Origin of the sequence: Actinosynnema sp. NPDC059797 (assembly GCF_042732085.1) — a bacterium.
In the GTDB taxonomy this organism is placed as follows: Bacteria; Actinomycetota; Actinomycetes; order Mycobacteriales; family Pseudonocardiaceae; genus Actinosynnema.
This window is the reverse complement of the sequence record NZ_JBHWIE010000014.1, coordinates 1-57216: the sequence shown is the minus strand read 5'-3', so window position 1 is coordinate 57216 and position 57216 is coordinate 1. Positions and strand designations below refer to the sequence as shown.

Genomic DNA, 57216 nt, shown 5'->3' with positions numbered 1-57216 from the left:
ATCGACCCGCCGCGCGAGACGATGCCGGTCACCCGCTTCGCGGTCAGCGGCACGTACCGCAGCAGCACGCCCGCGTGCACCGTCATGTAGTCGACGCCCTGCTCGGCCTGCTCGACTACCGTGTCGCGGTAGACCTCCCACGACAGCTTCGCCGGGTCGCCGTCGACCTTCTCCAGCGCCTGGTAGATCGGCACGGTGCCGACCGGGACCGGCGAGTTGCGCAGGAGCCACTCGCGCGTCTCGTGGATCCGCTTGCCGGTGGACAGGTCCATGATCGTGTCCGCGCCCCAGCGCGTCGCCCACACCATCTTCTCCACCTCCTCCTCGATCGAGGAGGTCACCGCGGAGTTGCCGATGTTGGCGTTGATCTTGACCAGGAACTTCTTGCCGATGATCATCGGCTCGGACTCGGGGTGGTTGCGGTTCGCCGGGATGACCGCCCGCCCGCTCGCCACCTCGTCCCGGACGAACTCGGGGCTCATGCCCTCCCGCACCGCGATGAACCGCATCTCCGGCGTGACGACGCCCGCCCTCGCGTACGCCAGCTGGGTCACCGCCCCGTTCACCGGCTCCCGGCCCGCCACCCAGTCCGCCCGCAACCTCGGAAGTCCACTGTGGACGTCGATGGTCGCCGACCCGTCGGTGTACGGCCCGGAAGTGTCGTACAGGTCAACGTGCTCCCCGTTGGTCAGCCCCACCCTGCGGAAGGGGACCCTGATGCCCTCGCCCGCGTCCCGGTGCACCTTGCTCGACCCCGAGATGGGTCCGGTGGTGACGCTGGGCTTGACCGAACGGTCGTCGAGTGCCGTCACGACATTTCCTCCCTACGCCGGCATTACCCGGTCAGGTTCCGGCGGTCGGCGGCGCCAGGTGTTCAGCCGCCCTCTCAGCCCGCTGTGGCGCGAGCTCCCGCGTGTGTTGAGTTGTCCGACCGACCATAGCCACGCCCCCGCGCCGATGCCAAGGTGCGGATGCCAACGGCAGCCGTTTGCGCGTACCTTTCTCCGCGTGGCTGATCACCAGCCGTTCCCGCCCGGCGCGCGGCGCGTGGCGCGCCCCGCCGCGGTCTCGCCGTGCCCGTCGTGCGGCGACCTGGCGGGCCGCGGCTACCCCGGGTGCCGGTTCTGCGCCGAGCTGGTGGACCAGTACTGGCTGCTCGACTGGCAGGAGCTGCTGGCCGCCGAACAGCTCACCGAGGGCGGCGCGGGCGAGCGCGAACTCGCCGAGCTGGTCCTCGCCGACGAGGTCGGCAGGCACCCGTGGACGTGCACCGACTGGGCGATGACCCTGGTCGCCTGCTCCCAGTGCGGCGACGAGCTGGGCACCGGCCCGACCGACTGCTGGCGCTGCGCCGTGGCCGACGGCCTGCGCTGGTCGTGGGACCACGCCGGCTACCCGGGCGCCATGACCGCCGGCGAGCACGTGCTGCGCGTGGCCAGGGCCGCCCTGCGCGCACCGCACCGGCGGCGCGCCGCCGTCGTCCGCGCCTGGCGGCTGCTCATGCCGTTCCTGCTGGCCGGCGACCTGCCCACGGTCGGCCAGCTGCGGCGCGTCCGGGCCGCGGTCATCGCCGGCGACTACGCCGAACTGGCGGCCTGCGCCAGCCACCTCGAGCTGACCTCGTTCCCCGAGCTGCCGTGGCGGCGGCCCGAGCGCCCGACCCGCCCCGAGCACCGGCCGAAACCCGACCGGGACGACGCCGACCGGGCGCTCCGGGACCGGGTGCGCACGGTCTCCGACCACCCGGCCGAGCCCGTCCACCCCACTCCGTGACCGACCCTCCTGGCCCGCCCCGTCGCCCGTCTCGTCCCGTTCGTCCCGTCGCCCGGGTCGGTCGCCCTGGTCGGTCGCTCCGGTCAGTCGCCCTGGTCAGTCGTCGTCGTCATCGTCGGCGAACGGGTCCTCCGAGGTGGCGGGGTCCCAGGACAGGCCGGGCACGCCCCACCCGTTGGCCTTGAGCATCCGCTTCGCCGCCCGCTTGTGCCGCCCCACGAGCCGGTCGAGGTAGATGATCCCGTCCAGGTGGTCGGTCTCGTGCTGGAGGCAGCGCGCGAAGTACCCGGTGCCCTCGACCTCGATCGGCTTGCCCTCGGTGTCGACGCCGGTGACCTTCGCCCACGACGCCCGGCCCGTCGGGTACGACTCGCCCGGCGCGGACAGGCAGCCCTCGAAGTCGTCGTCCGGGTGCGGCATGCCCAGCGGGACCTCGGAGGTCTCCAGCGCCGGGTTCACCACCACGCCCCGGAACTGGTTGCCGTCGTCGTCCGGGCAGTCGTAGACGAACAACCGCAGGTCGACCCCGACCTGGTTGGCCGCGAGCCCGACGCCGTTCGCCGCCGCCATGGTCTCGTACATGTCCTCGACCAGGGTGCGCAGCGCGTCGTCGAACACCTCGACCGGGCGGGTCGGGTTGTGGAGCACGGGATCTCCGGCGATCCGGATCGGGAGAACTGCCATGACGGGCAGCCTATCGGCGCGTTGTCCGGACGCGCCGACCGATGAGCCGACCCCGATCAAGATCACGTGATGTAATGGCCTCCACGCACGGGACACGGCTGAGGAGCCTGAGTGGACGCCGCAGAGGCACTGGCGCCGGCGGAGGAGCCGGACGACGGTTTGAACGACCGGGAACGCGAGATCCTGGCCTTCGAACGCCAGTGGTGGAAGTACGCGGGCGCCAAGGAACAGGCGATCAAAGAGCTGTTCGACATGTCGGCCACCAGGTACTACCAACTGCTCAACGCGTTGATCGAGAAGGAAGAGGCGTTGGCCGCGGACCCGATGTTGATCAAGAGACTGCGCAGGTCACGATCCGGCAGGCAGCGCGCCCGCGCGGCGAAGCGGCTGGGTGCCGAGCGCCGATGACGAACCCGGAACAGCCCGCGGGCACCGCCCAACCCGCCCGCGCCGCCGGCTACGTGCTGCTCGGCCTGGCCGCGATCGCCCTGGTCATCGGCGTGATCAGCCTCTTCGGCGGCTCGGGCGACGAGCCCCCGGCCGCCCAGGCGCCCCCGTCGTCGACCACCGCGCCCGACTCGCAGGCCCCGTCGTCGCCCCCGGCGTCCGACACCCCGGCCACCACCACCGAGTCGTCCGCGCCCGCCCCGACGACCGCACCGCCCACCACCACGGGCGCCCCCGCGGGCCAGGAGCAAGGCCAGGGCCAGGGGCAAGGCCAGGGACAAGGCCAGGCCACCGACCCGCCACCGCCCCCGGTCGTCGCCAAGCCGCCGGTGCGCGTCTACAACAACGGCACGATCGCCGGCCTGGCCGCCCGCGTGTCGGACGACGTGCGCAGCGCGGGCTGGGACGTCGCCGACACCTCCAACTACTCCCAGGGCATCATCCCGACCACCACGGTCTACTACCGCCCCGGCACCGACGAGGAAGCCTCGGCCCGCCAACTCGCCCAGATCCTGAACGCCGAGGCCAAACCCCGCTTCGACGGCATCGAGGACGCCCATCCGGGCATCATCGTCATCGCCACCGACAGCTACCGCGGCCCCTCCGGCAAAACCTCCTGACCCTCGCGAGTCATGCCCCCAACCCTCGCGAGTCATGCACTCAGACCTCGCGAGTCATGCACTCAGCCCCCGCGAGTCGTACGTTCGCGCCCGGCGAGTCGTACGTCCAGGACCCCTGAGTTCAGCGTTCGGGACCGTCCGATCGGGTGATGCCGGCGGGTGAGCCGGTCCGGTCGGCGGTTCAGCCCGCCAGGACGACCCACCCGCCGGGCTCCAGGCGTGCCCTGGCCCCCGGCGTTCCCGGCGCGTCGAGCCCGGCCCGACCGGCGAGCACACCGCCGGCCCCGGCTCCCGGCACCCGCACCTCGACCGGGCCTCCGGCGGTGGACAGCGCGACCACCACGCGCTGCCCCTCCCCGGTCGAGGCGTAGGACAGGAACTCGTTCGACACGTCCAGCACCTCGGTCCGCGCCCGGTGCAGCCACGGGTGCCTGCGCCGCAGCCCCAGCAGCTCCTGGTGCAGGTGGAACACGGGCAGCCCCAGCGGCGACAGGTCGGCGGGCGAGGCCGGGAACGGCGGCCTGACCTCGTCGTCACCGCCCGCCCGGTCCTCCTTGACGCCGCGGAAACCGTGCTCGTCACCCGCGTAGACGGCCGGGGTGCCGCCGGTGGTGGCGAGCACGACGAGCGCGTGCGCCAGGTGGGCGGGGTCGGTGAGGCGGCTGGCGATGCGCGTGACGTCGTGGTTGCCCAGGAACGTGTAGGGCACGAAGTGCTCCAGGAACCCGTCGTGCCTGCTCAGCGCGTGCGCCAGCTCGTGGAAGTTGCGGTCGTTGAGCGAGCTCCACACCGCCTTCCACAGCTCGTACTGCGTGACCGCGTCGAGACCGCCACCGTGGACGAACGCGGTGTAGTCGCCGTGGATGACCTCACCCATCAGGTAAGCGTCAGGGTGACGAGCGCGCACACGCTTGGTGACCTGCGCCCAGAACTCCGTCGGCACGGCGTAGGCGGCGTCCAGGCGCCACCCCGCCGCGCCCCGGTCGAGCCAGTGGTTCATCACGTCGGCGACGTGGTCGACCACGGCCGGACAGGAGTGGTCGAGCGCCACCAGGTGGCGGTGGCCCTCGAAGTCGTCGTAGTCGGGCTCGACCCCGGGCTCCCACGGCGCGTCCGGCCAGCGCAGCCGGAACCACGGCGCGGTGGGCGCCGAAGGACCCCGCTCCAGCACCGCCCGGAACGCCGGGTGCCCGCGACCGACGTGGTTGAAGACGCCGTCGAGCAGGACGCGCACACCCCGGGCCGAAGCTGCGGCGACGAGCGCGTCGAAATCGCCGTCGTCACCCAGGCGGGGGTCGACGCGGTAGTGGTCGGTGGTGTCGTAGCCGTGGGTCTCCGACGCGAAGACCGGCCCCAGCGCCAACCCGGACGCGCCCAGCTCCACGAGGTGGTCCAGCCAGGCGACCAGGTGACCCAGGCGGTGGGTGACCGGCGTGTCGGCGCCCGACCGGGGCTCGGCCCCGGTGAACCCGAGCGGGTAGACGTGCCACCACACGGCGTGCCGAACCCAGTCCGGCCCCGCGACGAACCCCCGCGCCCGCCGCTCCACGTCACCGCTCACCCGTCACCCTCCTCGCCCGCACCCAAATCCTCCGCCCACCCCGGCGTGTCCTCCACTCGGACACCGCGTGTCCTCCATTCCGGCATCGCGTGTCCTCCGGTCGGGCCGGGCGTGTCCTCCGGTCGGGCCGGGCGTGTCCTCCGGTCGGGCCGGGCGTGTCCTCCGGTCGGGCCGGGCGTGTCATCCAGCCGGGCATCGCGTGTCGTCCGGTCCGGTGTCACGTGTCCTCCGGTCGGGCCGGGCGTGTCGTCCGCTCCCGCCGGCGGTCAGCCCTTGCGGGACTCGGCGTAGGCCGCGAGGGCGGCGAGCTGAGCCGGGTCCAGCGAGGGCCGGACCGCCGTCCGGGCGGCGGCGAGGTGAGCACCCGTCACCTCCGTCGCGGACAGCGACTCCCGCATCGCGGTCAACGCGGCCTCCCTGATCAGCGCCGCGCAGTCCGCCGCCGAGTACCCGTCCAGCTCCTCCGCCAACGCCGCCAGGTCCACGTCTTCGGCCAGCGGCGTGTTCCGCGCCGACGCCCGCAGGATCTCGGCACGAGCCTCCGCGTCCGGCGGCGGCACGTACACGAGCCGCTCCAACCGGCCCGGCCGCAGCAACGCCGGGTCGACCAGCTCCGGCCGGTTCGTCGCGCCCAGCACGACCACGTCCCGCAGCGGCTCGACCCCGTCCAGCTCGGTCAGCAGCGCCGCGACCACCCGGTCCGACACCCCCGAGTCCGACGACTGCCCGCGCCGGGGCGCCAGCGCGTCGACCTCGTCCAGGAACACCAGCGCCGGCGCCGCCTCGGCCGCCCGCCGGAACAGCTCCCGCACCGCCCGCTCCGACTCGCCGACGAACTTGTCCATCAGCTCGGCGCCCTTGACCGACAGCACGTTCAACCGGCCGGTGCCCGCCAGCGCCCGCACCAGGAACGTCTTCCCGCACCCCGGCGGCCCGTACATCAGCAACCCGCGCGGCGGCGCGACACCCAGGCGCGCGAAGGAGTCCGGGTACTGCAACGGCCACAGCGCGGCCTCGGTCAGCGCCTGCTTGACCTCGACCATGTCACCGACGTCCGCCAGCGTCAGACCGCCCGTGCGCAGCGTGTCCGAAGTGGACATCGAGATCGGCCGGACGGTCTCCAACCCGCCCATCAGGTCCTCCTGCGCCACCCGGGGTTCCGCGGCGTCCCGCTGGCGCAGGACCGCCCGCACCGCCGCCTCCCGCCGCAGCGCCACCAGGTCCGCCGCCACGAAACCCGGCGTCCGGTCGGCCACCGCGCCGAAGTCCACATCGGACTCGACCGGCACGTCCCGCAGCAGCACCCGCAGCAGCTCCGTCCGCGCCGCCTGGTCGGGCAGTGGCAGCACCAGCTCGCGGTCCACCAGCTCCGGCGCCCGCAACCGCGGGTCCACGGCCTCCGGGTGGGCGCTCGTGACCACCAACGCGACCCCCTCGGGCCGCCCGCGCAACGCGTCGAGCACCACCGTCGCCACCGGCGGCGGCGTGGCGGCGGGCAACAGCGCCTCGACGTCGGTCAACAGCAGCACCGCCGGCGCCTGCGCCGAGGCCGCCGACGCCAGGGCGTCCGCCAGCCGCTGCACGGTCGCGTTGGCCTCCAGGACCGCGATGCTCGGCGCGGCGACCTCGACGACCACCGCCCCGGCCGCGTGCGCGACGGCCCGCACGAGCGTCGTCTTGCCGACCCCCTCGGGGCCGCTGACCAGCGTCGCGAGCCGAGGGGTCGCGCCGAGCCTGGCCAGCAGCTCCGGGTGGCTGAACGTCAGGTCGAGCCACTCGGCGAGCCGCTTGGCGGCGTCCTGCTGCCCGACCAGGTCCGCGACCGGCACGGGTGGGCCGGCGACGACCCCGTCCCCGTCCGCTTCGGCGAGCGCGGCGCCGAAACCCGCCGACCCGGCGCCCGGTCCTCCGCCCGCAACACCCGAACCCGCCGAGCCGCCGCCTGCCCAACCCGCGCCGACCCCGCCACGTCCGGCCGCACCACGTCCGGCCGCGCCGATCCCGCCCGACCCGATCCCGCCCGAACCAGCCCCACCGACCCCGGCCGCACCGGTTCCGGCCCGCGCCGAGCCCGGCGCGTCACCCGTGCTCGCCCCGTCGCGCCACCCCACGACCGTCGACGGCTGCACGGCCACCGGCACCCCGGCGGGTTCGGTGGCGGTGATGGTCAGCAGCTCGTTCGTCCACGTCATCCCGATCGCGTTCGCCAGCTTGCGCCTGGTCGCGCTCAGGTCCGTCCCCGGCGGCGGGGCGAGGTCCTGCGGCAGCAGGGACACCGCGTCGCCCACCGTCAGCACCTTGCCGGTCAGCGCCATGCGCAGGGTCTCCGGCGCGAGCGACGTGCTCGCCAACCTCGACCCGGCGACCACCACCCGCCGGGCGGCGGAGACCTCCACCGGGGCCACCACGACCTCGGCGCCTTCCACGACCCCGATGTTCGACAGGGTCACGTCGTCGAGCAGCACCACCCCGGGCGGGCCGTCGCCGGCGGCGGCCAGGGCCGCGCTCACCCGCGCGCCCGTCAGGCTCACCGCGTCCCACGCGCGCAGGCCCAGCGCGTCCAGCACCTCCGGGTGCAGCCGCACCACGCCGCGGCGGGTGTCCAGGGCCGAGGGGGACAGGCGGGCCGTCAGGGTGATCACGGCGTCGAGCGTAGTGCGGGGGTCCGGGTCACACGGGGTGGGCCGAGGTCGGGGGCGAAGTCGGGAGCGGGGTCACGGGGGGTGGAGGGCCGAGGGGCGGGATCGTGCGGGGGCTGGTTGCTCGGGTCGTTGGGCGGGGCTGGTCGGCGGTTCCTTCATATCCAACCGATGGCGGTAACGCCGTTTCCGTACATCTCGCGGGCGATGATCACTCGATCGTGTCGAACGGGCCCGGCGCGAGATCAACGGTAGCCCGTCACAGGCGGTCGTGCCTGCGCAAACCGATCTGTCGCCACCCGCGGCGCTTGCTCGCGTCCGAGCCCGACCCCGGTCCCGTCCGCGCCTGCCCGTTCGTCTCCGACCCCTGCGCGGAGTCGATCCGCCTGGGCCGTCGGACCGCGCGCAGGGCCGCGCCGGCCACCCGGCCCCGCAGCGGCTGCCGCAGCCCCAACCGCCGGGCCGCCACGCCGTGCGCCCGCTTGATCGCCCGCCGGTCGGCCGCGGGCACCTCCCAGGCCTCCGGGTGCTTGGCCAGCCACCGGTACCGGCGCACCGAGTACGGCAGGTGCGCCAGGTACACCAGCATCGCCGCGATGAGCGCCACCAGCGGGAACGTGATGACCGCCGCCGCCAGCAGGCCGACGAGCACCAGCAGCGGCGCCACGAACCGCGGCGGCACCTTGATCGTCTTCACCGACAGCGTCGGGATCCGGCTCACCAGCAGCATCGCCACCGCGACCGTCCACACGCCGACGACCACCGGCTCCGACCACCAGCCCGGCCGGCGCAGCTGCTCGTCCACGATCAGCGGCAGCAGCAGCAGCAGGCCGCCCGCCGGCGCGGGCACGCCGACGAAGAACTCCTTGGTGAACGGCGGCCGCTCGACCTCCAGCAGGGTGTTGAACCGCGCCAGCCGCAGCACCATGCACACCGCGAAGATCAGCGCGATGACCCAGCCCTCGCGCGCCCCGTCGAACTTCCACACGTAGACCACGAGCGCGGGCGCGACCCCGAACGAGATCGCGTCCGCCAGCGAGTCCAGCTCCGCGCCCATCTTGCTGGTCGCGTCGAGCAGCCGGGCCAGTCGCCCGTCCAGCCCGTCGAACACCGCGGCCGCCGCGATGGCGGCGATGGCCGCGCCCCACATGTTGACGATCGCGAAGTGCACCGCGGACAGCCCCGAGCACATCGCGAGCACCGTGATGGCGTTGGGCAGCAGCCTGATGCCGGGCCCGCTGGGAGCCATCCGCTCAGCCCTCCGAGGGGAGTTCGGCGAGCACGGTCTCGCCGCCGATCGTCCGCTGCCCGGCCTCGACCAGCACCCGGCTGCCCGCCGGCACGTACAGGTCGACGCGCGAGCCGAACCGGATCAGCCCGTAGGTCTGCCCGGCGGCCACCTTGTCGCCCTCGGCGACGTGGCACACGATCCGCCGCGCCACCAGGCCGGCGATCTGCACGACCGCGACGTCGTGCCCGTCGGCCGTGGTCAGCCACACGGCGTTGCGCTCGTTGTCCTCGCTGGCCTTGTCCAGGTCGGCGGACAGGAACTTGCCCGCCCGGTACGCCACGCGGCGCACCAGCCCGGCGACCGGGGTGCGCTGCACGTGCACGTCGAACACGGACAGGAACACGCTGATCCGGGTCATCGGGGCGTCGCCGAGCCCGAGTTCGGCGGGCGGCGCGGCCTCGACGACGTGGGACACGGTGCCGTCGGCGGGCGCCACGGCGAGGCCGGGGCGGGTGGGGGTGGTGCGCGCGGGCTCGCGGAAGAACCACGCCACCCACGCGGTGAGGACCGCGCCGACCACGCCGAGGCGCTTGGAGTACCGGCGCAGCAGCAGCGTCACGACGGCCGCGCCGGCCACGAACGGGCGGCCCGCGGGGTTCATCGGGGGGACGATCCCCTTGGCGAGCTCGAGGAAGTGGGAGACGGCACCACGGTTCTGGTCGGTCATGGCTCTTCCGTGTCGGGGCGGTTCCGGCCTGTCACACGCTACGCGGCCGAGCGCTCGGGCGTGCCGGGCCCCGGTCGGCCGGGCCGTGCGCCCCCCGACGGAACGCACGGACCGGCCGGCCGGGGATGGTGACCAGTGTAATCCCGATCACACCCGATGATCAACACGTCAGAGTGACACCGGATCACTCTCCGTGCAACATGCGCACGGTGACCTCGTCCCCCTCGGCCAGTTCCACCACGTCCTCGGGCACCTCGATCAGGCAGTCGCTGATCGCCAGCGCCGACAGCAGGTGCGAACCCGGACCGCCCACCGGCGTCACCACGCGCCCCGACACCGGGTCGTAGGCGCCGCGCCGGAACTGCGTGCGCCCCGGCGGCGAGCCGACCGGCGCGCTCAGCCGCGCCACCGCCGTCGGCCGCTCCACCCGCGTGAAACCCATCGCCGCCCGCAGGGCCGGCCGGATGAACACCTCGAACGACACCTGCGCGCTCACCGGGTTCCCCGGCAGCGTCGCCACCGCCACCCCCCGGTAACGGCCCGCGCCCTGCGGACCGCCCGGCTGCATCGCGACCTTCGTGAACTCCACGCCCCGCCCGGAGAACGCGTCCTTCACCACCTCGTACGCGCCCGCGCTCACCCCGCCGGAAGTGAGCAGCAGGTCGAACGATTCGATTCGCGATTCGACCGCCGCGTGGAATTGTTCGACGTCGTCCGGCACGAAACGCAGCAATTCCGCCTCACCGCCCGCCTCCCGCACCGCGGCGGCCAGCATCACGCCGTTCGACTCGTAGATCTGCCCCGGTTCCAGCGGCCGCCCCGGCGCGACCAGCTCCGAACCCGTCGACAGCACCAGCACCCGCGGTCGCCGGCGCACCGGCAGCGCGCCGAACCCCAGCGCCGCCGCCAGGCCCAGCTGCGCGGGCCCCAGCGGCGCGCCCGCGCCCAGCACCACCGCGCCGGGCGCCACGTCGTCCGCCGCGCGCCGCACGTTCCGGCCCGGCTCCACCGACCGGTCCACCCGCACCGCGGACGTGCCCGCGTCGGTCCACTCCACCTGCACCACCGCGTCCGCGCCCGCGGGCACCGGCGCACCCGTCATGATCCGGTGCGCGGTACCCGGCTCCAACGGCGGCACACGCGTGCGACCTGCGGGGATGTCCTCCACCACGGGCAGCGTCACCGGCGTCGCCGCCACGTCCGCCGCCCGCACCGCGTACCCGTCCATCGCGGAGTTGTCGAACGGCGGCAGCGCGATCGGCGCCACCAGGTCCCGGGCCAGCGCCAGGCCCAGGCAGTCCGCGACGGGCAGCTCCACCACCGGCAGCACACCCACGAGCCCGGCCACCCGGGCCTTGTGATCGGCGACTCTGGTCAGCTCAGACACGGACACCATCCTGCCCCTCCCGTGGCAGACTGCTCCGAGCGGCTGATCAAGGCAGGGGAGAACGTTGCAGGTCCGCACGCGCCACACCCCGGCAGCGGGGGTGGCCCGACTAGTGCTCGCACCGGGCGAACCGGTGCTCGTCGAGCGTTCCTCGGTGCTCGCCACCAGCTACGGCACGGCGGTCGAGGTCCGCGCCAAGGCCCCCGGCGTCAGCGCCGCCCTGTGCACGGCCGGCCCCGAGGGCGGCTGGGTGGACGTCGCCCCGCCCCTGCCCGGCGACCTGCACGTGCTGGAGCTGGACGGCGCGGCGGGCTGGTGCGTGTCCAGGACCGCCTGGCTCGCCTCCGCCGCCACCGCCCGCCTCGACCCCGCCGCCCCGCCCGTCCGCGCCCTCCACGGCGGCGACAGCGGCGCGTTCGCCTACGCCTACGGCACCGGCCCCGTGGTGCTGTCCTGCTACGGCGCGCTCGACGTGGTCACCCTCGAGGCGGGCGAGCTGGTCACCGTCGACTCCGGGCACGTCGTGGCCTTCGCCGACAGCCTCCAGTGCCGGTTGCGCGCGGTTTCCCCCGACGCGCCCCAATCCGTGCGGAATGGCGAGGGGCTGGTCCTGGACTTCGCCGGACCCGGGCTGGTGCTCACCCGGACCCACAGCCCGCGCTCATTGGCCACTTGGTTGCGGGACAACGGATTCAGTACGCGCGCATGACTCCATAAGGAGGTATCGGCGGACCCCCTCGTGCCTCTAGCGTGGCGGTTTGCTCAGGTATTTCTCGAAGGAGGACGTCTTGGCTGTCGGCACGGTCAAGTGGTTCAACTCGGAGAAGGGGTACGGCTTCATCGCCGCCGACGGCGGGCCAGATGTGTTCGTGCACTACTCGGCGATCCAGATGGAGGGTTTCCGCACGCTGGCCGAGGGAGACCGCGTGGAGTTCGAGATCCAGGCGGGCCGCGACGGCCGCAGCCAGGCGTCGGACGTCCGGAAGGCCCCGTGACACCCGCCCGGCCCGCCCCGCGGCGGGTCGGGCGGTCCACCACCGGGTCCCGGGCGCCCGCCGGGAGGTTTGCCGGGAACCCCGCGCACGTCGCGGCACGCGGACGTTAGGCTGCCTCGCGTGTCGGAAGACCTGACTGGACGGCGGCTCGGGCACTACCGCATCGACGGGGTGCTCGGCCGGGGTGGCATGAGCGTGACCTACAAAGCCACCGACGTGCGGCTCGGGCGCAAGGTGGCGCTCAAGGTCATCGGCGAGCACCTCACCGCCGACGCCGAGTTCCGCGAGCGGTTCGTCGACGAGGCGCGCAACACCTCGGCGATCGACCACGCCAACATCGTCCCGCTCTACGACTTCGACGAGGTCGACGGGCTGCTCTACATCGCGATGCGCCTGGTCGACGGCCAGGACCTCGCCGCGCTGATCAAGGACGGCCCGCTGCCGCCCGCGCGCACCCTCACCCTGCTCGGCCAGGTCGCCGAAGCCCTCGACATGCTGCACGGCAAGGGCCTCGTCCACCTCGACGTCAAACCCGCCAACGTGCTGGTCACCACCAAGGAAGCCTCGCGCGAGCACGTCTACCTCGCCGACTTCGGCCTGACCAGGCGCGGCGCCACCGGCCACCGCACCCGCACCGGCGACTTCCTCGGCTCGCCCACCTACGCCGCGCCCGAGCACCTGCGCGGCGAACCGCTGGACGGCCGCACCGACCAGTACGCGCTGGCGTGCATGCTGTTCGCCTGCCTGTCCGGGCGGCCGCCGTTCCAGGGCGGCGTGCAGGACGTCATCCAGGGCCACCTCGCCTCGGAGACCCCGTCGCTGAGCGCCCTGGTGTCGCTGCCGCCCGCCGTCGACGACGTGCTGCGCCGGGGCACCGCCAAGGACCCGGCCCAGCGGTTCGCCTCCTGCGCGGAGCTGGTCAACGCGGCCCGCGCGGCGCTGTCCGCCGCACCCCAGACCGCCCCGCCCGCCCGGCGACCCGAACACGGCGCCGGCCACGGCCCGGTGCCCGGTCACGGCCCCGGGCCCGGCCCGCAGACCGGCGGTGTCCCCGCCCAGCCCTACCGGCCCCCGTACCAGCAGCAACAGCCGGGCTTCCTCCAGGAACCCGTGCGGCTGCGCCCGCCCGCGCAGGTCGGCAGCAGCGCGTTCAACGACACCGGCAAGGGCCGGCCCGCCTGGCTCGCGCCCGTCCTCGTCGGCGCGGTCGCCATCGCCGCGATCGTCGTCCTCATCCTGATCCTCACCCCCAAGGACGAGCCGCCGAGCGACCCCGTCCAGACCACCAACCAGTCGATCGACGTCGGCGGCACCACTTCCGGGCGAAACCTGCCCACCAGCGTGCCCGTCCGCACGTCTCGCTGACCAGGACTTCTTGCACTCTCCTCCGTCGAGTGCTAAACACGGTGTTGGCACTCGGGCCCACCGAGTGCCAACACGCAGGCTGGGACGGTGAGGCCGGCTCCTCGTGCAGGAGCAGGTCGTCCGTCGCGGGCACCGAGCCTGGCCGAAGCACCGTGTTCCGCTGCGGGCGCGCGTCCGCAGTGGCCCCATTCGTAATCAGGCGGAGGAACACACCGCAATGGCCAAGATGATCGCGTTCGACGAGGATGCCCGCCGCGGTCTCGAGCGTGGCATGAACACCCTCGCCGACGCCGTCAAGGTGACGCTCGGCCCCAAGGGCCGCAACGTCGTGCTCGAGAAGAAGTGGGGCGCGCCGACCATCACCAACGACGGCGTCTCCATCGCCAAGGAGATCGAGCTCGAGGACCCCTGGGAGAAGATCGGGGCCGAGCTCGTCAAGGAAGTGGCGAAGAAGACCGACGACGTCGCCGGTGACGGCACCACGACCGCCACCGTGCTCGCCCAGGCCCTGGTCCGCGAGGGCCTGCGCAACGTGGCCGCGGGCGCCAACCCGCTGGGCCTCAAGCGCGGCATCGAGCAGGCCGTCGAGGCCGTGATCGAGCAGCTGCACAAGACCGCCAAGGAGGTCGAGACCAAGGAGCAGATCGCCGCCACGGCGTCCATCTCCGCGGGCGACTCGACCATCGGCGAGCTGATCGCCGAGGCCATGGACAAGGTCGGCAAGGAAGGCGTCATCACCGTCGAGGAGAGCAACGCGCTCGGGCTCGAGCTGGAGCTCACCGAGGGCATGCGCTTCGACAAGGGCTACATCTCCGGTTACTTCGTGACCGACCCGGAGCGGCAGGAAGCGGTCCTCGAGGACCCGTACATCCTGCTCTACGGCTCCAAGATCTCCACGGTGAAGGACCTGCTCCCGCTGCTGGAGAAGGTCATGCAGTCCGGCAAGCCGCTGCTGATCATCTCCGAGGACGTCGAGGGCGAGGCCCTGGCCACCCTGGTCGTCAACAAGATCCGCGGCACCTTCAAGTCCGTCGCCGTCAAGGCCCCGGGCTTCGGCGACCGCCGCAAGGCCATCCTCCAGGACATCGCCACCCTGACCGGTGGCCAGGTCATCACCGAGGACGTCGGCCTCAAGCTGGAGAACGCCGACCTGTCGCTGCTGGGCAAGGCCCGCAAGGTCGTCGTCACCAAGGACGAGACCACCGTCGTCGAGGGCGCGGGTGACGCCGAGCAGATCCAGGGCCGCGTCAACCAGATCCGCGCCGAGATCGAGAAGTCGGACTCCGACTACGACCGCGAGAAGCTCCAGGAGCGCCTGGCCAAGCTCGCGGGCGGTGTCGCGGTCATCAAGGCCGGCGCCGCCACCGAGGTCGAGCTCAAGGAGCGCAAGCACCGCATCGAGGACGCGGTGCGCAACGCCAAGGCCGCCGTCGAGGAGGGCATCGTCGCCGGTGGTGGCGTGGCCCTGCTCCAGGCCGCCGAGGCCGCGTTCGAGGGCCTGCGCCTGGAGGGCGACGAGGCCACCGGCGCGAACATCGTCAAGGTCGCCGTCGAGGCGCCGCTGAAGCAGATCGCCGTGAACGCCGGCCTCGAGGGCGGCGTCGTGGTGGAGAAGGTCAAGGGCCTGCCCGTGGGCCACGGCCTCAACGCCGCCACCGGTGCCTACGAGGACCTGCTCGCGGCCGGCGTCCCGGACCCGACCAAGGTGACCCGCTCGGCGCTCCAGAACGCCGCGTCGATCGCCGCGCTGTTCCTCACCACCGAGGCCGTTGTCGCGGACAAGCCGGAGAAGGCGGGCAGCGCCCCGGCCGTCCCGGACGCCGGCGGCATGGACTTCTGATCGACCCCGCCTGATCCGACCCCGAACCCCGGCTCTCGACGGGCCGGGCGAGGGGGGATCGGCTCGGTTGGTTGAGGTCGGAAAGGGCCCGGTTCGCCTCGCGCGAACCGGGCCCTTCCTGTTGGGTGGGTGGGGTTGGTCCGGGTTGGGTGCGGTGGTCGTGGGGCGGTCGGACACGATCGGGTGATCATCGCCCGGGGATGTACGGAAACGGCGTTACGGACATCGGTTAGAGAAATCGACGCCCGAACCACCCCGCCATGACCACCACCCACCACCTACCACCCACGCCCTACGACCCACGCCCCCCACGATTGCCGCCACCGCCCGCCGCACACCACCACCGCACACCGCCACCGCACACCGCACTGCACCGCGCCATACGACCAGCCCCCACCCCCTGCCGACCCGGCCATGCACCCAGGCCGCTCCGCCCGGTCCCACCCAGTCGGGACGCGCGTGGCCAGGAGGACGCCCGACCTGGGCCCCGCCAACCCGGCGGGCCAGGACCGGACCTGCGCCTGGCCTGAGCCGGGTTGGCTCAGAGGAGCGGCTGGCTCCGGGGGCTGACTTGGAGAGTGGGCTGGCCCAGAGGGTGTCCCCGGCTCGAGGAGGGTGTGGGCTGGACAGGGACCCGGCTGGCCCTAGGCCCGGGTTGGCCGGGACTGGGCTGGGCCAGGCTGGAACTGGCGCCTGGTCTGAGCTGGCGCTGGGCTTGGGTTGGCTGGCACGGGTGGCTGGCGCTGGGGTGGCGCGAGTTGGCTGGAGCTGGGTGGCCCAGGCTGGGCCGGCTCGGGCATAGGCCGGGTTCTAGGGGTGGACTGGTCGGGGGTGGACTGGTCGGGGGTGGACTGGTCGGAAGGGGGAGGCGTCGTGGGGTGGGGTGTGCCTGTGGATGAGATTGGTGCGTTGAGCGGCGCGTTCCGGTGAGCCATCGGCACCTGGTGGACGTGCACGTGGCGCTTGTTCGCGGCGACGGGCGCGTGCTGCTGAGCCGGCGGCGTGATCGTGATTCCCGGTTCGACGGGAAGTGGCACTTGCCGGCCGGGAAGGTCGAGGGCGGGGAGTCGCTGCTGGACGCGGCCGTGCGGGAAATCGCGGAGGAGGTGGGGGTGGTGGTGCGCGGGGAGGATTTGAGGTTTTTTCACCTCACTCACGCGGTCGCGCCTGGGGTCGAGGCGCGGGTGGGGGTGTTCTTCGCGGTGCGTGAGTGGGGTGGTGAGCCTGCGGTGCTCGAGCCCGAAAAGTGCTCGGCGGTGCGGTGGTTCGCGATCGGTGATCTGCCTCGTGAGCTGCTGGAATACGCCGCGGTTGGGTTGCGGGCTTTGGGGGAGTCGGAGGCGGCGGGGAGGCGAGGGGGCGTGGACGCGGGGGTGTTCAGCGTCCACGGGTGGGAATGATTTTCTGCGCAAACGCCAAGAGCATTCCGGGAAATGTGGCGGCATTCCGGGAGAGGCGCGGGAGAAGTGCGGAAATAGGCGCAGAAAGGCGCGGAGAAGCGCGCGGAAGCGCGTGGAAGGGCACCGAAGGGCGCGGAGAGGGCGCGGAGAGGGCGTCGCGGGGCACATGTCGCGGGGGCACATGCCGCGGGCACGTGAGGCGGATACGTCTTCGGCGCGGTGCGCGGAACGCGCCCTGGGCCGGTGGTCCGGCCGGTGGTGGGGCTGACTGGCTCGACGAACTGGTGGGACGGGGCAGGGCCGACCCCCGGTCAACCGGCTACAACATGATCGTGGGCGTCACGACCGTGCGGCCGGGCTCGCCTCGGGAGTTCACCAGGTGCACGACGATCTGCGTGGTCCCGGCGGGCACGTCGGACAGCACGAACCGGCCGCCGTCGTCGGCCTTGGTGGTGCTCGACTCGTGCTCGGCGACCCTCACCTCGACCGTGTGCTCACCCGCCGGCACGAGCCAGCCGTCTATGCGGTGCCTGGCCCCGGTCGAGGTGAAGTTCACCATCAGGGTCAGGTTGTCCACCGTGAACGTGATGGTGCCGGGACTCCCGCCGCGCACGCCGGCGAACGAGCCGGCCCGTTCCCAGCGGGCCACCTCGACGTCCAGGTTCTCCAGGGCGACCGCGAACTGGATCCGCTCGACGAGCCCCGGCGGGGGCGCGTCCAACTCGTACACCAGGCGGTTCAGTTCAGTGAGGACAGCGGTGTCCTCTTGGCCTCTGCGGTCATCGCGCGGGTCGATGTCGTTCACCGCGATCCTCCTTCCGCGTCGAGATGTGCGCGCAAAGCGGTCAGGCACCGACCCCTGGTCGGGCCGATGCTGCCGCGTGGCATGGACAGTGCTTCGGCTACCGCGCGGTACTCCGCCCGCCCGGCCAGCACGGTGAGTCGCAGGAGTTCCTGGCACCTCTGCGACAGCCGCCCGAACGCCCGCCACAACCGGTGGTCCCGGTCGTCGACCAGGGCGGCGTCCTCGGGCAGCCCGTACTCGCTCTCCAGTTGTTCCGCCAGCTCGTCGTTCAGCGACGCCTCCCGGCGGCTGGGCGTCCAGGTGCGCTGGGCCTCGCGGCGCGTCGTCACGACGAGCCACCCGGCCAGCGCGCGGGGTTCGACCAGGCGGTCGAGGTGCCGCAGCAGCGCGAGCCACACCGTCTGCACCACGTCCTCCGCGGTGCTGCGGTCCAGCCCGTGCCCGCGGGCGATGTGCCACACGAGCGGGGTGAGGTCGGCGATCAGCACGTCCAGCGCCCTCCGGTCGCCGTCGCGCGCGGCGATGACGCAGGCGGCGTGGCGGTCCGTCCCGTCCAAGCCCTCCCAGGGTGGGCGCTCACCGGCCGTGCGGAGTTCTCCCACGTCCTCACCTCCTCTTCGCGTCCCCCGTCCGAAGTCGATCGTCACACACCCCCACCGCCATCACGGCGGCGGCCCGCGATGCCCCCCTCGCACCGCGGACCGCCGTCCCCCCTCCTCGGGCGGCGTCCGATCGGCACCCCTCGAAGCCGATCGACCGCCTCCCCTTCCCCCCAGAGCCCCGGGTCACCGGTAGCGGTGAGGATCCGTCATCAGACAAAGAGTGAGTAGTTCTACGCTGGATACACGAGCGCCGATTAACAGTTGACACCTCTCCTGGCGCGCCCGCCGGCTCGCTATGGTCCAGACCATGCTGGAAGTCATCGCGCTGCACGCCGCCGACGCCGAGGCCGCCCAGGCCGGCGGGGCCGACCGCCTGGAACTGACCGTCGACATGGCCGCGGACGGGCTGACGCCGCCGGTGGGCGTGCTCCGGGACGTCCTCAAGGCCACCGACCTGCCGGTCCGGGTGATGCTGCGGGACGCGCCCGGGTTCGCCCCCGGCGACCTCGACCGGCTGCGGCGCGACGCCGCGGCGCTGCGGGAGGCGGGCGCGTCCGAGTTCGTGCTCGGCTTCCTCGACGACCTGGGGCGGGTCGACGTCGCCGCCTGCGCGGAGGTGCTGCGGGAGCTCGACGGGTGCGCCTGGACGTTCCACCGGGCGCTGGACAACTCCGCCGACCCCGAGGCCGCGTGGGACGTCGTCGCCGGCCTGGGCTGCGACACCGTGCTCGCCGCGGGCGACCGGCGCGGCGTGGCCGACGGGCTCGGCGTCCTGGAACGGCTGGCCGCGCGGCAGGACGGGGTCCGCCTGCTCGTCGGCGGCGGGCTGAAGACCGGGCACGTCGCGCCCCTGAAGGCGGTCGGGGTGACCGCGTTCCACGTCGGCGGCGCGGTGCGCCCCGGGGGCTGGGACGCCCCGCTGTCCGCCGACGCGGTGCGCCTTTGGGCGGATTTGGTCTAGACCGCTTGCCGAATCGGTCATAGCATCCCCGTTGCTTCCCTTGAAATACCCATTGCACAGGACGCAATGCACCTGAGAAGAGGTGGCGAGGATGCGGTTCGCAGTAGCAGCAGCGGCCGTGGGTGCCGCCGTGCTGGCCGGGTGCGCCCCGGTCCAGTCCGGTCCGGCTACCACCGGCTCCGACGAGCAGACCGGTCAGCTCCGGGTCTGGTTGTTCGACGAGGTCAACCGGGGCCCCAAGGAAGCGGTGGTGAAGGAGGCCGTCACCGAGTTCCAGAACGCCCACCAGGGCGTCACGGTCGACGTCCAGTACATCCAGGTCCAGACCCGCGCCGAGCGCTTCAAGGCCGCCTTCAGCGACCCGCAGAGCGCCCCCGACGTGGCCGAGTTCGGCAACACCGACCTCGCCGGGTACGTCGCCGGCGGCGGGTTCGCCGAGATCGACGTGACCAAGTGGGACGAGGGCAAGGACCTCCTGCCCGCCGTGCTCGACACCGGCAAGGTGGACGACAAGGTCTACGGCGTCCCCTGGTACGTCGGCGTGCGCGCGCTCTACTACCGCACCGACGTCTTCCAGGAGCTGAACCTCCAGCCGCCCGCCACGCTCGACGAGATCGCGCCGCTCGCCCGCCGCATCCGCGAGGCGAAGCCCGACCTGCTCGGCATCTCCGCCGGCGGCAAGTACACCTACGGCGCCATGCCGTTCGTGTGGGCCAACGGCGGCGACATCGCCCGGGAGGAGAACGGCGGGTACGTCTCCGCCATCGACAGCGCCGAGTCCAAGGCCGGTCTGCGCCAGTACACCGAGCTGATCGCCGACGACATCTGCCCGCCCGCCCAGTGCGCGGGCAACGGCGGCGACGCCAGCGTGGAGGCCTTCCGCGCGGGCAAGGCCGCGATGGTCATCGGCGGCGACTTCAACCGCAAGTCCGTCGACGCCTCCAGCGCCGCCGGCAAGTACGCCGTGGTGCCGCTGCCCGGCAAGACCCCCGGCTCGATCGCGCCCGCGTTCGCCGGCGGCAACCTGCTCGGCGTGCTCAACGGCTCCCAGCGCAAGACCCTCGCCACCGAGTTCGTCCAGCTCCTCGGCGGCAAGGCCTACCAGCGCAAGATGTTCGACGCCATGGGCAACCTGCCCACCTTCGGCGACGTGCAGAAGGAGGTCGCCGCGGCCAACCCGGCGCTGGAGCCGTTCATCCAGACCCTGGAGGCGGGCACCAGGTTCGTGCCGGTCACCCCGGACTGGGCCAAGGTCGACGCCCAGGCCGTGCTGCCCAACCTGCTCCAGAAGGTGGCCGCGGCGGGCGAGGACCTCGACACCGCGGCCAAGGCGGCGGCCGACGAGATGAACGCCGCGTTCGGTTCATGACGGCCGGCACCGCGACCGCGCGCGAGGCGACCGCCCGGGAGGACCCGTCCCGGGCGGCGCCGCCGCGGAAGAAGCGGGGCGACGGCCGGGTCGCGCTGACCTACCTCGCCCCGGCGCTGCTCATCCTGGTCGGGCTGATGGGCTACCCGATCTACCAGCTCGTGCTCATCTCGCTCTACGACTACGGCCAGGAGCAGGTCAGCGGCGGCGCGCCGCTGGAGTTCCTGGGCCTGGCCAACTACGCGAACCTGCTCGCCGACGACCGGTTCTGGGCCGTGCTCGGGCAGACCGTCGGGTTCGCGGCCGTGTGCGTGACGGGGACCCTGCTGGTCGGCGCCGCCCTCGCGGTGCTGGCCACCAGGGTCCGCGCCTGGGCCCGGACGGTGCTGTTCCTGGCCGCGCTCGGCGCCTGGGCCACCCCCGCTGTCGCCGGGTCCACGATCTGGCTGTTCCTGTTCGACGCGAACCTCGGCTTCGTCAACGAGCTGCTGGGCACCACCGGCTTCTCCTGGACCTACGACCGGTGGGTCGCGTTCGGCCTGGTCGCCGCGCAGGTGATCTGGTGCTCGTTCCCGTTCGTCATGGTCACCCTGTACGCGGGCATCAAGGCCATCCCCGGCGAGGTGCTGGAGGCGGCGGCGCTGGACGGCGCGTCCACGTTCCGGACCGCCACCAACGTCATCCTGCCCCTGCTGCGGCCGCTGCTGATCGTGGTGACCATCCAGTCGATCATCTGGGACTTCAAGGTGTTCACCCAGATCTACATCATGACCAACGGCGGCGGCATCGCCGGGCGCAACCTCGTGCTCAACGTCTTCGCCTACCAGCAGGCGTTCGCCGCCTCCGAGTACGGGCTGGGCGCGGCGATCGGCGTGGTCACGACCGTGATCCTGCTGCTGGTCACCGTCGGCTACCTGCGGGCGCTGCGGCGGAGCGGGGAGGTCCTGTGAAGCGGGGAACGTCCCGGGGGATCGCCGAGACCGTCACCGTCGTGGTGGCCGCGGTCGTCGCGTTCCCGCTGTACTGGATGGTGCTGACCGCGTTCAAACCGGAGGCCGAGGTCATCTCGGCCGACCCGCGGCCGTGGACGCTCGCGCCGACGCTCGACAGCTTCGTGCGGGCGCTGACCGTGCAGAGCTTCGGCCGCTACCTGCTCAACAGCCTCGTGGTGGCCGTCGCGGTGGTGCTGCTGAGCCTGCTGGTGTCGTTCCTGGCGGCCACCGCGCTGACCCGGTTCCGGTTCCGCGGCCGCACCACCATGCTGGTGATGCTGCTGGTGGTGCAGATGGTGCCGGTGGAGGCGCTGACCATCCCGCTGTTCTTCGTGATGCGGTCGGTGCGCGACGTGGCGCCCGTGTTCGGGCTCAACCACCTCGGCTCGCTGGTGCTGGTGCACCTGGCGTTCAGCCTGCCGTTCGCGATCTGGATGCTGCGCGGGTTCGTCGCGGCCGTGCCCGTCGAGCTGGAGGAGGCCGCCACCCTGGACGGGGCGTCCCGCTTCCGGTTCCTGTGGCAGGTGCTGTTCCCGCTGGTGGCACCGGGCCTGGTGGCGACCAGCGTGCTGTCGTTCATCCACGCGTGGAACGACTTCCTCTTCGCCAAGACCTTCATCATCTCCGCCGCGGAGAACCAGACGCTGCCGCTGGCGCTGCAGGTGTTCGTGAAACCCGACCAGAACGACTGGGGGGCGATCATGGCCGGATCGACGCTGATGACGATTCCCGTGCTGCTGTTCTTCATCATCGTGCAGCGGCGGCTCGTCGCGGGCCTGGCCGGGGCGGTGAAGTCGTGATCCTGCTGCCGCGACCCGTCTCGTGGACCGCCGACGGGACGGAGGTCGACTTCCGCGGCGACTTCCGCGTCGAGCGCGTCGCCGGGCCCGCCGAGGGCTACCGGCTGTCCGTGACGCGCGAGCACGGCGTGCGCGTCCAGGCGTCCGACGCGGCGGGCGAGTTCTACGCGCGGCAGGCGTTGCGGCAGCTCAGCGGGCCCGCCGCGTTCCGGGCCGTGCCGCCGGGACCGGTGCGGCTGCCGGTGTGCGAGGTGGTCGACCACCCGCGGTTCGCGTGGCGCGGCGTGATGCTCGACGTGGCCCGGCACTTCCTGCCGAAGCACGACCTGCTGAGGTACGTCGACCTGCTGGCGGTGCACCGGTTGAACGTGCTGCACCTGCACCTGACCGACGACCAGGGGTGGCGGTTCGAGTCGAAGCGCCACCCCCGCCTGCACGAGGTCGGCGGCTGGCGGCCCGACTCGCGGTTCGGCGACCGCAGGTCGGGCGGCACGGCCGGGCGGCCTCACGGCGGCTACTACACGCAGGACGACCTGCGGGAGGTCGTCTCCTACGCGGCCGACCGGCACATCACCGTCGTCCCGGAGGTCGACGTGCCCGGCCACAGCCAGGCCGCCATCGCCGCCTACCCGGAGCTGGGCGTCGCCGGCGGTCCGGTGTGGACGGACTGGGGCGTCAACCCCAACGTGCTCAAGGCCGACGAGGCCACCGTCGAGTTCTACCTGGACGTGTTCGACGAGCTGCTGGAGGTGTTCCCGGGCGAGGTCGTCGGCCTGGGCGGCGACGAGGCCGAGGGCGGTGACGGGCGGTTCGTCCGGCGCGTCGCGCAGCACCTCGTCGAGCGCGGGCGGCGGCCGTTCGGGTGGGACGAGGTGCTGGACACCGGTCCGCTGCCGGCCTCGACGGTCGTCGCGTCGTGGCGCGGCGAGGAGCCCGGCCTGCGGGCCCTGGACCGCGGCCACGACGTGGTGATGTGCCCGGAGGAGCACGTCTACCTGGACTACCGCCAGTCCGACCGCCCCGACGAGCCGATCCCCGTCGGCACCGTCACCACCCTGGCGGACGTGTACCGGTACGAGCCCGCGGCGGCCGACCGGGTGCTCGGCGCGCAGGCGAACCTGTGGACCGAGCACCTCGACTCACCCCGGCGGCTGGACTACGCCGCGTTCCCCCGGCTGAGCGCCTTCGCCGAGGTCGTGTGGAGCCCCCCGGACCGCGACGAGGCGGAGTTCCTGGCCCGGCTGGCCGAGCACCACCTGCCGCGGCTCGACGCGCTCGGCGTCGAGTACCGCCCCCTCGACGGCCCGCGGCCGTGGCAGGCGCTCCCCGGCGTGCCGGGGTTCCCCCGGTGAGCCCGCCCGGGCTCAGTCCTCCTCCGGGACGAGGAACCAGCACGCGAGGTACAGCACCGCGCCCGCGCCGAACCCGAACAGGGTGGCCGCGACCAGCAGGATCCGCAGCAGCGCCGCGTCCACGCCGAGGAGCTTCGCGACGCCGCCGCACACGCCCGCGAGCATCCGGTCCCCCCGGCTGCGGCGGAGCTTCCTGACCTTGTCGGTGGCCTGGTCGATCACGTCGTTCGTCATGGCTCAAGAGTGCTGGACCGGGGCGCCCCGCACATCGGGGACCGACCCTGGTTCGGCCTCGGGGTTCCACCACGGCCTTGCCCGGACCCCCGACCCGCCTACCCTCGTGGTCGTGACGCCCGAAGAGCTGGCCGAGGAGCTGGACCGCGTCGGCTACCTGGCCGACCCGGGCCTCGCGACCGCCGCCTTCCTCGCCCTGCGGATGCACCGCCCCCTGTTCTGCGAGGGCGAGCCGGGCACCGGCAAGACCTCCCTCGCCGTCGCCCTCGCGCGGGCCCTGGACCTGCCGCTGATCCGCCTGCAGTGCCACGAGGGCATCGACGCCTCCCAGGCCCTCTACGACTGGGACTTCCCGCGCCAGCTGCTGCACCTGCGCGCCCTGGAGGCGGCCGGCCCGGTGGACGCCGGAGCCGCCGAGGCGTCCCTCTACACGCGCCGCTTCCTGCTCGCCCGCCCGCTCCTCCAGGCCCTGGAGGAGGCGCCGTGCGTGCTGCTGGTCGACGAGGTCGACCGGGCCGACGACGAGTTCGAGGCGTTCCTGCTGGAGGTGCTGGGCGAGAACGCGGTGACGATCCCCGAGCTGGGCCGCGTCACCGCCGCCACCCCGCCGCTGGTGGTACTGACCTCCAACCGCACGCGCGAGGTCCACGACGCGCTCAAGCGCCGCTGCCTCTACCACTGGCTGGACCACCCCGACCTGGCCCGGGAGGTCGCCATCCTGCGCCGCGGGCTGCCTGGCGTCGACGAGCGCCTGGCCACCCAGGTCGCCGGGGCCGTGCGGCGGCTGCGCGAGCTGGACCTGGTCAAGCCGCCCGGTGTCGCCGAGTCGATCGACTGGGCGGCGGCGCTGCTCGCCCTGGGGCGCACCGAACTGGACGCCGAGACCGCCGCCGCCACGCTCGGCGCGGTGCTGAAGTACCGGGAGGACACCCGGCGCGCCCTTTCGGCCGGTGTCCTCGCCGGCTGACCGCGCGCACAATCGGGCGATGACCGACACCGGCGCGGTGACCGGGCTCGTGGGTTTCGCCCACGCGCTCCGGCACGCCGGCGTGGCGTGCGGCCCGGACCGGGTGCGGGCCTTCGTCGGCGCCCTCGGCCACCTCGACCTCACCGCGGAGCGCGTCTACTGGGCCGGCCGGCTCACGCTGTGCTCCGAACCCGACGACCTGCCCCGCTACGACGCCGCGTTCACCGCCTGGTTCGGCGGCGCCCGAGCCCGGCCGCCGCACGCCCGCACCCGCCGGACCGGCGACCCCGCCGCCCTGGCCGCCGGCGACGGGCGGCACGGGCCCTCGCCCGCCCTGAAGGTCGCCGCCAGCGACGCGGAGGTGCTGCGCCACCGGGACATCGCCGCGCTCGGCCCGGCGGAGAAGCGGCACCTGGGCGAGCTGCTGGACGCCCTGCGGCCCGTCGCGCCCCGGCGCCGGGCCCTGCGCGCCGAACCCGCGCGGAGGGGCGACCTGGACCCGCGCCGCACCCTGCGCGCCCTGCTCGCCACCGGCGAACCGGTCCGGCTCGCGCGCCGCCGCCGCGCCGACCGGCCGCGCCGGGTCGTGCTGCTGGTCGACGTCTCCGGCTCGATGAAGCCCTACGCCGACGCGCTGCTCCGGTTCGCCCACGTCGTCGCCCGCGCGATGCCCGCGGAGGTCTGCACGCTCGGCACCCGGCTCACCCGCGTCACCCGCCAGCTCCGCCACCGCGACCCCGAGCGGGCGCTCGCCGCGGCGGCCCGCGCCGTGCCCGACTTCGAGGGCGGCACCCGGCTCGGCGAGACGCTCCGGGCGTTCCTCGACCGGTGGGGGCAGCGCGGCGTCGCGCGGGGGGCGGTCGTGGTGATCTGCTCGGACGGGTGGGAGCGCGGCGACCCGGCGCTGCTGGCCGAGCAGGCGCGGCGGCTCGCGCGGCTGGCGCACCGGGTCGTCTGGGTCAACCCGCACGCGGGCCACGACGGGTACCTGCCGGTGCAGTCCGGCATCGCCGCCGCCCTGCCCCACGTGGACCGGTTGCTGGCCGGGCACAGCCTCGACACCCTGCGGGAACTGCTGGAGGAGGTTCGACTTGCGTGATGTCCTCGACGAACTGGCCCGTCGCGTCGAACGGGGGGAGACCGTGGGCGTCGGCACCGTCGTGGCCACGTTCAGCTCCGCGCCCCGCCCGCCCGGCGCGGCCATGCTGGTCGGCGCCGACGGCGAGGTGGTCGGCAGCGTGTCCGGCGGCTGCGTCGAGGGCGCGGTCTACGAGCTGGCGGGGCAGGTGGTCGCGGCCGGCCGGCCGGTGCTCCAGCGGTACGGGGTGAGCGACGACGACGCCTTCGCGGTCGGCCTGACCTGCGGCGGGATCATCGACGTCTACGTCGAGCCGGTCGGTCCGGGCACCTTCCCCGAGCTGGCCGGGGTGGTCGCCTCGGTGCGGGCCGGCGAGCCCGTCGCCGTGGCCACGGTCGTCGAGCACCCCGAGTGGGTCGGCCGCCGCCTGGTCGTGTGGCCCGACCGGGTGGCGGGGGACGTGCCGTCCGACCGGGCGCGGGACGCCGTCGCCGACGACGCGCGCGGCCTGCTCGCCGCCGGCCGCAGCGGCACCCTGCGCTACGGGCCGGACGGGCAGCGGCGCGGCGAGGGCCTGGCCGTGTTCGTCAACTCGTTCGAACCGCCGCCCCGGATGCTGGTGTTCGGCGCGATCGACTTCGCCGCCGCCGTGGCGCGGCTCGGCTCGTTCCTCGGCTACCGCGTCACGGTGTGCGACGCGCGGCCGGTGTTCGCGACGCGGACCAGGTTCCCGGGCGCCGACGAGGTGGTCGTGGACTGGCCGCACCGCTACCTCGCCGCGCAGGCAGAGGCCGGGGAGGTCGACGGGCGCACGGTGGTCGCGGTGCTCACCCACGACCCGAAGTTCGACGTGCCGCTGCTGGAGGTCGCGCTGCGGCTCGACCTCGGCTACGTGGGCGCGATGGGCTCCCGCCGCACCCACGACGACCGGCTGCGCCGCCTGCGCGAGGCGGGCGTGGAGGAGGACGCCCTGGCCCGGCTGTCCTCGCCGATCGGCCTGGACCTGGGCGCCCGCACGCCCGAGGAGACGGCCGTCTCGATCGCCGCCGAGATCATCGCCCTGCGCTGGGGCGGCGCCGGCGGGCGCCTGAGCCGGACGGGGGGCGCCATCCACGGTTGAGGCTGGCGGGGTTGTTTGACGCGGCAACCGGTAGCAGGCTCGGTGTGACGCCCATCACCACCACCGTCGGGAGGGTTCATGCGGATCACCGTCACCGTGGACGGGGTGGCCTACAGCGACGAGGTCGAACCCCGCGTGCTGCTGGTCCACCACCTGCGGGAACAACTCGGCAAGACCGGCACCGTCGTCGGCTGCGACACCAGCAGCTGCGGCTCCTGCACCGTCCACCTGGACGGCCGCAGCGTGAAGTCGTGCGCCGTGCTCGCGGTGCAGGCCGACGGCCGGGAGGTGACCACCGTCGAGGGGCTGGCCCGCGACGGCCGGCTCCACCCCGTGCAGCGGGCGTTCCACGACAACCACGCGCTCCAGTGCGGCTTCTGCACCCCCGGCATGATCATGCGGGCCGTCGACCTGCTGGCCGAGGACCCCGACCCCGACGAGCACGCCGTCCGCCGCGGCCTGGGGGGCAACCTCTGCCGCTGCACCGGCTACCAGAACATCGTCCGCGCGGTCCGCGACGCCGCCACCCGGATGAACGCCGCCCGGACCGGCGCCGCCGGCCCGAGCACCGCCGGCCCGAGCACCGCCGACCCGAGCACCGCCGGCACGGGCGCGGGTGGCGCGGCATGACCGCCACCGCGGAACCCGAGATCGGGAAGGCCCGCCGCCGCAAGGAGGACGCCCGGCTGATCACCGGCGCGACCCGGTGGACCGACAACCTCCAATTACCCGGGATGCTGCACCTGGCGGTGCTGCGCAGCCCCGTCGCGCACGCCCGGATCACCTCGGTCGACGTCACCGCCGCCGCCCGGATGCCCGGCGTGCTGGCCGTGCTCACCGGCCGCGACCTGGCCGACGAGCAGGGCAGCCTGCCGTGCGCGTGGCCGATCACCGAGGACATCCTGATCCCGCCCGCGCCGGCGCTGGCCGTGGACGAGGTCAACTTCGCGGGCGAGGCCGTGGCGCTGGTCGTGGCCCGCGGCGCGGCCGAGGCGCAGGACGCGCTGGCCGCGGTCGACGTGGACTACGAGGAGCTGCCGGTCGTGCTCGACGTGGTGGCCGCGGCCGCCGACGGGGCCGACGCCGTGCACGCCGACCTGGGCACGAACGCCTGCGCCACCTGGGTGTTCGACTCCGCCGAGGCGGGCACCGGCGGCGACGTCGACCGGGCGATCGCGGACGCCGAGGTCGTCATCAGGCGCACGTTCCGGCAGCAGCGGCTGATCCCCGCGTTCCTGGAGCCCCGCTCGGTGGTGGTGGACCCGGCGCCGGACTCGTTCACCGTGTGGTCGTCCACGCAGGTGCCGCACGTCCTGCGCTGGATGCTGGCCGCCGTCACCGGCATCCCCGAGCAGCGGCTCCGGGTGATCGCGCCCGACGTCGGCGGCGGCTTCGGCGGCAAGCTCCAGGTCACGCCCGAGGAGGTGCTGACCCTGCTGGTGGCCCGCCGCCTCGGCAAACCGGTGAAGTGGACCGAGACGCGCACCGAGTCGATGCTGTGCGGCCACCACGGCCGCGACCAGGTGCAGCGCCTGACCCTCGCCGCCCGCCGCGACGGCACCGTCACCGGCCTGGAGGTGGACCTGCTCGCCGACATGGGCGCCTACCTGCGCCTGCTCACGCCGGGCGTGCCGATCCTGGGCGCGTTCATGTTCAACGCCATCTACAAGTTCGCCGCCTACCGCTTCACCTGCACGGACGTGTTCACCAACAAGGTGCCGACCGACGCCTACCGCGGCGCGGGCCGGCCCGAGGCCACCTTCGCGGTCGAGCGGCTGATGGACGAGCTGGCCGCCGAGCTGGGCCGGGACCCGCTGGAGCTGCGCGAGCAGAACTGGATCCGGCACGAGGAGTTCCCGTTCACCACGGTCTCCGGCCTGACCTACGACACCGGGAACTACGAGGCCGCCACCGCCCGCGCCCGCGAGCTGTTCGGCTACGACGCGCTGCGCGCCGAGCAGGCCGAGCGGCGCGCGGCGGGCGACCCGGTGCAGCTCGGCATCGGCGTCTCCACCTACACCGAGATGTGCGGGCTCGCCCCGTCCCGCGTGCTCGGCGCGCTGCGGTACGCGGCGGGCGGCTGGGAGCACGCGGCCGTCCGGGTGCTGCCCACCGGCAAGGTCGAGCTGGTCACCGGCACCTCGCCGCACGGCCAGGGCCACGTGACGGCGTGGAGCCAGATCGTGGCCGACCGGCTCGGCGTGGCGTTCGAGGACGTCGAGGTGCTGCACGGCGACACCCGCGTCGCCCACCGCGGCATGGACACCTACGGCTCCCGGTCGCTGGCCGTCGGCGGCGCCGCGGTCGCGCTGGCCGCGGACAAGGTGCTGGCCAAGGCCCGGACCGTGGCCGCGCACCTGCTGGAGGTCGGCGAGGACGACGTCGAGTTCGCCGGCGGCGCGTTCGGCGTGCGCGGCACCTCCACCGCGGTGTCGCTCGGTGACGTGGTGGTCGCCGCGCACGTCGCGCACGACCTGCCCGAGGGCGTGGAACCCGGCCTGGACGCCGAGGCCGCGTTCGACCCGGACGACTTCTCCTACCCGCACGGCACCCACCTGTGCGCGGCCGAGGTCGACACCGAGACCGGCGCGGTGCGGATTCGCTCGTACGTGTGCGTCGACGACGTCGGCAAGGTGGTCAACCCGCTGATCGTGGAGGGCCAGGTGCACGGCGGCGTGGCGCAGGGCATCGCCCAGGCCCTGTTCGAGGAGGCCAGGCACGACGAGAACGGCACGCTCACCACGGCCACCCTCGCCGACTACCCGCTGCCCTCCGCCGCGGACCTGCCGCACTTCACCACCGACCGCACCGAGACCCCGGCGGGGTCCAACCCGCTGGGCGTGAAGGGCGTCGGCGAGGCGGGCGCCATCGCGTCCACCCCGGCCGTGGTCAACGCGGTCGTGGACGCGGTGCGGCACCTGGGCGTGACCGACGTGGAGATGCCGTGCACGCCCATGCGGGTCTGGCGCGCCATCCACCACCACGGGACCGACCTGCCCGCCGCGCCCGGCGCCGGCGGCGGCCTCGGCTCCCCCGGCGGTTCCCCCGGCGCGGACGGGGGCGCCCGGTGATCCCGGCGGCGTTCGACTACGTCGCGCCCACCTCGGTCGAGGAGGCCGTGCGGGCGCTGGCCGGGGGCGGCGAGGACGCCAAGGCCATGGCCGGCGGCCAGAGCCTCGTCCCGCTGCTGCGGATGCGGCTGGCCGCGCCCGCCCTGGTGGTCGACCTGTCCCGGCTGACCGGGCTGGCCGGCGTGCGCGACGACGGCGACTCGCTGCTCGTCGGCGCCATGACGACGCACCGCGACGTGCGGCGGGACCCCCTGGTCGCCGGGCACGCCCGCCTGCTGCGCCTGGCCACCGGCACCGTGGCCGACGCGCAGGTCCGGAACCGGGGCACGTTCGGCGGCTCCCTCGCCCACGCCGACCCGGCGGGCGACCTGTCGGCGCCCGCCCTCGCGCTGGGCGCGGTGATGGTGTGCGAGGGACCCGGCGGCACGCGCGAGGTGCCCGCGGCGGAGTTCTTCGTCGACCACTTCACCACCGCCCTGGCGCCCGACGAGCTGCTGACGCAGGTGCGCGTGCCCAAGCTGACCGGCTGGGGCGCGCACTACGAGAAGTTCACCCGGGTCGCCCAGGCGTGGTCGATCGTGGGCGTCGCCGCGGCCGTCGAGGTCGTGGACGGCGGGGTCGAGCGGGCCGGGGTGGCGCTGACGAACATGGGGCCGACCGCGCTGCGGGCGCACGGCGTGGAGGAGGCGCTGGTCGGGCAGCCCGCCGACGCGGGCGCCATCGCCGCCGCGGCCGAGCGCGCCGCCGAGGGCGCCGACCCGCCGGTGGACGCCGACGCCGACGCCGACTACCGGCGCCACCTGGCCCGCGTGCTGACCCGGCGGGCGCTGGCGGCGGCCGTGGACGCGGCCGTGAACGAGACGGGGGACGCGGTGGGGGACGCGGTGGTGGGGACGTGAAGCTGGAGCACCGGTTCACCGTGCCCGCACCCGTGCCGGCGGTGTGGGAGGCGCTGCTCGACCCGGAGCGGGTCGCGCCGTGCCTGCCCGGAGCCACCCTCACCGGCGTGGACGGGCGGCGGTTCACCGGCACCGTCAAGGTCAGGCTCGGGCCCGTCACCCTGCTCTACCGGGGCGCGGGCGAGTTCACCTCGGTCGACGAGCGCGTGCACGCCGCCGTGCTCAAGGCCACCGGCAAGGACACCAGGGGCAACGGCACCGCGTCCGCCACCGTGTCGGTCGCGCTGACCCCGGGCGCGGCGGGCACCGACGTCTCCGTGGTCACCGACCTGTCCGTCACCGGCCGGCCCGCCCAGCTCGGGCGCGGCCTGATCGGCGAGGTCAGCGGCAAGGTCGTGGCCGAGTTCGCCGAACACCTGGCGACGCGGCTCGCGCCGGCGGAAGCTGAGGAGGTGACTACCCAGGAGAGCCGGCCCCACCTGAGGGCGGTGCCGGACGAGCCCCTCGACCTGATCGACACCGCCGGCGTCCCCGTGCTCAAGCGCGCGCTGCCGGTCGTGCTCGGCGTGGTGGCGCTGGTGCTGCTGGTCCGCGGCCTGCGCGGGCGGCACCGCTGAACGCGCGCGGCAGGCGGCCGGTCCCCGGGCTGGTCGCCTGCGTCGCCGCGCTCTGCGCCGCCGCGGCCTGCACCGGCTCGCCCGTGGTGATCACCACGCCCCGGACGGCGCCGGCCACGACGTCCTCGGCCGCGCCCGAGCCGCCGTCGTTCACGCTGGCCGCGGGCGGGGACGTCCTGATCCACCCGGCGCTGACCGAGCAGGCCGACCGGGACGGCGCCCGGAACTTCGTGCCGCTGCTCGACGGCCTGCGGCAGGCCGTCGACGCCGACGTGTCCATCTGCCACCTGGAGACGCCGCTGTCCGCGCCCGGCGCGCCCACCTACGGCTACCCGGCGTTCAGCGCGCCGCCCGAGGTCGCGACGGCGCTGAAGGACATCGGCTACGACAGCTGCTCCACCGCGTCCAACCACACCCTCGACCGGGGCGCGCCGGCCATCAGGACCACGCTGGACGCCCTGGACGCGGCGGGCCTGGAGCACACCGGGTCGTTCCGCTCGCCGGAGGAGGCCGCGACCCCGCTGCTGCTGGACGTCGGCGGCGTGAAGGTCGGGCACATCGCCTTCACCTACGGCTTCAACGGCATCCCGCTGCCGGAGCCGTGGATGGCGAACCGGCTGACCACGCGGGGCGTGCTGGAGGCGGCGCGGGCGGCCCGCGCCGCGGGCGCGGAGGTGGTGGTGGCGAGCCTGCACTGGGGCGAGGAGTACCGGCACGAGGCCACGCCGCAGCAGCGCGAGATGGCCCGCGAGGTGCTGGCCGACCCGGCCGTGGACCTGATCATCGGCACGCACGTGCACGCCGTGCAACCGATCGAGCAGGTCAACGGCAAGTGGGTGGTCTACGGCATGGGCAACGAGGTGGCGCGCCACTCCGAGCCGCGCGGCATCACCGAGGAGGGCATCGTCACCCGGTTCCGGTTCGTGAAGGGCGCCTCGGGCTGGTCGGTCGCCGAGGCGTCCTACGTGCCGACCCTGGTCGAGTTCGGCCCGCCGATCCGCGTGGTCGACCTGACCCGCGTGCCCGCCACCCCGCGCCGCACCGAAGCCCTGACCCGCACCGACGGCGTGGTCCGAAGCCTGGGCGCCCCCATCACCCACCCCTGACCGCGCGTGTCCTCCACCCGGACACCACGAGTCCTCCACTCCGACACCGCGAGTCGTACGTTCAGGTCGGGCGAGTCGTACGTTCAGGTCGGGCGAGTCGTACCTTCCGGCCGGGCGAGTCGTACGCCCAGAACCCGCGTGTCATGCGTTCAGCTCGCGCGTGTCATGCGTTCAGACCGCGCGTGTCAGGCGTTCAGGACCCGGGAGTTCCGCGTTCGAGCAGGACCCGGACCCGGTCGAGCCGGTCGAGCCAGCGCGACGCCGTCCCCTCGTCGGCGGCGACACCGGCGAACAGGTCGGGCGCCGGCGCCCGCACCGGCACCGGCAGCCGGCCGCCCACCGGGCGCAGCGAGTCGGACGTCACGTCGCCGTCCAGCAGGGACGCCGTCCCCAGCCCGCACGCGAAGTCCAGCTCGGGCAGGGCGCCGGCCAGCGCCAGCCCCGCCGCCAGCCCCACCGACGACTCCACGGCCGACGACACCACGCACGGCAGGCCGCACGCCTCGGCCACCGCCAGCGCCCGCCGCACCCCGCCCAGCGGCGCGACCTTGATCACCGCCACGTCCGCCGCGCCCGCCAGGGCCACGGCCAGCGGGTCCTCGGCCCGCCGGATCGACTCGTCGGCCGCGACCCGCACGTCCACCCGCCTGCGCACGGCCGCCAGCTCCTCGACCGACCGGCACGGCTGCTCGACGTACTCCAGCCCGCCCGCCGCGCGGTCCAGCTCGCGGACGGCGGCGACGGCGGTGTCCACGTCCCACGCCGCGTTCGCGTCCACCCGGACCGCGCCGGCCGGGCCGAGGGCGTCGCGCACGGCCGCCACCCGCTCCAGGTCGTCGCGCAGCGGCGTGCCCGGGTCGGCGACCTTCACCTTGGCGGTCGAGCAGCCGGACGCCGCGACGATCTCGTGCGCGCGCTCGGGCGACACCACCGGGACCGTGCAGTTGACGGGGACCTCCGCGCGGACCGGCGCGGGCCAGCCCTGGTCGGCGGCCTCCAGCGCGCACGCCAGCCACGGCGCGGACTCGGCGTCGGAGTAGTCCTCGAAGGCGCAGAACTCGCCCCACCCGGCGGAGCCCTCCAGCAGCACGCCGTGGCGCACCGCGATGCCCCGGAACCGGTTGCGCATCGGGATCGAGTAGACCAGCACCGGGGGATCCTAGAGCGGGTCGAGGGCGGCGACGCGACGCAGCGCGCTGTCCGACAGCTCCGGGTCGAGTTCCTCGGCGAGCACGCGCAGCGCGTCGGCGAACCGGTCCACGCGCCGGTCCAGCCCGCCCAGCTCCCGGGTCGCCTCGGCCAGCTCGGCGGCCAGGCCGGGGCGGTTCGCGGTCCGGCGCAGGGACTCCCGGGTCGCCTGCGCGTCGCGCAGGGACACCAGGGCGCGCCACAACTGGTGCTCGACGCGCGACACCCGCCTCGGGTCCAGCTCGCGCACGGCGTCGAAGTGCCCGCACATCCGGCTCGCGCGCCGCCGCTGCTCCGGGTCGGTGAACTGGAGTTCGTGCACGACGTCGGCGCCGGGGGCGGCGAGCGCCAGGTCCCGGTCGGTGAGGCGGCCGGGGAAGGCGGCGACCACGCACACGACGACCACCGGCGCGCACGCCAGCCCCGCCGACCACCACGGCGACGGCCCGACCACCGCCAACGCGCACGCCACCAGGGCGGCGGGGAGCAGCAGCGGGCGCACCTGGGCCCTCCGGAACCGCCGGCGGGCGACCCGCGCGGCGGCCGCCCGGTCCGAGCCCGGTCGCCACATCCACCAGCGGGGCGCCGCGGGCGCCGGGGTCAGCCGCGCCACCGGTGCTCCATCGCGATCACGAGTCCTCCACGGTCGACCCGACCCACCGGGTGGAGTCTCCCGGCTCGCGCCCCCCGGCGCACGAGCGGGTCGCCACAGCCCACCGCGGGCCCGCGCGACCCCGACCGCTACCCGACCTCGGGCAGCTTCGGGCCGAGGAGGTCGTCGGCGTCCACGATCCGGTAGGCGTAGCCCTGCTCCGCCAGGAAGCGCTGGCGGTGGGCGGCGTAGTCGGTGTCGAGGGTGTCGCGGGACACCACCGAGTAGAAGTGGGCCTGCCTGCCGTCGCCCTTGGGGCGCAGCAGCCGGCCCAGGCGCTGGGCCTCCTCCTGCCGCGACCCGAACGTGCCCGACACCTGCACGGCCACCGACGCCTCGGGCAGGTCGATGGAGAAGTTCGCCACCTTCGACACCACCAACGTGCTCAGCTCGCCCCGCCGGAAGGCGTCGAACAGGGCCTCGCGCTCCTTGTTCTTCGTCGAACCCTGGATCACCGGCGCGTCCAGCGCCTCGCCCAGGGCCTCCAACTGGTCCAGGTACGCGCCGATCACGAGCGCCGGCTCGCCCGGGTGCTGCGCCAGGACGGCCTTGACCACGGGCAGCTTGGTGCGGGCCGTGGAGCACAGCTTGTAGCGCTCCTCCGGTTCGGCCGTCGCGTACTCCAGGCGCTCGTTGTCGGTGAGGGTGACCCGGACCTCCGTGCACTCGGCGGGCGCGATCCAGCCCTGCGACTCGATGTCGCGCCACGGCACGTCGTAGCGCTTGGGCCCGATGAGCGAGAACACGTCGCCCTCCTGGCCGTCCTCGCGGACCAGCGTCGCGGTGAGGCCGAGGCGGCGGCGGGACTGGAGGTCGGCGGTCATCCGGAACACCGGGGCGGGCAGCAGGTGGACCTCGTCGTAGACGATCAGGCCCCAGTCGCGCGAGTCGAACAGCTCCAGGTGCTTGTACTCGCCCTTCGACCTGCGGGTGATCACCTGGTAGGTGGCGATGGTGACCGGGCGGATCTCCTTGCGCTCGCCCGAGTACTCGCCGATCTCCTCCTCGGTCAACGAGGTGCGCGCGATCAGCTCCCGCTTCCACTGGCGACCGGCCACGGTGTTGGTGACCAGGATCAACGTCGTCGCCCGCGCCTCGGCCATGGCCGCCGCGCCGACCAGGGTCTTGCCCGCCCCGCACGGCAGCACGACCACGCCGGAACCGCCCGCCCAGAACGCCTGCGCGGCCTTGCGCTGGTAGTCGCGCAGCTGCCAGCCGTCCTCCTCCAGCTCGATCGGGTGGGCCTCGCCGTCGACGTACCCGGCCAGGTCCTCGGCGGGCCAGCCGATCTTGAGCAGCAGCTGCTTGAGCCGGCCGCGCTCGCTGGGGTGGACGACCACGGTGTCGTCGTCGATGCGCGCGCCCACCATGGGCTTGACCTTCTTGTGGCGCAGCACCTCCTCCAGCACCGCGCGGTCCAGCGACACCAGCGTCAGGCCGTGCGCCGGGTGGTTGGCCAGCTGGAGGCGGCCGAAGCGGCCCATGGTGTCGACCACGTCCACCAGCAGCGGCTGCGGCACCGGGTAGCGGGAGAAGCGGACCAGGGCGTCGACGACCTGCTCGGCGTCGTGGCCGGCGGCGCGGGCGTTCCACAGGGCCAGCGGCGTGACCCGGTAGGTGTGGACGTGCTCGGGGGCCCGTTCCAGCTCGGCGAACGGCGCGATGGCGGTGCGGGCGTCGTCCGACAGCGGGTGGTCGACCTCCAGCAGGAGGGTCTTGTCCGACTGGACGATCAAGGGGCCGTCGGTCACTGGTGCGCACTCCCGTCGATTTGGGTACCTCCAGTGTGCCCACCACGTGCAAGTCCGGTGCCCGACCGCGTGTGCGCCTGGTCACGACCCTGGGACTACCTTCTGGGTCGTCACGCGCACCCGTCCAGCGAGGATGATCATGAGCAACGAGCCGAACCAGCCCGCCGAGGACGCGCCGAAGCCCACCCCGCGGGGTTCCGCCTCGCCGAACGCGCGGGACGTGCCCGGTGGGCCGGACGTGCCACCGGCCGACGCGGAGCGCATCGCCGCCTCCGAAGCCGCCGCCGCGTCCGCCGGTGAGCCCCGGATGACCACCCCGGCGTCCACCGGCCTCGGCTCCGGCGACGCGGAGCCGGAGGTCCGGCCCGAGGCGGGCGCGGGCGCTCGGGAGCAGCCGGTCGCCGGCAACGAGCCCGCCACGCCCGCCGGGCCCACGGCCGTGACCGGTGCCCGACCCGCGCCCTCCGCCGACCCGGTGGCCACCGGGACCGGTGAGCCGGCCTCCGAGGCGCCGGCCGCCGACGAGCCGTCGACCGGGGGCGGGGTGGCCGCCGCGTCCGCTGCCGGCGGCGCGGCCGCCGACGAACCCGCGGGCACGGCGGGTGCCGCCGGCGCGAACGTGGCGGGTGGGGCCGGCGGTGCCGACTCCGGTGTGGCGGGTCCCGCCGGTGGCGGCGTGCCGCCCGCCCGACCGGTCGGCGAGGTGCCGCCCGGCCCCGGCGCCTCGGCGCCCGGTGTCGCGCCCGCCGACTCGATCGACGACTCGATCACGCCCGGCTCGACGGCCGCCGCTGCCGGTGGGGCTGCCGCCGGTGGGGCTGCCGCCGGTGGGGCTGCCGCCGGGAGGACTGCCGCTGCCGGCTCGACCTCCGCCGCTGACCCGACCGCCGCTGCCGGCGGGGCTGCCGCCGGTGGGGCCGCTGCCGGTGAAGCCGCTGCCGGTAGGGCCGCTGCCGGCGGGGCCGCGCCCGCGCCCACCCCCGCCGACCCCGGTTCCGCCGCCGTCCCACGGGCGGGCGACTCGGGCGACCACGACGCCAAGCCGTCCGGGGCGGGCAGGAAGGTCCTCATCGTCGCCGCCATCGTCGTGCTGGCCGCCGTGGTCGTGTTCGGCGTGGTCCGGCTGGCGGGCGGCGGTTCGACGGAGGCCGGGGACTGCGTCGACGTCACGTCCGAGTTCGAGGACAACCCCGAGGTCAAGAGCCTCGACTGCGACGACGACCGGGCCTCGTTCAAGATCGGCGCGGTGGTCGACGACATGGAGGCCGCCTGCCCCGACGAGGGCAGCTACTCCGAGGTCTCCGCGGGCGACGGCGGCCGGAAGCTCTGCCTGCTGCCGAACATGGTCGAGGGCGCCTGCTACCAGCCAGAGGAGGCCGGCACCGGGTTCGACAAGTCCGAGTGCGCCGGCCCGTCGACGATCAAGGTCACCAAGGTGGTCCAGGGCTCCACGGACCTGGAGGCATGCCCGGACTCCGCCGGCATGTCCTACCCCCAGCCGCCGGTCACGTACTGCCTCGCGCCCGCCGAGGAGTGAACACGCGCGGGTGAATCCGCTCAAGCCGAGCCGCGACCGCGCCGATGCCCCGGATCATGCGCACGAAGATCAGGTGGGGCGTCGGCGCGGTCGCGGTGGTCATCGCCTTCGCGTTCGTGATGCCGCTGCTCGGCGGCGGTGACGGCGGCGCCTCCTCACCCGGTCCCGTGCCGGGCTCCTGCGGACGGGTCGAGGGCAACGGCGACCAGGACCGGTACGAGATCGCGGACTGCTCGGACGACCTGGCCGCCGTCCGGGTCGCCAAGGTCGTCGACGAGGTCGCCCAGTGCCCGGCCGGCGCGCCCTACACGACCTTCACCAGCGAGTACACCCTCTGCCTCATCCCCAACTTCGTCGAGGGCTCCTGCTACGTGCGGGACCCGCGCGCCGGCCTGCGCAAGGTCGGCTGCGACGTGCCCGGCGCGACCCGCGTGCTCAAGGCCGCGCAGGGCGTCGTGAGCTGCGGCGACAACCCCACGGCCCGCTACCCCGAACCCAAGGTCACGTTCTGCCTGAGCCGCCCCCTGTGACCGGCCGCTGATTCGGCTGCGCCGGGGAGCCGCCCGGCGGTACGTTCCGCTCGCCTACCGAGAGGAACGCAGGTGACCACGCCCCCGAACCAGCCGCCTCACGGCCAGCCCCAGGGCTTCCCGCCACCCCAGCAGCCGGCCTGGGGCCCGCCGTCGCCGCCGCAGGGCTCCCCCGGCCAGTACCCGCAGCAGCCCGGCCACCCGCCGCCCGGACAACCCGCCGACCACCCCGGTCACCCCGGTCACCTCGGTCAGCCCGGCTACCCGCAGCCCGGCCAGGCCGGTTACGCGGCCCCGGTCCAGGGCGGCTACCCGCAGGCATACCCCCAGGCATACCCCCAGGCATACCCCCAGGCACACCCGCAGGCGTACCCCCAGGCATACCCGCAGGCCCACCCCCAGGGCTACGGCCCGCCCGGCGGCCACCCCCCGTACCCGTCGGGCGGTCAGCAGTTCCCGCCGCCGAGGAAGGGCACCCCCCGGGCCGCCAAAGCGGTGCTCGGCGTGGTCGTCCTGGGCGCCGTCGGCATCGTGGTCGCGGGCCTGATCGGCAACTTCACCGGTGCCGGGGGCGCCGGGGAGGGCGACTGCCTGAAGGTCAACAAGGCGAGCGTGACGGAGTCCGACGTCGAGCAGGTCGACTGCGGGGCGCCCGAGGCCGCCCTCAAGGTGGCGACCCGCCTGGACAGCGGCACCGACTCCTGCCCCGAGGGCGACTACACCGAGTTCTACAGCACCGGCGGGCGCCGCAGCGACGGCTACAAGCTGTGCCTGGTCCTCAACGCCTCGGAGGGGGACTGCTTCAAGCAGGAGGGCACGATTGTGGCGGCCAAAACCACCAAGGTGACCTGCGATACACCCGGTGCTTTCCGGGTCGACCGGGTCATCGGCAGCAGCGACGAGAACGCGTGCGCGAGCGGTGACACGGCGGTCGTTTACTCGCTGCCGGCGACGACCATCTGCCTCACGAACCCCTGAGCCCCTGAATGCGAAAGAAGAGGGGGCCTTCTCGCAATTGAAGGCCCCCTTATGACTCTCCGTCGTTAAGTGGTTCCCGGCGGCAACATGTCGCCGATCTCCAGCCGCTCGGGCAGCACCTCTTCGGTGTCCATCATGTCCGCGACCCGCTGGAGCCGGGCCGGGTTGAGCGACAGCGGGAACGTGCCGATGGACACCAGCGCGGCGGTCTGCTGGTCGACGTCCATGTAGCTGGTCAGGACGTCCTGCACGGACAGCTTGTCGTTCGACGCCGCCTCCTGCGCGTCCCGCAGGACCTGCCGGAACAGGTTCAGCGTGCGCGGGTTGGCCTCGGCGAACTTCTTGCTCGACGCGTAGCCGGACACCGGGAAGTCCTTGGTGGGGCCGATCGCGGTGTCGGCGAGGACGCGGGCGCCCGCGTTGCGCTGCGCCTGGGTGATGAACGGCTCGGTCATCCAGGCCGCGTCCACGGTCCCGGCCCGCATCGCGTCCACCATCTGCTCGAACGGCATCTCCTGGAACCGGATGCTCTGCTTCTCCACGCCGGTGGTCCGCAGCATGGTCGTGGTGGTCAGGGCGCCGATGTTGCCCAGGGTGTTGACCGCGATGCGCGGCGAGGCCAGCTTGTCCGGGCTGTCGTAGTTGTTGTCCAGGGTGACCAGCGCCATCGTGTTCGAGCCCGCCTGGTACGCCTCGCCCTGGAGCTGGAGCTGGGTGCCCTCGGCGAACGCGCGGAGCAGGTTGACGTGGCTGCCCCAGGTGATGTCCAGGGTGGTGTCGAGCTGCTTGATGCCCTCGGCCTCGTCCCCGACCGTGACCAGCTGCACCTGGAGGCCCGCCCGCTCGAACAGCTTCTCGTTCAGGGCGAGCCGCAGCGGCGCGACGTCCACCACGGGCAGGACGCCGATGCGCAGCGTGTTGCGCTCGACCTCGGGGCGGTCGTCGCCGTCGGTGCCGGGCAGCAGTCCGCACGCCGTCAGGGTCGCGGCACACGCGAACAACGCTGCCGCACGTCGCAGAACACGCGCTGGGGTAGGCATGGCACCTCTCGCCTGGATGACCTCATGCAGCGGGGTCTTTTTGATCAACGAATATTTCGACGCACTTGTCGATGCCGGGGATGGTAACCACCCAGAGGTATGAAACGACAGCCCTGCTCCGATACGGTGAGTGCTTCCGGAGTCTTCCCCGGGGCAGGGGTCGCGCACTACGCTGCCGGCCGGGTGGCACAGGTCGTCGCGGACCGTCGTGCCCCCGGGCGGGGGAGGGGTGCCTAGCCGGCACCACCGCTCCTGTGCTGCAATTCGGCCCTAATTCAGAGTCCATGCTTCGGTCCTTGGGGAGAGGCCGGGGAACCACTGCTGCCGGAAGAGGAAGCCCAGGGTGGCCCGTCGAGAGAGAGGTCCCAGCCAGTCAGGCGTGGGGATTCCACCGCGCTCGGAAAGCCCCGGAACGGGTGACGGACTGGCTGCGTTGAGTGATGGAACTGTGACCGAGTCCACGGGTGCCAACCCCAGCACCGACGTGCGCGAGCAGCAGGCCCGCCCCGCCGCGTGGCGGCTCCGCAACTGGCGGCTGCCCACCAAGCTGGCGGCCGTCCTGCTCATCCCCACCGTGGCCGCGCTCGCCCTGGGCGGCCTGCGGGTGCAGTCCGACCTCGCCGACGCGACCGAGTTCAACCGCCTGGCCAACCAGATCCAGCTGGAGGCGGCCGTCGCGGACCTGGTGCAGCAGCTCCAGCGCGAGCGCGACCTGAGCGCCAGCCACGTGGCCTCCGGCAAGGAGCTGGACCGCGTCGTGCTCGACCGGCAGCTGCGCCGCGTCAACGACGAGATCGACGCGCTCAACGGCCGCATCCTGGAGCTGAGCGGCGACCTCGAGGACGACGTCGTCACCCGGTTCCGCCGGGCCTCGGACCAGCTCAACCGGCTCAACAGCCTCCGCAACGCGGTCCGCGACACCCAGTACCCGTCCGACGCGGTGCTGCGCACCTACTCCGAGTCGGTGGAGAGCCTCCTCGACCTCGGCGAGCAGGCCATCGCGGGCATCAACCACCCCGAGCTGGTGCGGCTGCACCTGGCCACCAACGCCATCGCCCGCATCAAGGAGCAGGAGTCGCGCAAGCGCGGCATCATGCTCGACGTCTTCCAGCGCGGCACGTTCAGCGCGGGCCAGCAGCGCCAGCTGCTCGCGGCCAACGCCGAGCTGGACGCCGCCCGCAACGACTTCCGCAAGTCCGCGACCCCCGACCAGGCCAAGATCTACGACGACACGGTCACCGGTCTGATCGTCGACACCGCGAACGACATGCAGGAGACGGCGCTCAACCTGGCCGGCGCGGGCCGCAACCTGAACACGCTGCGCCCCGAGAAGTGGGACATCGCCTCCACGCTGACCGTGAACCTCACCCGGGACGTGGAGGTCCTGCTCCTGGAGCAGCTCCAGAGCCGCACCAACGAGCTGACCGGCATCGCCCGCGCCGCGGCGTTCCGCGACTCCGGCATCGTGCTCGGCGCGCTGCTGCTGGCCCTGGTCATGGCGCTGTTCGTGGCCCGGTCGATCCTCAACCCGCTGCGCGTGCTGCGCCGCACCGCCCTCGAGGTCGCCGACCGCGGCCTGCCCGAGGCGGTCGGGGCGATCCTGAAGGACCCGAACCCCGAGGAAGCCGCCAAGACGGCCATCGCGCCGGTGCCGATCACCACCCGCGAGGAGGTCGGCCAGGTCGCCCGCGCGTTCGACGCGGTGCACGGCGAGGCGGTGCGGCTGGCCGCCGAGCAGGCGCTGCTGCGCGACAACGTCAACTCGATGTTCGTCAACCTGTCCCGCCGCTCGCAGGCCCTGGTCGAGCGCCAGCTGAACCTGATCGACCGGCTGGAGCAGGACGAGCAGGACCCCGACCAGCTCGCCAGCCTGTTCGAGCTGGACCACCTCGCCACCCGCATGCGGCGCAACAGCGAGAACCTGCTGGTCCTCTCCGGCACCGACCTGTCGCGGCGGCTCACCCGCCCCGTCCCGGTGGCCGAGGTGCTCGGCGCCGCGGTGTCCGAGGTCGAGCAGTACGCCCGCGTGCAGGTCGGCCAGGCGCCGGAGCTGACCGTCCAGGGCCGCGCGGTCAACGACCTCGTGCACCTGATCGCGGAGCTGCTGGACAACGCCACCGTGTTCTCGGACCCGGTGACCAAGGTCACCGTGCGCACGGCCCGCACCCGCAAGGGCGAGCTGGCCATCGAGATCCAGGACCGCGGCGTCGGCATGGGCGAGCAGGAGATCAAGGACGCCAACGAGCGGCTGGCCGACCCGCCGGACGTGGACGTCTCGGTGTCCCGCCGGATGGGCCTGTACGTGGTCGCGCGGCTGGCCAAGCGCCACGACATCCGGGTGCGGCTGCGCCCCAACGAGGACATCGAGGGCGGCACCACCGCGCTCGTGCTGGTGCCCGAGACGCTGGTCCAGCAGCCCGGCTCGCCGATGGAGCCCCCGGCGGCGTTCGGTGGCGGCAGCTCGGCGCAGCGCGCGTCGGGCATCGCCGGCGCGTTCGGCCTCGGCGGCTCGACCCGCTCCGACGACGAGCCGAGCTTCCCCAGCTTCCCGAGCCTGGCCCCGGTGGAGGACGAGCAGCCCGCGTTCCCGGTGAGCCTCGTGCGCGGCGAGGGCGAGCACGACGCGGCGCGCCTGCCCGCGTTCGGCGAGGCCCCGGCGGCCGCCGAGACCCCGGCCGAGACCTCTCAGGAGATCTCCCAGCCGTGGCTGGCCTCGCTCGACGCGCACGACGCGGAGCACGAGCCGTCCGGGTCGTTCGGCGAGCCGACGCTGTTCACCGCCTACGAGGACCGCGACGAGCACGACCAGGCCCACGAGCACGGGTTCGAGACCACCCAGTTCGCCGCGGCGGTCGACGCGAACTTCACCGCCGACGAGCCGGAGCCGGCGCACCGCAACGGCACCTCGCCCGTCCCCGCCCGCCCCGCCGACGTCGAGGTGGACGCGCCCACCGAGCGGCTGCCGATCTACGAGGCGGTCCTGTCGCAGTGGTTCCAGGCCGTGGGCAGCGAGACCTCCGCGGCCACCGCGCAGGCCGTGCCGCCCGCCGCCGCGCCGCCCGCCGCCGAGCCCGGGGCGGGGACGCCGCTGCCGACCCGTCGGTCCAGGTCCGCGACGCCGGAGGCGTCCGCCGGGCAGCTGCCGACCGGGTTCGGGCAGACCGCGCCGGGCCGCGAGGCGTCCGGCTTCGCCGACCCGGCGATCGGCGACACCGCCTACGTCGACCCCGGTGACGCGCTCGCGCAGCGCGGCACCCTCGACGTCGGCGCGAACGGCAACGGCCTGCCCGAGCGCGAGGCCGAGAACGGCACGCCTACCCTGATCGGGGGAGGGTTGCCCAAGCGGCAGCCCGGCTCGCCCAACAACCTGCCCAAGCGCGCTGCGGAGGTGTCCCGCGTGACCGAGCCCGAGCCGGTCGCCGAACCCGAACAGGGTGACGCCGAGTCGGTGTGGCAGTCGCCGGCGGACGAAGGTTGGCAGGCGGCCCAGTCCTTGCTGAACAAGGTCCCCGAGACCACGACGGAGGCGGGATTGCCCAAGCGGGTTCCCAAGGCTCAGCTCGTGCCCGGATCCGCCGCGCCGAAGCCCCAGGCGGCGGAGCGGCAACCGCAGCGGCCCCCGCTGCCACCACGATCGGCCGACGCGATCCGTGGACGCATGTCGAGTCTTCAGCAGGGCGTCCGCCGAGGGCGACACGCGTTGATCGACGCTTACGCTGGTGACATGTCGAGCCGGCAAGACGAGGAGCAGGAGTGACGACCGCAGCTCAGCCAGGAAGCTTTGGTTGGCTTATCACCGACTTCGTGCGCCGGGTTCCCGGTGTAGCGCATTCAGTGGTCGTGTCGGCCGACGGGCTTCTGCTCGCCGGCTCGCAGGGCCTGCCCCGCGACCGCGCCGAACAACTGTCCGCCGTGGCCTCCGGGCTGGTCAGCCTGACCCAGGGTGCCGCCCGCTGCTTCGAAGCGGGCGCGGTCAACCAGACCGTGGTCGAGATGGAACGGGGCTACCTGTTCCTGATGTCGATCAGCGACGGGTCGTGCCTCGCCGTGCTCGCGGCGCCCAACTGCGACATCGGCCTGGTCGCCTACGAGATGACCCTCCTGGTCGAGCGCGTGGGCCAGCAGCTGACCCCGGAGCTGCGCGCGCAGCTCCAGGGCGTGGTTCGGCGGTAGTCCTCATGAGATCGTGGGGGTGAAGGTAAATGGCTGAACGATCTGGCGCCGGTGGCCGCCGCTTCGGTAGGAACTTCAACTACCAGGAGTGGGCGGTCGGCGGCTTCCGATTCGCTGAGCCGGATGCCGACCCCGCACAGGACGAGGAAGCCGAGGACGCACCGAACTCGTGGTCGGGCCGCCGGGCGGAGCGGGCACCGGGACCACCGCGGGTCGAAGGCACAGGGCAGGGGCAAGGCGACATGTCACAGCGTGAGGTTGACGACTCGTCGTACGACTACGACGACGTCCCCAACCGGTTCGACATCGACGGGTACGGCAGTGGGCTGTTCGGGGGTCCGGGCGCCGACCTGTTCGGTGCCCACGGCTTGCCCGACAGCGTGCCGGAGCAGGTGCCGTACACGACCGGACCGCAGCCGGTCGTGCGACGGCAGGAACCCACCCCGGAACCCTCCGAGGAGTCCGGTTCGCTGGTCCGCCCGTACACCCGCACCGGCGGGCGCACCCGTCCCGACTACGACCTCGCCATCGAGGCGCTGGTGTCCACCAGCGAGAAGGGCATGGACCGGGAGGCGGCGGTGCTGCCCGAGCACCGGTCCATCTGCGGGCTGTGCACCGACACCAGGTCGGTGGCCGAGGTCGCCGCACACCTCCGTCTGCCCCTGGGCGTCGTGCGGGTGCTGATCGGCGACATGGCGAGCATGGGTTTGGTTTTGATTCACCAGGGCGGCTTGGTCGTTGGGGACCGGCCTTCCATTGAATTCCTTGAGAGGGTGCTCAGTGGGCTTCGCAGGCTCTAGCCCCAACGCGGCCGAAGGCGCGCGGAAGCCGACGACCTCCGCGAAGATCGTGGTGGCGGGCGGGTTCGGCGTGGGCAAGACGACGTTCGTCGGTTCCGTGTCGGAGATCGTTCCGCTGACCACCGAAGCGGTGATGACCGAGGCCAGCGCCGGGGTCGACGACCTCTCGGCCACGCCGAACAAGGTCACGACCACGGTGGCCATGGACTTCGGCAGGGTGTCGCTGGACCAGGACCTGATCCTGTACCTGTTCGGCACGCCCGGCCAGCACCGGTTCTGGTTCATGTGGGACGACCTCGTGCGCGGCGCCATCGGCGCGATCGTGCTGGTCGACACCCGCCGGCTGGCCGACGCGTTCGCCTCGATCGACTTCTTCGACGACCGGCAGCTGCCGTACGTCGTCGGCGTGAACTGCTTCGACGGGCTGCTGCACCACCGCATCGAGGACGTGCGGGAGGCGCTGACCATCGACCAGTCCGTGCCGATAGTGACGTGCGACGCCCGCAACCGGCAGTCCACGAAGCAGACGCTCATCACGCTGGTGGAGCACGCCATGCGCCAGTGGATGTCGGTGCGCGCGGGCTGATCGCCCCCGCGGTCCTCGCGCCGGTGGCCGGCTCACCCCGCCCACCGGCGCGCCCGGCTGTCCGCGGCCGGTCGTCCGCTGCCCGTCTCTCCGCTGCTTGCCCGTCGGCGCCTTATGACAGGGTGTCGCCGGTGCCGTCCGTGCCGTCTTCGACCAGCGCGGCGGACGTGATGCGGTGCAGCGGGAAGCGGCGCACCTCGCCGTAGCTGACGTCCACGCCCTCCAGCACGCCGCCGCCCACCACCTGCGGCGTGATGACGCGGCGGGCCGCCGTGCCGTGGCCGTCGACGAAGTCGACCAGCACGTTGCGGCCCTGCCTGGCGGCCTGCTGGAGCAGGGCGAGCGTCGCCGACGGTCCCGCGCCCAGGTGGCCGGGCACCGACACCCTCGTCCCGCCCGTCGTGGTCGCCGCGCGGTCGCCCGCCCGGACCAGGCGGACCAGCTCGCCGAGCTGCTCCTCCGACGGCGCGGCGGGCGGCGCGGGCCTGCGGCGGCCCTTGCCCGCGATCCGGCGGCCCCGTTCGCGCAGGTCGAGCACCCGGCCGTCCGGTCCCTCGGCGGCGGGCGCGAACCCGGCGGCCCGCAGCGCGTCCACCACCTCGGCCAGCGGCAGCGGGCTGACCAGCACGGTCGGCGCGATCCGGCGCAGCTCCAGCCGCTCGGCGGTCGGGTGCGCCAGCACCTCGGCGACCAGCACCGGGTCGTCGCAGCGCAGGAACGACCCGGCCGCGCCGCCGCGCAGCCTGCCGTGCTTGCGGGCCGCGTCGTCGATCAGGTAGGTCAGGGACTGCGGCACCGGGGTGCGCGACCGCGACCGGAACAGCTCGTGCAGGTCGGCGGCGCTGCGGCCGGCGTCGAACGCCCGGCGCACCGAACCCTCGTGCACGCGGTAGACGGTGGCGCCGCCCGCCGACTCGACGTCGGCGACCAGCTCGATCTCGTCGGCCAGCTCCGGGTCGAGGCGGCCGGGCGCGACGACGGTCAGGTCGGCCTGCACCAGCACGTGGTCCACGGGCGCGGGCAGCGCGTCGCCGAGGCGCTTGGCGGCCGGGCCGGTGCCCTCGGTGAGCAGCGTGCGGCCCTGGGCGGTGACGGCGTCGAGCGCGAGCACGCCGACCTCGGTGCCCTCCTCCACGGTCCAGCGGACCAGCTCGTCGCGCAGGCGGCCGCCGCGCCGGGGCGCGCGCCAGGCCAGCACGGCGGCCAGCTCGTCCGGGTCGGTGATCGCGGTGCCCGGGTCGAGGGCGGCCAGGGCCTCCAGGACGCGCCTGCGGTCCCTCGGCGCGGCCGGGCGGTTCAGCTCGGGGGCGAGGGGGTTGAGCAGGCGGTCGCGGTCGTCGCGGCGGCCGATCAGCCCGGGCAGGCGGGGCAGGTCGAGCCACGCCTGGGCCAGCGCGGCCCACCGGTGCTCGGGCGCGGCCACCAGCCAGGCGTCGGCCTGCGTGGTCGGCACCCACTCCGGTTCGGCGCCCTCGCTGTCGGCGACCAGGCCCGCGTTGACGACCAGCTCGACCAGCAGCGCGGCGCGGCGCTCGTCGGCGTCCAGGTCCTTGGCCAGCTTGCGCAGGTCGCGCACGCCGAGGCCGCCCGACCGCAGCACCGGCGGCGGTTCGTCCGACCAGCCCTTGAGCAGCGACTCGACGTGGCGGGACAGCTCCAGCGCCACGCCGGCGCCCGTCCGGTCCACGGTGGCGGGCTCCCGGGCGGTGGTGCCCAGCGGCGGTTCGGCCACCCGCACGTCGCCCAGCGGCCGGTCGCCGCGGACCTTCAGGCCGACCTCGCGGGGCAGTTCGACGGTCAGCGAGTCGCGCCGCACCAGCAGCCCCCTGGCCAGCAGCTTCTGGATCGGCGTCTTGGCGTTGGCGAGCGAGACGACGTGGGCGGCGTCCTTGGTCTGCCCGACCGGCGGCCCGGCGGCGAGGGCCCGCAGCACGCGCCGCTCGTCCTCGGGCAACCCGTCCACCTCGACGTCGGCCAGCGCCGGCACCGACCGCCCCAGCCCGCACGGGAAGGGGTTGACCGCGTCCCGGGTGGCGGGGGGCGTGGAGATCGCCTCGTCGTCCCCCCACAGCAACGCCCGCTCGCGCAGCACCCCCACGGCCGCCCGAACGGCGTCGGACAGGTCCGCGCCGGCGGGCGGGTTCGCGTCACCGGCGCCGAACAACGCCTCCAGCCGCCCGACCGGAACCGGCGCCAGGTCGGCGTCCAGCACGAGCAGCGCTTCCAACACCGTCAGCGTGAAGGTGTCGAGGTCCTCGCAGGCCCGGGCCACCGAAGCCCGGGACCCGATCCGGGTGGCCAGCACGGTCGTGTCGGCCGGCGGCGGCGTGGCGAGGTCCGGCCGGGCGCGCAACAGCGCCACGAGCGCGGCGTCCTCCCGCGCCCGCAGCCACTCGGCAAGGGTGACGCCGGACATCCCCACCACGGTATATGCCACCCCCGCCCCCACCTCCACCCCCCAGCGCCTCCTCCCCCCAACCCCGGCGTGTCCTCCACTCCGACACGGCGTGTCCTCCACTCCGACATCGCGAGTCGTACGTCCAGACACCGCGAGTCGTACGTCCAGGACCGTCGTGTCGTACGTCCGGGACCCCCGAGTTCAACGCTCGCGCACCCCACCGGCCCGCCGGCCGGGTCCTGAACGCTGAACTCGCGCGACCCGAACGTACGACTCGCGTGATTTGAACGTACGACTCGCGGTGTCGGAGTGGAGGACACGCGATGTCCGGGTGGAGGACACGCGGTCAGGGGGTGGGCCAGTGGTGGGTGGTGGCCAGGTGGAGGACCAGGGCGGCGATGTTCCAGGCGTCGTCCTCGCCGCTGTGGTGGCGGCCTTCCAGGGGGAGGTCGGCGACGGTTAGGGCTTGGGCCATGCCCGGTCGTTTGCGCAGGTCGTGGGCCTGGGTGAAGACCAGTTTGGCGTTGGTGTGGTGTTGGCCGAAGGGGTAGGGGGTACCCGTGGCGCGGCACTGCCGTTCGAACTGCCTGCGGTCGTAGTCGCCCCAGCTGGCCCAGGGGCGGGTCGACGAGTGGTGCTCGGTGACCAGGAGGCGGCACGCCTCGCGGAACGTGGCGCCGGTGTCGACCTCGGCCTGGGTCAGGCCGGTCAGCTCGGTGCAGAAGGGGCTCACGGTGGAGCGCTGGGGGCGGACGAGGACGCGGTGGCGGGACAGGCGGGTGAGGGAGGTCAGGTCGACCACGGTCAGGCCGATCTCGATGATCTCGCTCACCTGACCGGGTGGCGGTTGCCCGTCCCAGCACGTCGCCTCGACGTCCACCACGTTCAGCAGCACGGCCGGGGTGTTCACGGTGGACAGGTTAGGTATCGCACAAGTGACGCGTCTCTCGGATTCCGGTCCGGGCACCGCGGGCCGACCCGAACGGCCCGGTGAGGCACACTTGACCCGACGCAGGCAACACCGAGGAGGAACCGTGGCCAAGGCCCGCCCCGAGCGCATCGACCCGAACTGGCCGGAGCCGCCCGCGGACGGCAAGTACGCGGTCAGCGAGCTGGCCGCCGACGTCCAGGGCGCGCTGTCCCCGTTCGGCAAGGTCACCTTCCCCCTGCCGGTCGAGGACCTCGGCTACCACCACCCGGTGACCGAGATCAACCGGTAGGGCCGCCGGCGCCCCACTAACACACGGACGCGCGCGGCGAACGAGCCGCGCGCGTTCCGCAATTTCGCCCGGACTACGCTCGATGGCCTCTTGCGCCGCGCAGTCCTGGGAGGTTCGCCGTGCCGGTCCCCGGCCCTGGTTACTCGATCACCGTCCGCCTGGAGGCCCCGCCGTCGGCGTCCGCCGCGGGCGACCTCGCCTCGGCGGTCGGTCGGGCCGGTGGCGTCATCACCGCGTTCGACGTCGTCGAGTCGCACGCCGACCGGGTGATCATCGACCTCACCTGCAACGCCCTGTCGGCCAACCACGCCAAGGACATCACCGACACCCTCGGCCTGCTGCCGGGCGTCGCGGTCCGCAAGGTGTCCGACCGGACGTTCCTGGTCCACCTCGGCGGCAAGATCGAGATCTCGTCCAAGGTCCCGCTGCGCAACCGCGACGACCTCTCCCGCGCCTACACGCCCGGCGTGGCCCGCATCTGCCAGGCCATCGCGGAGAACCCCGACGACGCCCGCCGGCTCACCATCAAGCGCAACACCGTCGCCGTGGTCACCGACGGCTCGGCGGTCCTCGGCCTGGGCAACCTCGGCCCGGCCGCCGCGCTGCCGGTGATGGAGGGCAAGGCCGCGCTGTTCAAGAAGTTCGCGGGCGTGGACGCCTGGCCGGTGTGCCTGGACACCCAGGACACCGAGGAGATCATCCGCGCGGTCGAGCTGATCGCCCCCGTCTACGGCGGCATCAACCTGGAGGACATCGCCGCGCCCCGCTGCTTCGAGATCGAGGCGCGGCTGCGCGAGAAGCTGGACATCCCGGTCTTCCACGACGACCAGCACGGCACCGCGATCGTCGTGGTCGGCGCGCTGCGCAACGCCCTGCGCGTGGTCGGGAAGAAGATCGAGGACTGCAAGATCGTGGTCTGCGGCGTGGGCGCGGCGGGCAGCGCGATCATCCGGCTGCTGCTCAAGCAGGGCCCCGGCGACGTGGTCGCGGTCGACGTGGACGGCATCGTGCACCGCGACCGCTCCGGCCTGGACGAGAACCTGAAGTCGATCGCGGCCTCCACGAACAAGTCCAACGTCAGCGGCCGGCTGCACGACGCGCTGGTCGGCGCGGACGTGTTCATCGGCGTGTCCGCCCCGAACCTGTTCGGCGCCGAGCAGGTCGCCACGATGAACCCCGGCGCGATCGTGTTCGCGCTGGCCAACCCGGACCCGGAGATCGACCCGATGGAGGCGCAGAAGCACGCCGCCGTCGTGGCCACCGGGCGCAGCGACTTCCCGAACCAGATCAACAACGTGCTGGCGTTCCCCGGCGTGTTCCGGGGCCTGCTGGACGCCAACGCGCACACCATCACCGACTCGATGCTGCTGGCCGCGGCGAACGCCATCGCGGACGTGGTGGACGGCGACCGGCTCAACGCCTCGTTCATCGTGCCCAGCGTGTTCGACACGACGGTGGCGCCGGCGGTGGCCGAGGCGGTGCGGAAGGCGGCGACCGGGGCGTCCTGACCCGGGTCGCGCCGGCCCGGTTCGAGGGCCCGGGTTCGAGGGCACGGGTCGCGCCGGCGTGGGTTCGCCGGCCCGGGTCGCGTGGGCGCGGGTTCGTGGGCCCGGGTTCGCGGGCGCGGCCTAGCATCGCCGGTATGAGCGAGCACCTCACCCACGTCGACGCCACGGGCGCGGCGCGCATGGTCGACGTCTCCGGCAAGGAGCCGACCACGCGCACCGCGGTGGCCTCCGGCGTGCTGCGCACGACCGGGGAGGTGGTGGCGCTGCTCGGCCGTGACGGCCTGCCCAAGGGCGACGCGCTGGCCACCGCCCGCGTCGCCGGGATCATGGCCGCGAAGCGGACCTGGGAGCTGGTGCCGCTGTGCCACCCGATCGCGCTGTCGGGCGTGCGCGTGGACCTGGCGCTGGGCGAGGCGGAGGTGCGCATCACGGCGACCGTCCGCACGACCGACCGCACCGGCGTGGAGATGGAGGCGCTGACCGCGGTGTCCGTGGCGGGCCTGACGCTGCACGACATGGTGAAGGCGGTCGACCCGGCGGCTCAGCTCGACGCCGTGCGGGTGGAGCGCAAGGAGGGCGGCAAGACCGGCCTGTGGGAGCGACCGTGAGGCGCGCGCGGGTGATCACGGCGTCCAACCGGGCGTCCGCCGGCGTCTACGAGGACCGCTCGGGGCCGGTGATCGTGGCGTGGCTGCGGGAGCGCTCCTACGACGTGCCGGACGCGGTGGTGGTGCCGGACGGCGAGCCGGTGGCGGAGGCGCTGCGGCGGGCCGTGGCGGACGGCGTGGCGGTGGTGGTCACCACCGGCGGCACGGGCGTCAGCCCGACCGACCGCACGCCGGAGGCGACCCGCTCGGTGCTGGACTACGAGGTGCCGGGGGTGGCGGACGCCATCCGCCTGGCCGGGTGGCCGCGGGTGCCGACGGCCGTGCTGTCGCGCGGAGTGGCGGGTGTCGCGGGCCGCACGTTCGTGGTGAACCTGCCGGGCTCGACCGGCGGGGTGCGCGACGGCTTGGACGTGCTCGCGACCGTGCTGGAGCACGCGGTCGACCAGGTGGCCGGAGGTGATCACGCGTGACGGAGGTGCTGCGCGCGACCGTCAGCGGCGAACCGCTGTCGGTGGACGAGCACGCGGAGCTGGTGGGGCGCGCCGCCGCCGGCGCGGTGGTGACGTTCGCCGGGGTGGTCCGCGACCACGACGGCGGCCGGTCGGTGCGGGAGCTGGAGTACGTCGGCCACCCGACGGCCGCCGCGGTGGTGGCCGAGGTCGTCGCGGACGTGGTGGCCCGGTTCGGCGGGGTGCGGGCGGTGGCCGTGTCGCACCGGGTCGGCGCGCTGGCGATCGGGGACGTGGCGCTGGCGTGCGCGGTGTCGGCCGATCACCGACGCGAGGCGTTCGACGTGTGCTCGGAGCTGGTCGACGAGGTGAAGCGCCGGCTGCCGGTGTGGAAGCGGCAGGTGTTCGCCGACGGCAGCGACGAGTGGGTCAACATGCCGTGAGACGGGCGAGGGCCCGACCGCCGAGGGGAAGGCGGTCGGGCCCGTGCCGGCTCACGCCGACCGGATCGCCGGGGCCTGGATCACTTGGTGGCGATCTTGTGGCCCGGCATGATCAGGTCCGGGTTCGGGATGAAGTCCTTGTTCAGCTCGTGCAGCGCGGTCCAGCCGCCCTCGACCTTGAGCTCGTCCGCGATCTTCGACAGGGTGTCGCCCGCCTTGATCTCGTAGTCGCCCTCGGGGTTGCTGGTCGGCAGCGCCACCACGACGGGGGCGGGCGCGGCCTGCTGGACCGGGGCCGGCGCCGGGGCCTGCTGCTGCTGCACGGGGGCCTGCTGCTGCACCGGGGCCGGGGCGGTCCGCGCCGGGGCCGCCGCGCCGCCGCCGAGGCCCTTGGGGCCGCAGACGGGCCAGGCGCCGATGCCCTGCGTCTGCAGGACGTTCTCGGCCACGCGGATCTGCTCCTCGCGGGACGCCTGGTGCGGCATGCCCGCGCCACCGTTGGCGGTCCACGTGGACGGCAGGAACTGCAGGCCGCCGTAGTAGCCGTTGCCGGTGTTGATGCTCCAGTTGCCACCGCTCTCGCACGCGGCGACCGCGTCCCAGTTCACGCTCTGGGCGTTGGCGGTGCCGGCGGCCAGGCCCAGCGGGGCGCCGACGATGACGCCGGCGACGGCGACCTTCGCGATGCCGCGGGTCGCGGAGCTGGTGGTGATCGGGCGGTGCTTGCCTCGGTAAGAAGCCATTTCCCTCTCAGCCCGTCGCACCTGCACGGGCGGTCCGGGTTCGGGGCCCGGGGATCGCCCAGCTTTCCTGTCCGGCGGATTTCTCTCGCTCGGGGGGTGTTCCCGGGGGCCGTTGGACAGGTTCGGTGCGTGGCGTCCCGGGTCGTGCTCGTGGTCGGTCGGGGCCAACCGAGGAGCGACGGTACGTAACCGGGAGAGCTTGCGCCAAACGAACCGAGGTGTGATCGACATCACTGTAACGCTATGGGGTGACTCCTCGACCGCGCCGTTTAGCCTGGTCAGAGCACCGTTATCGGTCCGTTTCCGTTCCGAGATCGGTCGAAATAAATCACGGTAAGTGAGGTCTGGCTCACGTGTTAATCCATCCGAGAAGGGCTCGTCAGCCTCCGGCGAAGGGGGGCAACACGTCGAGTTGTGACCCCGACCACACCGTCGTGTCATGATCGCGGACCGCCACGCCGTCCAGCAGGAAGCTGCACGCGGGCAGCACGCGCGTCACCCGATCGCCGTGCCGGTCGCGCACCGCGGCGAGCACCGCGGCCACCGTGGGGGCCTCCTCGGGCAGGTCGAAGCTCTCGTCCGCCACGCCCACCGCGGCCCGCGCGCCCGCGAAGTACCGCACCGTCAGCCGCACCTCATCCTCCGATCGCGCTCATGGGCCGGTCGGGCTGGCTGAACCCGGCCGAGTTGATGCCGTGCCCGGCGGCCTTGGCCCACGAGTTGGCGCGCCACCGGTCCGCGACCTCCTCGTCCGACGCGCCGCCGCGCAGCAGGCCCCGCAGGTCCGTCTCCGACTGGCTGAACAGGCAGTTCCGCACCTGGCCGTCGGCGGTGAGCCGGGTCCGGTCGCACGCCGCGCAGAACGGCCGCGTCACCGACGCGATGACGCCGACCGCGGCCGGCCCGCCGTCCACCAGCCACCGCTCGGCGGGCGCGCCGCCGCGTTCGCCGGGGTCGGGTGTCAGCGGGAACTCCGCGCGCAGGGCGGCCAGGACCTCCTCGGCCGTCACCATGCCGTCCCGGTCCCAGCCGTGCTGCGGGTCCAGCGGCATCTGCTCGATGAACCGCAGGTGGTAGCCGTGCTCCAGGCAGAACCGCAGCAGCGGCACGGCCTCGTCCTCGTTCACGCCGCGCATCAGCACCGAGTTGACCTTGACCGGCGTCAGCCCCGCCTCCCGGGCCGCGGCCAGGCCCGCGAACACGTCGCCCAGCCGGTCGCGCCTGGTCAGCCTGCTGAACCGGGCCGGGTCGAGGGTGTCCAGCGACACGTTCACCCGGTCGAGTCCCGCGGCCACCAGGCCGGCCGCCCGCTTCGCCAAGGTCAACCCGTTCGTGGTCATCGAGATCCGCGGCCGGGGCGTCAACGCCGCCGTGGCCGCCACCACGTCGTCCAGGTTCGGCCGCAGCAGCGGCTCGCCGCCGGTGAAGCGGACGTCGGTCACGCCGAGCCGGGTCACCGCGATGCCGATCAGCCTGACCAGCTCGTCGTCGGTGAGCAGGTCCGGCTTGGGCAGCCAGTCCAGGCCCTCGGCGGGCATGCAATAGGTGCAGCGGAGGTTGCAGCGGTCGGTCAGCGACACGCGCAGGTCGGTCGCGACCCGGCCGAACCGGTCGACCAGCAGCGGTGACGCCGGACGTGCGGACGCGTCCGGGGTGGCCCGCACGACGGGGATCCCCAACTCCACGGCTGTCACCCGCCCCAGGGTAATCGGGGCGGGTCCGCGTTCACCGGGGAATCGCGGCCGGCGGCGTCCCGGGGCGCGGAAGGCGCTGCCTGGACCGGCGCGCCGGCCGCTAAATTGCCGGACATGACCAGTGAGCACGACGTTCCCGCCGACGAGCTGGAGCGGTTCGGCGCCTACGCGCGGGAGACCAGCGCGCTCACCGTCACCCTGCACGGCCGGGTCGCCGAGCGGATGGGGCTGTCGCCGACCGACGGGAAGTGCCTCGACCTCGCCGTGCGCGCCGAGGGGCCCGTCACCGCGGGCCGGATCGCCGAGCTGTCCGGGCTGTCCACCGGCGCGGTGACCGGCGTGATCGACCGGCTGGAGCGCGCCGGGTACGTCCGCCGCGTCCGCGACCCGCACGACCGCCGCAAGGTGCTCGTCGAGGTCGTGCCGGGGGACGACCGGTTCTCCCCGCTGTTCGAGGGCTCGCGGCAGACGCTGCGCGAGGTGCTGTCCCGGTTCGGCCCCGAGGAGCGGGCCGTGCTGGAGCGGTACCACCAGGCGCTGATCGAGGCGTTCCGGCAGCGCGTGGTGGACACCTGAGCCGGCAGCATGTCGCCATGGCCGCTCAGTGGAACTACCTGATGGACATGGACGGCGTGCTCGTGCACGAGGAGCACCCCATCCCCGGCTCGGCCGAGTTCGTCGCCGAGCTGACCGCGAACGCCATCCCGTTCCTGGTCCTCACGAACAACTCCATCTACACGCCGCGCGACCTGCGCGCCCGGCTGTCCCGGACCGGCCTGGAGGTGCCGGAGGCGGCGATCTGGACCTCCGCCCTGGCCACCGCGCGGTTCCTGGACTCGCAGCGACCCGGCGGCTCGGCGTTCGTGATCGGCGAGGCCGGCCTGACCACCGCGCTGCACGAGGTCGGGTACGTGCTCACCGACCGCGACCCCGACTACGTGGTGCTCGGCGAGACCCGCACCTACAGCTTCACCGCGATCACCAAGGCGATCCGGCTGGTGGAGGAGGGCGCGCGGTTCATCGCCACCAACCCCGACGCGACCGGCCCGTCGCGCGAGGGCTCGCTGCCCGCCACCGGCGCCGTCGCCGCGCTGATCGAGCGCGCGACCGGCCGCGAGCCGTACTACGTGGGCAAGCCGAACCCGCTGATGATGAGGTCGGCGCTGCGGGCGCTCGGCGCGCACTCGGAGAACACCCTGATGATCGGCGACCGGATGGACACCGACGTGCGCTCGGGCCTGGAGGCGGGGCTGCGCACCATCCTGGTGCTGTCCGGCATCTCCGCCGAGTCGACGGCCGAGCTGTACCCGTTCCGGCCGACGCGGGTGGTCAAGTCGATCGCCGACCTGGTCGGCTCCTCGCTCGACCCGTTCCCGGAGGACGAGCCGAACCCCGTGTGAGCCGCGGGTTCGCCGGAATTGTCGTACCCCGGCGCTAGCGTGCCGGCATGGGTATCGACCACGTCGCCGTCGCCGAGGCGTACAGCGAGTCCTTCACCGAGGCCGTGACCGGCCGCCTGGGCGCGGCCGTGCCGAGCTGTCCCGGTTGGACGGTCGACGACCTGGTCGCGCACCTGGCCGAGGTGCAGTCGTGGTGGACGCTGGTGCTGTTGGCCGAGGGCGGCGTGCCGGACGAGGCGGCCGCGCGGCGGGCCGCCGACACCGGGCCGGACCGCGTCGGGGGGTGGCGGGAGATCAGCGCCCGCTACCTGGCCGTGCAGCGGGGGTGCCCGCCGGACGCGCCGGTGTGGGTGTGGTGGAACGACGAGGAGCGCGCCACGGCGGCGGACGTGGCCTCGCGGCAGGCGCACGAGGCGGTGGTGCACTGCTGGGACGCGTGGAACGCGGTGGGGCGGCCCGATCCGATCCCGGCGGAGCCGGCGGCCGACGGGGTGGGCGAGTTCCTGGACCGCTTCCTGCACGGGCCGGAGTGGGCGCGGGGGCCGCTGGTGGTGGAGCTGGTGGCGACCGACACGGGTGACCGGTGGTCGGTCGGCGCGGGTGTCGGTGGGGGTGGCGGGGGCAAGCCCCGGAGGGTGGCCGGGGGCGAGCCGGACGCCCGGGTGTCGGGCACGGCCGAGCAGCTCTACCTGCTGCTGTGGCGGCGCGTGGCGCGGGAGGAGGTGACCGTGACGGGCGACGTGGCAGGGGTGGAGGCGCTGTTGGCCTGGCCGCGGTTGGGCTAGGGGCTGTCCTCAAAGCCAGATGAGCAGGGTGGCCAGGTCGAGCATGCCCCGGTAGGACACGGCGGTCTTGTCGAACCTGGTCGCGATGGCG

General features: G+C 73.7%; 53 protein-coding genes and 1 pseudogene (1 of these 54 only partly in view). 35 read left to right on the top strand and 19 right to left on the bottom strand.

From position 1 onward, the window contains the following. Positions 1-812: the beginning of a phosphomethylpyrimidine synthase ThiC gene (thiC, locus tag ACFV4N_RS07085; RefSeq protein WP_499671585.1), read on the bottom strand. Its footprint begins 838 nt before the window's first position; the window shows 812 of its 1650 coding nt (coding positions 1-812); its start codon is at positions 810-812; the stop codon falls past the left edge of the window. Positions 813-1008: 196 nt separating this feature from the next. Between thiC and ACFV4N_RS07080 the strand changes: the two genes are divergently transcribed. After that, complete coding sequence (locus ACFV4N_RS07080; RefSeq protein ID WP_499671584.1) at positions 1009-1773, top strand: hypothetical protein; 765 nt, start codon at positions 1009-1011, stop codon at positions 1771-1773. 96 nt (positions 1774-1869) lie between these two features. On the opposite strand, the gene ACFV4N_RS07075 is transcribed toward ACFV4N_RS07080, so the two are convergent. Beyond that, positions 1870-2457 (bottom strand): peptide deformylase, encoded by a 588-nt coding sequence (locus tag ACFV4N_RS07075; RefSeq protein WP_499671583.1) that lies wholly within the window; start codon positions 2455-2457, stop codon positions 1870-1872. A 111-nt stretch (positions 2458-2568) separates the two neighbouring features. On the opposite strand from ACFV4N_RS07075, the gene ACFV4N_RS07070 reads away from it, so the two are divergent. Together ACFV4N_RS07070 and ACFV4N_RS07065 are read left to right on the top strand one after the other, a co-directional pair. Continuing rightward, the gene (locus tag ACFV4N_RS07070) at positions 2569-2865 is read left to right on the top strand and encodes a DUF3263 domain-containing protein (RefSeq protein ID WP_499671582.1); all 297 of its coding nucleotides are present in this window, start codon (positions 2569-2571) and stop codon (positions 2863-2865) included. Continuing rightward, on the top strand, positions 2862-3524 hold the full coding sequence (locus ACFV4N_RS07065) for a LytR C-terminal domain-containing protein (RefSeq protein WP_499671581.1): 663 nt from the start codon (positions 2862-2864) through the stop codon (positions 3522-3524). The genes ACFV4N_RS07070 and ACFV4N_RS07065 overlap by 4 nt, the downstream gene beginning before the upstream one ends. A gap of 181 nt (positions 3525-3705) precedes the next feature. Here the strand turns inward: ACFV4N_RS07065 and ACFV4N_RS07060 are convergent, their stop codons facing one another. The 5 genes from ACFV4N_RS07060 to moeA all read right to left on the bottom strand — a co-directional run bounded on the left by ACFV4N_RS07060 (position 3706) and on the right by moeA (position 11078). Next, complete coding sequence (locus ACFV4N_RS07060) at positions 3706-5085, bottom strand: alpha-amylase family protein (protein ID WP_499671580.1); 1380 nt, start codon at positions 5083-5085, stop codon at positions 3706-3708. A gap of 266 nt (positions 5086-5351) precedes the next feature. Further along, complete coding sequence (locus tag ACFV4N_RS07055) at positions 5352-7727, bottom strand: AAA family ATPase (protein ID WP_499671579.1); 2376 nt, start codon at positions 7725-7727, stop codon at positions 5352-5354. 256 nt (positions 7728-7983) lie between these two features. Then, entirely contained in the window at positions 7984-8973 is a 990-nt protein-coding gene (gene pssA / locus ACFV4N_RS07050; RefSeq protein ID WP_499671578.1) for a CDP-diacylglycerol--serine O-phosphatidyltransferase, read from the bottom strand. A 4-nt stretch (positions 8974-8977) separates the two neighbouring features. Beyond that, positions 8978-9682 (bottom strand): phosphatidylserine decarboxylase, encoded by a 705-nt coding sequence (locus ACFV4N_RS07045; RefSeq protein ID WP_499671577.1) that lies wholly within the window; start codon positions 9680-9682, stop codon positions 8978-8980. A 184-nt stretch (positions 9683-9866) separates the two neighbouring features. Further along, on the bottom strand, positions 9867-11078 hold the full coding sequence (moeA, locus tag ACFV4N_RS07040; RefSeq protein WP_499671576.1) for a molybdopterin molybdotransferase MoeA: 1212 nt from the start codon (positions 11076-11078) through the stop codon (positions 9867-9869). Between the two features lie 55 nt (positions 11079-11133). Between moeA and ACFV4N_RS07035 the strand changes: the two genes are divergently transcribed. From ACFV4N_RS07035 to ACFV4N_RS07015, 5 genes are all read left to right on the top strand, one after another. Continuing rightward, positions 11134-11778, top strand: a complete 645-nt coding sequence (locus ACFV4N_RS07035) for an AIM24 family protein (protein WP_499671575.1) — start codon at positions 11134-11136, stop codon at positions 11776-11778. Positions 11779-11857: 79 nt separating this feature from the next. Further along, a complete protein-coding gene (locus ACFV4N_RS07030; protein WP_033443686.1) occupies positions 11858-12064 on the top strand; it encodes a cold-shock protein in 207 nt (68 codons plus the stop codon). A 120-nt stretch (positions 12065-12184) separates the two neighbouring features. After that, the gene (locus ACFV4N_RS07025) at positions 12185-13429 is read left to right on the top strand and encodes a serine/threonine-protein kinase (RefSeq protein WP_499671574.1); all 1245 of its coding nucleotides are present in this window, start codon (positions 12185-12187) and stop codon (positions 13427-13429) included. 217 nt (positions 13430-13646) lie between these two features. Next, on the top strand, positions 13647-15269 hold the full coding sequence (groL, locus tag ACFV4N_RS07020; protein ID WP_499671573.1) for a chaperonin GroEL: 1623 nt from the start codon (positions 13647-13649) through the stop codon (positions 15267-15269). A 944-nt stretch (positions 15270-16213) separates the two neighbouring features. Then, on the top strand, positions 16214-16669 hold the full coding sequence (locus tag ACFV4N_RS07015) for an NUDIX domain-containing protein (RefSeq protein ID WP_499671572.1): 456 nt from the start codon (positions 16214-16216) through the stop codon (positions 16667-16669). 319 nt (positions 16670-16988) lie between these two features. On the opposite strand, the gene ACFV4N_RS07010 is transcribed toward ACFV4N_RS07015, so the two are convergent. Together ACFV4N_RS07010 and ACFV4N_RS07005 are read right to left on the bottom strand one after the other, a co-directional pair. Next, positions 16989-17411 (bottom strand): carboxypeptidase regulatory-like domain-containing protein, encoded by a 423-nt coding sequence (locus tag ACFV4N_RS07010; protein WP_380646577.1) that lies wholly within the window; start codon positions 17409-17411, stop codon positions 16989-16991. 59 nt (positions 17412-17470) lie between these two features. After that, positions 17471-18076 carry an RNA polymerase sigma factor gene (locus ACFV4N_RS07005; protein WP_499671571.1) on the bottom strand — a complete coding sequence of 202 codons (606 nt, stop codon included), beginning with the start codon at positions 18074-18076 and terminating at the stop codon, positions 17471-17473. A 307-nt stretch (positions 18077-18383) separates the two neighbouring features. Between ACFV4N_RS07005 and ACFV4N_RS07000 the strand changes: the two genes are divergently transcribed. From ACFV4N_RS07000 to ACFV4N_RS06980, 5 genes are all read left to right on the top strand, one after another. Then, positions 18384-19037: a copper homeostasis protein CutC gene (locus tag ACFV4N_RS07000; protein ID WP_499671570.1), complete on the top strand. Its 654-nt coding sequence runs from the start codon at positions 18384-18386 to the stop codon at positions 19035-19037. A 91-nt stretch (positions 19038-19128) separates the two neighbouring features. Beyond that, positions 19129-20406 (top strand): extracellular solute-binding protein, encoded by a 1278-nt coding sequence (locus ACFV4N_RS06995; RefSeq protein WP_499671569.1) that lies wholly within the window; start codon positions 19129-19131, stop codon positions 20404-20406. Further along, positions 20403-21356 carry a carbohydrate ABC transporter permease gene (locus ACFV4N_RS06990; RefSeq protein ID WP_499671568.1) on the top strand — a complete coding sequence of 318 codons (954 nt, stop codon included), beginning with the start codon at positions 20403-20405 and terminating at the stop codon, positions 21354-21356. Before ACFV4N_RS06995 ends, ACFV4N_RS06990 begins: the two co-directional genes overlap by 4 nt. Next, a complete protein-coding gene (locus ACFV4N_RS06985) occupies positions 21353-22198 on the top strand; it encodes a carbohydrate ABC transporter permease (protein WP_499671567.1) in 846 nt (281 codons plus the stop codon). Before ACFV4N_RS06990 ends, ACFV4N_RS06985 begins: the two co-directional genes overlap by 4 nt. Then, positions 22195-23550, top strand: a complete 1356-nt coding sequence (locus tag ACFV4N_RS06980) for a beta-N-acetylhexosaminidase (RefSeq protein WP_499671566.1) — start codon at positions 22195-22197, stop codon at positions 23548-23550. Before ACFV4N_RS06985 ends, ACFV4N_RS06980 begins: the two co-directional genes overlap by 4 nt. 12 nt (positions 23551-23562) lie before the next feature. Here the strand turns inward: ACFV4N_RS06980 and ACFV4N_RS06975 are convergent, their stop codons facing one another. Beyond that, complete coding sequence (locus ACFV4N_RS06975) at positions 23563-23784, bottom strand: PspC domain-containing protein (protein WP_380638173.1); 222 nt, start codon at positions 23782-23784, stop codon at positions 23563-23565. A 106-nt stretch (positions 23785-23890) separates the two neighbouring features. On the opposite strand from ACFV4N_RS06975, the gene ACFV4N_RS06970 reads away from it, so the two are divergent. The 8 genes from ACFV4N_RS06970 to ACFV4N_RS06935 all read left to right on the top strand — a co-directional run bounded on the left by ACFV4N_RS06970 (position 23891) and on the right by ACFV4N_RS06935 (position 32642). Continuing rightward, positions 23891-24751, top strand: coding sequence for an AAA family ATPase (locus tag ACFV4N_RS06970; RefSeq protein WP_499671565.1), 861 nt, complete (start codon positions 23891-23893; stop codon positions 24749-24751). A gap of 19 nt (positions 24752-24770) precedes the next feature. Next, on the top strand, positions 24771-25850 hold the full coding sequence (locus ACFV4N_RS06965; protein WP_499671564.1) for a vWA domain-containing protein: 1080 nt from the start codon (positions 24771-24773) through the stop codon (positions 25848-25850). Next, the gene (locus tag ACFV4N_RS06960) at positions 25843-26949 is read left to right on the top strand and encodes an XdhC family protein (protein WP_499671563.1); all 1107 of its coding nucleotides are present in this window, start codon (positions 25843-25845) and stop codon (positions 26947-26949) included. The genes ACFV4N_RS06965 and ACFV4N_RS06960 overlap by 8 nt, the downstream gene beginning before the upstream one ends. Positions 26950-27027: 78 nt before the next feature. Continuing rightward, on the top strand, positions 27028-27579 hold the full coding sequence (locus ACFV4N_RS06955; protein WP_499671562.1) for a (2Fe-2S)-binding protein: 552 nt from the start codon (positions 27028-27030) through the stop codon (positions 27577-27579). Beyond that, positions 27576-30020, top strand: a complete 2445-nt coding sequence (locus tag ACFV4N_RS06950) for a xanthine dehydrogenase family protein molybdopterin-binding subunit (protein ID WP_499671561.1) — start codon at positions 27576-27578, stop codon at positions 30018-30020. The genes ACFV4N_RS06955 and ACFV4N_RS06950 overlap by 4 nt, the downstream gene beginning before the upstream one ends. Then, complete coding sequence (locus ACFV4N_RS06945) at positions 30017-30919, top strand: FAD binding domain-containing protein (RefSeq protein WP_499671560.1); 903 nt, start codon at positions 30017-30019, stop codon at positions 30917-30919. The genes ACFV4N_RS06950 and ACFV4N_RS06945 overlap by 4 nt, the downstream gene beginning before the upstream one ends. Then, the gene (locus ACFV4N_RS06940) at positions 30916-31536 is read left to right on the top strand and encodes an SRPBCC family protein (RefSeq protein WP_499671559.1); all 621 of its coding nucleotides are present in this window, start codon (positions 30916-30918) and stop codon (positions 31534-31536) included. The genes ACFV4N_RS06945 and ACFV4N_RS06940 overlap by 4 nt, the downstream gene beginning before the upstream one ends. A gap of 83 nt (positions 31537-31619) precedes the next feature. Continuing rightward, a complete protein-coding gene (locus tag ACFV4N_RS06935) occupies positions 31620-32642 on the top strand; it encodes a CapA family protein (RefSeq protein WP_499671558.1) in 1023 nt (340 codons plus the stop codon). A 193-nt stretch (positions 32643-32835) separates the two neighbouring features. On the opposite strand, the gene ACFV4N_RS06930 is transcribed toward ACFV4N_RS06935, so the two are convergent. From ACFV4N_RS06930 to ACFV4N_RS06920, 3 genes are all read right to left on the bottom strand, one after another. After that, the gene (locus ACFV4N_RS06930) at positions 32836-33792 is read right to left on the bottom strand and encodes an o-succinylbenzoate synthase (protein WP_499671557.1); all 957 of its coding nucleotides are present in this window, start codon (positions 33790-33792) and stop codon (positions 32836-32838) included. Positions 33793-33801: 9 nt separating this feature from the next. After that, positions 33802-34443 (bottom strand): hypothetical protein, encoded by a 642-nt coding sequence (locus ACFV4N_RS06925; RefSeq protein ID WP_499671556.1) that lies wholly within the window; start codon positions 34441-34443, stop codon positions 33802-33804. A 128-nt stretch (positions 34444-34571) separates the two neighbouring features. Then, positions 34572-36233, bottom strand: a complete 1662-nt coding sequence (locus ACFV4N_RS06920; RefSeq protein WP_499671555.1) for a DNA repair helicase XPB — start codon at positions 36231-36233, stop codon at positions 34572-34574. Positions 36234-36372: 139 nt separating this feature from the next. On the opposite strand from ACFV4N_RS06920, the gene ACFV4N_RS06915 reads away from it, so the two are divergent. The 3 genes from ACFV4N_RS06915 (at position 36373) to ACFV4N_RS06905 (ending at position 39278) form a co-directional block, all read left to right on the top strand. Continuing rightward, positions 36373-37770 (top strand): LppU/SCO3897 family protein, encoded by a 1398-nt coding sequence (locus tag ACFV4N_RS06915; protein ID WP_499671554.1) that lies wholly within the window; start codon positions 36373-36375, stop codon positions 37768-37770. A 56-nt stretch (positions 37771-37826) separates the two neighbouring features. After that, positions 37827-38300 (top strand): LppU/SCO3897 family protein, encoded by a 474-nt coding sequence (locus tag ACFV4N_RS06910; protein ID WP_499671553.1) that lies wholly within the window; start codon positions 37827-37829, stop codon positions 38298-38300. Between the two features lie 72 nt (positions 38301-38372). Beyond that, positions 38373-39278 (top strand): LppU/SCO3897 family protein, encoded by a 906-nt coding sequence (locus ACFV4N_RS06905; RefSeq protein WP_499671552.1) that lies wholly within the window; start codon positions 38373-38375, stop codon positions 39276-39278. A gap of 65 nt (positions 39279-39343) precedes the next feature. Here the strand turns inward: ACFV4N_RS06905 and ACFV4N_RS06900 are convergent, their stop codons facing one another. Beyond that, positions 39344-40279: an ABC transporter substrate-binding protein gene (locus ACFV4N_RS06900; protein WP_499671551.1), complete on the bottom strand. Its 936-nt coding sequence runs from the start codon at positions 40277-40279 to the stop codon at positions 39344-39346. Positions 40280-40766: 487 nt separating this feature from the next. Between ACFV4N_RS06900 and ACFV4N_RS06895 the strand changes: the two genes are divergently transcribed. Genes ACFV4N_RS06895 through ACFV4N_RS06880 form a run of 4 tightly spaced genes read left to right on the top strand, consistent with a single transcriptional unit; the run spans position 40767 to position 45877 of the window. Then, positions 40767-44075 (top strand): nitrate- and nitrite sensing domain-containing protein, encoded by a 3309-nt coding sequence (locus tag ACFV4N_RS06895; protein WP_499671550.1) that lies wholly within the window; start codon positions 40767-40769, stop codon positions 44073-44075. Then, the gene (locus ACFV4N_RS06890) at positions 44072-44491 is read left to right on the top strand and encodes a roadblock/LC7 domain-containing protein (RefSeq protein WP_033432212.1); all 420 of its coding nucleotides are present in this window, start codon (positions 44072-44074) and stop codon (positions 44489-44491) included. Before ACFV4N_RS06895 ends, ACFV4N_RS06890 begins: the two co-directional genes overlap by 4 nt. A gap of 29 nt (positions 44492-44520) precedes the next feature. After that, positions 44521-45291: a DUF742 domain-containing protein gene (locus ACFV4N_RS06885; protein ID WP_499671549.1), complete on the top strand. Its 771-nt coding sequence runs from the start codon at positions 44521-44523 to the stop codon at positions 45289-45291. Further along, the gene (locus ACFV4N_RS06880) at positions 45272-45877 is read left to right on the top strand and encodes a GTP-binding protein (protein ID WP_033432210.1); all 606 of its coding nucleotides are present in this window, start codon (positions 45272-45274) and stop codon (positions 45875-45877) included. Before ACFV4N_RS06885 ends, ACFV4N_RS06880 begins: the two co-directional genes overlap by 20 nt. A gap of 112 nt (positions 45878-45989) precedes the next feature. On the opposite strand, the gene ACFV4N_RS06875 is transcribed toward ACFV4N_RS06880, so the two are convergent. Both ACFV4N_RS06875 and ACFV4N_RS06870 read right to left on the bottom strand, forming a co-directional pair. Further along, positions 45990-48293, bottom strand: coding sequence for a helicase-associated domain-containing protein (locus ACFV4N_RS06875; RefSeq protein ID WP_499671548.1), 2304 nt, complete (start codon positions 48291-48293; stop codon positions 45990-45992). 328 nt (positions 48294-48621) lie between these two features. Continuing rightward, complete coding sequence (locus ACFV4N_RS06870) at positions 48622-49185, bottom strand: 3'-5' exonuclease (RefSeq protein ID WP_499671547.1); 564 nt, start codon at positions 49183-49185, stop codon at positions 48622-48624. A 124-nt stretch (positions 49186-49309) separates the two neighbouring features. On the opposite strand from ACFV4N_RS06870, the gene ACFV4N_RS06865 reads away from it, so the two are divergent. The 4 genes and pseudogenes from ACFV4N_RS06865 to ACFV4N_RS06850 all read left to right on the top strand — a co-directional run bounded on the left by ACFV4N_RS06865 (position 49310) and on the right by ACFV4N_RS06850 (position 52503). Continuing rightward, positions 49310-49495: a hypothetical protein gene (locus ACFV4N_RS06865; RefSeq protein WP_344033961.1), complete on the top strand. Its 186-nt coding sequence runs from the start codon at positions 49310-49312 to the stop codon at positions 49493-49495. Positions 49496-49614: 119 nt separating this feature from the next. Continuing rightward, positions 49615-51003 (top strand): NAD-dependent malic enzyme, encoded by a 1389-nt coding sequence (locus ACFV4N_RS06860; protein WP_499671546.1) that lies wholly within the window; start codon positions 49615-49617, stop codon positions 51001-51003. 134 nt (positions 51004-51137) lie between these two features. After that, positions 51138-51611: a cyclic pyranopterin monophosphate synthase MoaC gene (gene moaC / locus ACFV4N_RS06855; RefSeq protein WP_499671545.1), complete on the top strand. Its 474-nt coding sequence runs from the start codon at positions 51138-51140 to the stop codon at positions 51609-51611. An 11-nt stretch (positions 51612-51622) separates the two neighbouring features. Next, positions 51623-52503, top strand: a pseudogene (locus ACFV4N_RS06850) (molybdenum cofactor biosynthesis protein MoaE). 80 nt (positions 52504-52583) lie between these two features. On the opposite strand, the gene ACFV4N_RS06845 reads toward ACFV4N_RS06850, so the two are convergent. The 3 genes from ACFV4N_RS06845 to moaA all read right to left on the bottom strand — a co-directional run bounded on the left by ACFV4N_RS06845 (position 52584) and on the right by moaA (position 54940). Next, entirely contained in the window at positions 52584-53246 is a 663-nt protein-coding gene (locus tag ACFV4N_RS06845; RefSeq protein WP_499671544.1) for a transglycosylase family protein, read from the bottom strand. A 379-nt stretch (positions 53247-53625) separates the two neighbouring features. Beyond that, entirely contained in the window at positions 53626-53880 is a 255-nt protein-coding gene (locus tag ACFV4N_RS06840; RefSeq protein WP_499671543.1) for a MoaD/ThiS family protein, read from the bottom strand. Between the two features lies 1 nt (position 53881). Then, entirely contained in the window at positions 53882-54940 is a 1059-nt protein-coding gene (gene moaA / locus ACFV4N_RS06835; RefSeq protein ID WP_499671542.1) for a GTP 3',8-cyclase MoaA, read from the bottom strand. 114 nt (positions 54941-55054) lie between these two features. Between moaA and ACFV4N_RS06830 the strand changes: the two genes are divergently transcribed. The 3 genes from ACFV4N_RS06830 to ACFV4N_RS06820 are packed head-to-tail and all read left to right on the top strand — an operon-like array spanning position 55055 to position 57125. Continuing rightward, positions 55055-55516 carry a MarR family winged helix-turn-helix transcriptional regulator gene (locus ACFV4N_RS06830; protein ID WP_499671541.1) on the top strand — a complete coding sequence of 154 codons (462 nt, stop codon included), beginning with the start codon at positions 55055-55057 and terminating at the stop codon, positions 55514-55516. A gap of 17 nt (positions 55517-55533) precedes the next feature. Beyond that, positions 55534-56340 carry an HAD-IIA family hydrolase gene (locus tag ACFV4N_RS06825; protein WP_499671540.1) on the top strand — a complete coding sequence of 269 codons (807 nt, stop codon included), beginning with the start codon at positions 55534-55536 and terminating at the stop codon, positions 56338-56340. A 47-nt stretch (positions 56341-56387) separates the two neighbouring features. Continuing rightward, on the top strand, positions 56388-57125 hold the full coding sequence (locus ACFV4N_RS06820) for a maleylpyruvate isomerase family mycothiol-dependent enzyme (protein ID WP_499671539.1): 738 nt from the start codon (positions 56388-56390) through the stop codon (positions 57123-57125). Positions 57126-57216 lie beyond the last annotated feature (91 nt).

What these genes read in the sequence shown, in the direction of transcription:
- moeA (WP_499671576.1), bottom strand. Translation starts at nt 11,078, where the DNA reads ATGGTGTCCGTGTCTGAGCTGACCAGAGTCGCCGATCACAAGGCCCGG.
- ACFV4N_RS06830 (WP_499671541.1), top strand. Translation starts at nt 55,055, where the DNA reads ATGACCAGTGAGCACGACGTTCCCGCCGACGAGCTGGAGCGGTTCGGC.
- ACFV4N_RS06965 (WP_499671564.1), top strand. Translation starts at nt 24,771, where the DNA reads ATGACCGACACCGGCGCGGTGACCGGGCTCGTGGGTTTCGCCCACGCG.
- ACFV4N_RS07075 (WP_499671583.1), bottom strand. Translation starts at nt 2,457, where the DNA reads ATGGCAGTTCTCCCGATCCGGATCGCCGGAGATCCCGTGCTCCACAAC.
- groL (WP_499671573.1), top strand. Translation starts at nt 13,647, where the DNA reads ATGGCCAAGATGATCGCGTTCGACGAGGATGCCCGCCGCGGTCTCGAG.
- pssA (WP_499671578.1), bottom strand. Translation starts at nt 8,973, where the DNA reads ATGGCTCCCAGCGGGCCCGGCATCAGGCTGCTGCCCAACGCCATCACG.
- ACFV4N_RS06845 (WP_499671544.1), bottom strand. Translation starts at nt 53,246, where the DNA reads ATGGCTTCTTACCGAGGCAAGCACCGCCCGATCACCACCAGCTCCGCG.
- ACFV4N_RS07045 (WP_499671577.1), bottom strand. Translation starts at nt 9,682, where the DNA reads ATGACCGACCAGAACCGTGGTGCCGTCTCCCACTTCCTCGAGCTCGCC.
- ACFV4N_RS06950 (WP_499671561.1), top strand. Translation starts at nt 27,576, where the DNA reads ATGACCGCCACCGCGGAACCCGAGATCGGGAAGGCCCGCCGCCGCAAG.
- ACFV4N_RS06955 (WP_499671562.1), top strand. Translation starts at nt 27,028, where the DNA reads ATGCGGATCACCGTCACCGTGGACGGGGTGGCCTACAGCGACGAGGTC.
- ACFV4N_RS06995 (WP_499671569.1), top strand. Translation starts at nt 19,129, where the DNA reads ATGCGGTTCGCAGTAGCAGCAGCGGCCGTGGGTGCCGCCGTGCTGGCC.
- ACFV4N_RS06875 (WP_499671548.1), bottom strand. Translation starts at nt 48,293, where the DNA reads ATGTCCGGCGTCACCCTTGCCGAGTGGCTGCGGGCGCGGGAGGACGCC.
- ACFV4N_RS06885 (WP_499671549.1), top strand. Translation starts at nt 44,521, where the DNA reads ATGGCTGAACGATCTGGCGCCGGTGGCCGCCGCTTCGGTAGGAACTTC.
- ACFV4N_RS07065 (WP_499671581.1), top strand. Translation starts at nt 2,862, where the DNA reads ATGACGAACCCGGAACAGCCCGCGGGCACCGCCCAACCCGCCCGCGCC.
- moaC (WP_499671545.1), top strand. Translation starts at nt 51,138, where the DNA reads ATGAGCGAGCACCTCACCCACGTCGACGCCACGGGCGCGGCGCGCATG.
- ACFV4N_RS06990 (WP_499671568.1), top strand. Translation starts at nt 20,403, where the DNA reads ATGACGGCCGGCACCGCGACCGCGCGCGAGGCGACCGCCCGGGAGGAC.
- ACFV4N_RS06820 (WP_499671539.1), top strand. Translation starts at nt 56,388, where the DNA reads ATGGGTATCGACCACGTCGCCGTCGCCGAGGCGTACAGCGAGTCCTTC.
- ACFV4N_RS06915 (WP_499671554.1), top strand. Translation starts at nt 36,373, where the DNA reads ATGAGCAACGAGCCGAACCAGCCCGCCGAGGACGCGCCGAAGCCCACC.
- ACFV4N_RS06910 (WP_499671553.1), top strand. Translation starts at nt 37,827, where the DNA reads ATGCGCACGAAGATCAGGTGGGGCGTCGGCGCGGTCGCGGTGGTCATC.
- ACFV4N_RS07000 (WP_499671570.1), top strand. Translation starts at nt 18,384, where the DNA reads ATGCTGGAAGTCATCGCGCTGCACGCCGCCGACGCCGAGGCCGCCCAG.
- ACFV4N_RS06975 (WP_380638173.1), bottom strand. Translation starts at nt 23,784, where the DNA reads ATGACGAACGACGTGATCGACCAGGCCACCGACAAGGTCAGGAAGCTC.
- ACFV4N_RS06825 (WP_499671540.1), top strand. Translation starts at nt 55,534, where the DNA reads ATGGCCGCTCAGTGGAACTACCTGATGGACATGGACGGCGTGCTCGTG.